This is a genomic window from Nostoc sp. C117, from assembly GCF_043099735.1.
Taxonomy (GTDB): Bacteria; Cyanobacteriota; Cyanobacteriia; order Cyanobacteriales; family Nostocaceae; genus Nostoc.
The window spans coordinates 7,800,787-7,858,457 of the sequence record NZ_CP170991.1; the positions used below are offsets into that span (position 1 = coordinate 7,800,787).

Genomic DNA, 57,671 nt, shown 5'->3' on the forward strand with positions numbered 1-57,671 from the left:
GTGGGCATATTATCAATATGTCTGCAATTGCTGGATTCACAAACGAACTAGGTTTTTCGATTTATGGTGGTGCTAAGTTCGCTTTAGAAGGGGTATCAGAAGCAGTACATGGCGAAGTTGCACCTTTGGGTATCAAAGTCACAATTGTTGAACCAGGACCTTTCCGGACTGATTTTATTGGGCGATCGCTTGACCGCGCTACAAATAGCATAGATGCCTACAAACCAACTGTGGGAAAATTCTTAGAGTTCCTCGAAAAAATTGAAGGCACTCAACCAGGCGATCCCGAAAAAGCATCCCAGGCATTAATTAAAGTTGTTGAATCAGAAAATCCACCATTACGCTTAGTGCTGGGTAAGTATGCTTACAGCAAGTTCCGCAATAAAATTACCTCCTTGACTGCTGAGTTGGATGCATGGGAAGCAGTTGCAGCAAATACCGATTTTGAAACTTAGGAATGAAAGCTTACGAAATTCAAAGCAACGCCGGCATTGATGCCCTGACATTAGTCGATCGCCCTGAACCAAAACTGACAGCCGGCCAAGTTCTGATTCAAGTCAAAGCAACATCTCTAAATTACCGTGATTTGCTTGTAATTGAAGGAACCTATGGTTCTAAAGAGAAATATCCCCTAATTCCTTTATCTGATGGTGCGGGGGAAGTCGTGGCGGTGGGGGAAGGTGTGACACGGGTGAAAATAGGCGATCGCGTCGCTGGTATTTTCTTCCAAGACTGGATTTATGGCTCTTTAACCAAAGAGAAAATGAAATCCGATCTCGGAGGGGGTATCGATGGAATGTTAGCTGAGTATGTTGTATTACACCAAGATGGTTTGGTGATTTTACCAGATCATTTATCCTACGCCGAAGGTGCGACTTTGCCCTGTGCAGCAGTCACCGCTTGGCATGGGTTGGTAACAAAAGGCAATATTAGCTCAAGTGATAGTGTTTTATTACTCGGTACTGGGGGAGTTTCAATTTTTGCTCTCCAGTTTGCCAAGATATATGGTGCTAAAGCGATCGTCACTTCCAGCAGTGATGAAAAATTGGCACGAGTTCAACAGCTTGGTGCTGACGAAACAATCAATTACAAAACAACACCAGATTGGGAAAAGCAAGTTTATCAATTGACTAATCGCACAGGTGTAGATCATGTAATTGAGGTAGGTGGTGCAGGTACTCTCCCAAAATCACTACAAGCAGTCCGTATTGGGGGACGTATTAGCTTGATTGGCGTATTATCGGGCAGAGGAAATGAAATTGACCCCATGCCAATACTTTTTAAGAGTTTAACAGTCCAGGGGATTTATGTTGGCAGTCGGGAAATGTTTGAGGTCATGAATCAGACCATACAACAGCATCAAATCAAACCGATTATCGATCGAGTTTTCCCATTCACTGAAGCACGAGAAGCTTATCGTTACCTTAAAAGTGGCGCTCACTTTGGTAAGGTGGTTATCAGCCTCTAGCAGTTTTTGTATGCCTAGAGTACAAAGTGATAAGTCAATACAGTTCAGATAAGACCAAAACACTTGTAGAGACGGCGATTTATTGCGTCTTGAAAACCCCAAATTTTTGCCAGTAGCCCTTAACCTAAGCATATTGAGTTATAAGTTTTGAGACACGACACAGAAAAAATCTGTATATCTGGCTTGGAGTTTTGGGCTTTATACCTGATTCTTGCTTGATATTCGTGAATTACGAATTATTTTAATTACGATCGCTTTGCGTTTCACTATCAGTCGATGAATCTTGCTTTTCCAATGTTGGTACTACTACACCAGAAGGATCTGACTGTTTGGATTTTGGAGGTGGTGCTGCTGGTATAACTACAGAATTGGATGGAATCGCAGGTTTAGGGAAGGCAGAATTCTCATTAGAAGATGGTAACTTATTGTCCGGTAATCCTCTGGGGGAAGCACTACGAGACGATCGGATTGCCCGTAGTTTTTCGACTAGGGAGGGTGTGGGGGAAACACTAGGCGAAGGTATGGATTTTTCCGAATCGCTGCCTTGTGATTCTTTTGTGGGGCTGCTCAAAGGTTCTTCTTGAGAAGAAGGGCGATCGCGCCGACGCCGCCTGACATTAGATGCGGGTGCAGATTCAGATGTTGCAGTACTGTTAGTTTCTTGATTCCCAGGGGAAGATCTATCATTAGAGTCAGGTCCTTTTGCGCCCGAATCTTGAGTAGGTTGTTCAAAAAGCGGCTTTGCAGTTGGCTGCGGCTGAGATTTTGGTAACATGTTAGTGATGGCGAAACCTACTGTAGCAGCAACTAAGGCTACACCAATACCAAGAAAGATTTGAGACAATCCTTGTTTTTTGGCTTGTACATTCTCCTTAGCGATCGCTTTTTGCGAAGAGCTTCCAATGAGAGTTTCTGCCTGGTAGGCTGATAAATTGACAGTTGGCACTGCATAAGTGGGTAAGGCTTGTGCTGTCACATTCACTCGATTCCCCGGTAGCAATTGTAGCCACTCAGCAACAGTTGCGGGACGAAAACGAGATTCCACCGCCATACCACGCATTACCGCTTGGTTGACAGCAGCACTCAAGTGTGGTTGTAGTTCTCGGGGCGCAGGCATTTGCTCGCGATCGCGCAATAATGCTGGCATTGGAACTTGTGCTGTTAACAGTGCATACAAGGTTGCTGCTAAACCATAAACATCAGTGGCGGGCGTGCGCTGTGCTTGGGTTAAATACTGTTCTATGGGAGAATAGCCCTCAGAAACCAAACCTGTGTGCGTCTGCCTGACACCGCCATTAAATTCCCTGGCAATGCCAAAATCAATTAGTACTACTTCTTGTGTTCCTTGGCGGAGGATAATATTATCTGGTTTGACATCTCGGTGCAGCAAACCGTTATTGTGTACGACTTGCAACGCTGCCCCAATTTGCTGGATGTAATGAATTGCTGTGGTTTCAGGTAAAGCTATTCCTGGCAATACAAATGCATCGCCTAAAGTTTGCCCAGGAATATATTCCATCACCATATAAGGCAGCCCAGCTTCCACAAAAAAGTCACTGACTCGGACTATATTTGGGTGGATACAAGTAGCTAATCGTCTGGCTTCATCTTGGAATTGGCGCTCAAACTTAGCAAAATCAGGATGTTGTCGCAGCCTTTCATTGATGGTTTTCATCACCACCTCCTGACCCAAGTAGTGATGGGTAGCTTTAAACGTAATACCAAAGCCACCCCGCCCTATTTCTTGGATTAGGGTATATTTTCCATCTTGCAAAATTGTGCCTGCTAACATAGAAAGTCCTGAGTCTTGAATGAGCAGATAACTAACGAGTCCTAAGTCTTGAGAGATTTCACCAAAATTTTCCCATATTTCAGAGAGGGCAGGCTTTTTGCCTGTCTATCCGACGAGATGATTTAGTTGTTGGAATTCCCTCAGCGGGAAAAACCTCCCTACGATCGCAATAGTTTTATCTTTTTCATAGGATAACGCGAGAGTCAATAAATTCCGAAATAGGAAAAAGATTCAAGCTGTGTTCTAAGAGGATGTTTTAAAAGTAGTTAGCTGTGATTTGAGACACTTGTTGATACCCCCTAATCCCCCTTAAAAAAGCGAGGAACCAAAATTAAAGTCCCCCTTTTGAAACGGGATTTAGGGGGATCTAGAGATTATAAATTGCACAAAATACAATTGTTTTTTCTCCGGAACTGACTGGAATGATAAGATGATGAACTTCAGTCAAAGCTCTGTCATAAATTGGGATTTATTTTTTATCATCAGATAGCATATACCAGCAGTAATCAGATTCTTTGCTGACACAGACATATTAAGGTTTGGGAATAGCTCCAAATCCTAATTTAACTTCCATATTTTTGATGAAGCTTTTTATAAATAAATTTATTTGGCAACCAGCTTTGACGATTTGTACCCTCAAGCTAGGGGTTACTTTATAAGTATAATTCCCTAACCAGCAAGCAAATTAACATCAAGGCAGCGAAAATTAAGGTTATTTCTGTGGCTTATTGATTGAATTTTCTCAACGCAGGGGTATTTAGTTTTACATTAAGTTTTTTCTGCTTGACAAAAAGCTATTTTTCTGTATTAGACACTAATAGCTTCATAGGTCGCCTATCTGAAATATTTCTTAATGCCTACCTGCTTAATTTAGCGGAGCCTAGAGATTTTAAGAATTTTAGAGAATATTTGGCAATTTAATAATATGTTACAAAATTGCACTAACTTACTCTCAAGCAGCAATTAAATGGTTTTGGCTAGCGAGTGAAACTTGGGAATTTATCTCCGATACCTTCTGTTCGAGACGCTTCACGAACGTTGAGCTACGCTAACGCAAATTCCATTAGTATTTCCAGCATCAGGCTGCATATAACTATCTTTACCCTTGAGCATACGCCCCAATACCCTGAAAACACGTTGTACTAACATCAGCTAATTCTATGAAAACCATTGAAAATAGACTCTAATTTATTTTTGTATTTTGTAACTCTTTTTATAAAAATAATTTATAAAAACTTTTTATTAAATCTTTTTAGAGCTATTAAAGTCTTTTAGAGTAATAAAATTCTAAATAGGGCTAAATTAATCTCTCATAAATCAGATAAAACCGTTTTACAAATTCATAGCCACTTTCTTTTCTAGGTAATTTGCCCAATAATGACATCAACACACCTCACGCATCGCCATCTCAGGACAGGTGAAGGCAAATGTTTGAGCCACAAGTTTGACAAGAAGCTAATAAGAGGGAAACAACAGTGAAACTAGCGGTCTATGGAAAAGGTGGTATCGGTAAATCCACAACTAGCTGTAATATATCCGTCGCCCTAGCTAAACGTGGCAAAAAAGTGCTGCAAATTGGCTGCGACCCAAAACATGACAGTACCTTCACCCTGACTGGATTTTTGATTCCGACAATTATCGACACCCTCCAAGAAAAGGACTATCACTACGAAGATGTCTGGCCAGAAGATGTGATTTACAAAGGCTACGGCGGTGTTGATTGCGTAGAAGCTGGTGGTCCACCTGCGGGTGCTGGATGTGGCGGTTATGTAGTCGGTGAAACAGTTAAATTACTTAAAGAACTCAACGCCTTTGATGAGTACGATGTAATTCTTTTTGACGTTCTCGGCGACGTAGTTTGCGGTGGATTTGCTGCACCACTCAACTATGCAGATTACTGCCTGATTGTTACAGACAATGGTTTCGATGCTTTATTCGCTGCCAACCGCATTGCTGCTTCAGTCCGCGAAAAAGCCCGAACTCACCCACTGCGTTTAGCTGGGTTAATTGGCAATCGCACCTCCAAGCGCGATTTGATTGAAAAATATATAGAAGCTGTGCCAATGCCAGTTCTGGAAGTTTTACCTTTAATTGAAGATATCCGTGTTTCCCGTGTGAAAGGCAAAACTTTGTTTGAGATGGCAGAGCAAGATCCTTCCCTAGAGTACGTTTGCGACTACTATCTCAACATCGCCGACCAAATTCTGGCGCGTCCTGAAGGTGTTGTCCCTAACGACACACCAGATCGGGAGTTGTTCTCTTTGTTGTCCGATTTTTATCTAAATCCGGGTAAACCCCAGGTTCCTAATTCACAAGAAGAACTAGACTTGATGATTGTATAAATCACCAAATTCTCAGGATGGGGGACAATAACATGGCATTCTTTCACAGCTTTACGGATTCAATAAAGCAGAAGTGGTTGCAATTTTTCCAGAGTAATCGAGACTGGATTACTCTGCACATGGAAGTGGAATCAGTGTATACCCCTGATGGCGGGAAGCGACCACCTTCTTACCTCATCCTGGGAGTTCTTAACGCCCTAGAGCCAAAGCTAGCGCAGTTAATGTTGCCCTTTGCCAAACTTAATCCTGACGCGGATACGCTGATTGAAGTGCTGGATTTGCATTTTGACCCAGATTTAGCTCTCGGTAATCGCTTCGTCGTCAACCCAGATGTAGAGAAATACGTAGAAGAAGCAGCAGCGATCGTTGACGAAAAGCCAGAAGATGAAACATTGACACATGCTCATACAAATGGCTTTGCGGTAGCGGCAGTAGTTCAAGAATTCACAATGGTGGATTCTGAAGATGAAAGCCTGGGGATCGACGAGTTGGGGGAAATCGAAAATGAATTTGGCGATATTTCCTTAACCAATGGACACGATTCAAAAGATGAGTCTCTCCAAGTCTCTAGTTTAGAAGCAGATGAGTTTGGGGACATGGGCTTCGGTACAACAGCAGCAATGGAAGTAAAGCTGGATGACGAAGCACTTGAAGAGCCATTAGATGAGAATGCCTTTAAAGACGTGTTGTCAGATGTCTGGGGTGATGAAACAGCTTTACAAAAGGCTGAAGAAAACAACGATTTTTTAGGGGAAGAACTGCCAGCAGGTGTTTTTGATGAATCAGAAATTGCCCGCCTCTTCCCCAACGCTTAATTATTGCTGTTCCTCACAATTTTAAGTTTTAGATTTGGGGTTTTGGATCAGGAATTAGGGAAATTGTCGTTAGACAGCGGATACTTTTGTTGTCCCAGCCTTCAATCCAAAATTATCAATCTAAAATCTAAAATTGGTTGAACTGCCATTAAATATCAAGGGGAGAAAAAACCAAAATGACTGTCGCTCAACAACCAGAAGCTTTAAGCTTTGAATGTGAAACTGGAAATTACCATACCTTTTGTCCAATTAGCTGCGTGGCGTGGTTATACCAAAAAATTGAAGATAGCTTCTTTTTGGTGATTGGGACAAAAACCTGTGGCTACTTCCTACAAAATGCGATGGGGGTGATGATTTTTGCTGAACCCCGCTATGCAATGGCAGAGTTGGAAGAGGGCGATATTTCAGCACAGTTGAATGATTATGAAGAGTTAAAACGGTTGTGCTTGCAAATTAAACGCGATCGCAATCCTAGTGTAATTGTCTGGATTGGCACTTGCACTACAGAAATTATCAAAACAGATTTGGAAGGTTTAGCACCGAAGCTAGAATCTGAAATCGGAATTCCCATTGTTGTAGCGCGGGCAAATGGTCTAGATTACGCCTTCACCCAAGGGGAAGACACTGTGTTAGCCGCAATGGCTAACCGTTGTCCTGATAAGTCTCCTGTGGCGGAAACAGAGAAAAGTGAACGTAATGCGATCGCTAAGTTGCTCAACTTTGGTAAAAAGAAAGAAGATGTCGCCCAAGATGAATCTGAGTACGTAGACCATCCACCACTGGTTCTCTTTGGCTCTCTTCCCGACCCCGTAGTTACTCAGTTAACCTTGGAACTGAAGAAACAAGGCATCAAAGTTTCCGGCTGGCTACCCGCGAAGCGCTTCACTGAATTGCCAGTATTGGAAGAAGGGTATTATGTCGCTGGTGTCAACCCCTTCCTCAGCCGCACAGCTACCACCTTAATGCGCCGCCGCAAATGTAAACTCATTGGCGCACCCTTCCCCATTGGTCCCGATGGCACCCGCGCTTGGATTGAGAAAATCTGCTCGGTGTTCGGTATTACTCCCAAGGGTTTGGATGAACGGGAAGCGCAAATTTGGGCAGGTTTGGAAGATTACGTGAAACTGATTCGCGGTAAATCTGTATTCTTCATGGGTGATAACTTGCTGGAAGTTTCCCAAGCAAGATTCTTAATCCGTTGCGGGATGACTGTTCACGAAATCGGCATTCCCTACATGGATAAGCGCTATCAAGCTGCTGAGTTGGCATTGCTGGAGAAAACTTGCCAGGAAATGAATTCACCCCTGCCAAGGATTGTAGAGAAACCAGATAATTACAATCAACTCCAGCGGATTTATGAGTTAAAACCAGATTTGGTAATTACTGGTATGGCTCACGCTAATCCGTTGGAAGCACGGGGTATTAATACAAAGTGGTCTGTGGAGTTCACTTTTGCTCAAATTCACGGCTTTACGAATGCGCGTGACATGTTAGAGTTGGTGACTCGTCCGCTACGTCGGAATAATAATTTGAAAGATTTGGGTTGGGATAAGTTGGTGAGAGAAGAAGCGAAGATTTAGATTTGGGTTTGGATTTAGCAACAGCATAATACTATCTTAAGGGCGAACTTTTGGGTTCGTCCTTTTTTTGACGAACTACAGAGGTGCAGAGAACACAGAGGAAGAGGATAAATTGAAATAATCAAAAATGCTAAAATTTTTATATTAGTCTGATATTTTTTACTTCTAAATATAATGGAAATTATAAAATTGTCCCCTCAAGGACAAGTAATTATTCCCCAATCTTTACGGGAAGCTAATCAATGGGAAGTAGGTCAAGAATTTATTGTTATTAATATGGGTGATGGAATTCTTTTAAAGCCTAAGAAACCTTTTCCAGAAACTAAGTTAGATGATGTAGCAGGTTGTTTAAAACATCAAGGAAAACCTAAAACTCTTGAGGATATGGATAATGCAATTCACCAAGGTATAGAGGAATCGTGATTTAAAAGTAGAAAACTGGCTCAAACCTGATTAAAAAAGCTAACAAGTTTCTATTCCCTAACTCCAGAACTCACCATGACTCAAAAAACCTATCAACTCCCCCTAACCTTCGAGCAAATTCTTAATCTTGTCTTACAACTTCCTGCACAAGAACAAGAACAACTTATTCAAGAAATAAAGAAAACCTTTTCAAATAATAAAGATGAAGATTTACTTAGTGTTTTTGACAGAATCGGCAGAAATGCTCAAGCCAAAGGATTAACCGAAGAAACTCTAGAAGAATTACTTGCCGATGAATCATAAACTAATTGTCATTGACACAAATGTTTTACTTAGTGCTGCTCTAAGTCCTAATGGAACAGCCCGTAAAGCCCTAGATAAACTCTATAAAGAATTCAAAATTGCTCAAAGCGATGAAACTTATCAAGAATTAAATACACGAATTTATAAACCTAAGTTCGATAAATATATCTCAGATGAAGACCGACAAGATTTTTTGGGCATAGTTAAAAAGTACAGTCAATTTATAGAAATAAAATCTCAAATAAACATCTGTAGAGATCCAGGTGACAACAAATTTTTAGAACTTGCTAAAGATGCCAATGCAGAATTTTTAATCACAGGAGATCAAGACCTTTTATCACTCAATATCCTAGCCGAATATCAAAACAAGATTATTACTCCTAGAGACTTTCTTGATCTTGATTAATTCATCTTTAATCCTGTATTTAGTTCATATCGAAGGCTGTAACTCTAGAGGTTTGGACGGAATGATGTACATTAATTCTGTGCCGTCCGGTTTAATCTCTGTAGACGGAGTTAATTTAAGCCAGTCATGAAAACTGATTCCTAGTTGGGATATTGCTTGTAATTCTGTTTGGTAAGATTCAAAGCGGCGATTGGTTTCAATCATAGATTCCATTACTTCAAATACTTGGGGAAGACGTTTGTAAGCTTCTTTTTCAAATCTCCCTGTGAATGGAGTAGGATTTCCTCCGAATATGCCCCATTGAATTTCGCTGCGATCTACAATTGCGGATGGAAGGGAGGATAGCCATTCATCATGACTTTGAGTCAGTTTAAATATATTCTCGCGTTGCATCTCGAAAACTGTATTTTCATCAAAATTTGGGTCAATCCATTGGTAAATTTGGGTTAGTTTATGCAAATCAATCTGACCTTTAAACTGAGGATGTAAGTATGCTGCTGGATTAGAAGTAAGCATGAGTTCAATATATTTTTTAAGCAGCAGCCTGATAAATTTTCCCCCTTCTTGGAAACGACGAAGTGCTGTTTCATGTTCTTCCAGTTCTAAATGACAACGTGCTTCTGCAATATATGCTAAAGATAATGTCAGTATATATTTGTCAATAATTGGGCTTTTATTGGAAAGTTCATTAATTGTGTAATCTTTGTAAATATGTTCTGCCTCTAAGAATCGATTGATGGCTTGTAAGGCACTGCTTCTACGGTTCTCAATTTTAGTCATTGTAAAGGCATTAACTGCTAATTCGATTCCAGCATGGAAGTTAGCATAGAAACTGAGGTCAATTTTACGATTAATTTTATTTAACAATTCTGCTGCTTGTTTTAATTGGTTTTCTATCTCATTGAGACGCTGTGATATGACAGCAAAACCCATTACAGATACCCCAAGATTAAGTACACTACCAGCACTACTTATCTGCAAAAGTTGTGGACTTATTTGTAAAGGTTTTCCAATTGCTCGAATTTGATTTTCAATATTACCTAGTTGCTGGTTAACATCACCAAATTCCTTATCTAATCGCTGGTTAATATTGCTAAATCCCTTAGCTGACACGGCTATATTTGCTCCTGAAGTTAGCAAATTTGCACCAGAAATAATCAGGTTTAGTATGTTATGAGAACTTTTAGGGGTTTGAGTTGTCCCTCTTAAAAATCCAAGGACATTATTTGTTGCAGTATCCCGGATTACACTCCCACATAGTACATATATTCCCTTAGCTAACCCATTGGCAATATGAGGCGCAAGCGCAAAGGAAGCTTTAATAAGTAAACTCACAATTATCTCCTAGTTGATAAATCTTCAGCAGCAGGCATGGCAAGAAGATACTTTGCCTCTATGCAGCCAATATACTCAGTATTCCCAATTTGAGTTGTAGTTTATGCAATAGCGATCGCTCTTTTTAACCAGAAGATGCAGAGCGATCGCAGATACAATCATAAGTAAAAGGCAAGAAGGTAGAAAATGGCTGAAATTGTCACCCTTCAACTCCCTGAAACAGTGGCACAAAAAGCAAAGGAAATCGCTGCTTTCACACATCGGCGACTTGAAGATGTATTACTAGAATGGATTGACCGCGCCATTACCGAACTACCTATGGAGTCATTACCGGATGATCAGGTTTTGGCTATGTGCGATATGCAGATGGAAACTCAGCAGCAAGAGGTTTTCAGTGACTTGCAAGCGCGTCACCGAGAGGGACAGCTTAATGATGCAGAAGTTCATCAACTTGATGAACTCATGCAAGTCTACATACGTGGTTTAGTAAGTAAAGCAAGAGCCTTAAAAGTGGCTGTTGAACGCGGCTTGAAACCAGCCCTCAATTAAAAGTTACAATAAGGTGGTAAAGATAAGAGTAAATATAAATTATGCTTAGTGGGATTAAACAAAAAGCTGTTGTTGGAAAAGATGGCAGGATTGAACTTTCAGCAACGGAACTACCAGAAGGAACAGTTGTAGAAGTTATTGTGCTAGTTGAACCATCAACTGAAGAGGATGAAACTACTTATCTTTTGAAATCAGAGACTAACAAAAAACATCTGCTCAAAGCTTTGGAAAATGTAGAAAAAGGAAATCTAATTTATGTGGATTTAGATGAATATGAAAAAAATTGCCTTTGAACCAGAAGCTTTTGAACAATTAGGTCAGTGGGCAACAGAAGACAAGAAAATTTTCAAAAAAATATTGGAACTGATTAGAGATATACAAAGAGATCCTTTTGCAGGGATAGGGAAGCCAGAACCATTAAAATATGAATTACAAGGTTACTGGTCAAGGAGGATCACAGATGAACATAGATTAGTTTACAAAGTGCAAGAAGATTTATTGATTATTTTGACTTGTAAATATCATTATCAATAATAAATATTATTGAGACTGAAATATTGTTTTATACAGGCGATCGCTATTTTTAATAAATTCAATTAACTAACAGCAAAATCTGTATATTTCCGCACAGATGGTAACTGAAAACCTAAAACAATATCTTCTTTTGGGACACCTAATTCAACCAATTCATTAGCAATACCTACCTCTGTCCCATCTTGCTGAATCCAGATTTTCTCGTCAATAATATCTAGATGGAGAACAGGCCCATATATGCGGTCTTGTTCGCGCCAACCTACATAAACTAATTGATAACGATCGTGTTCTGTATCAAAAATCGTCTCTGCTTGAATGCGATTATCCCAAACAGTACTAGCGTGTTGTTGAAGCAAATTCTTAATATATTGTCGATATTCCTCTAGCTTTGCCATTGGGCGATCGCCTCCTGTTCAATATTATAAATTAGTAAACAGAGTTGATTACTTTGAATGACAGATTGGATAAATGGAAGTATAAAAAACTCATTGTAAACAGTACTAGGAACTGCTAAATATAAAGTGCGATTGGCTTCTTGTTTTTGTAAAGCAATTCGGTAAATGATAAATTGTCCTAATGCAGCATAAAGTTCTGTGATTTTTGACGGACTCAAAAAACTTTTAATTTCAACAGCTATTTTTTGTCCTTGTTTTTCGGCTGCAATAATTTTTTCTGCTCCTAAATCAATATATAGCTCAAGGGTTCCCGCCTGGAGAGTATAAGGATAGTGAGTGATTAACCACCCTTCTTTCTCAAGTGCTGTTTTGACAACTGTATGAAAAGCATCTTTAGCAGACACAGCTTTAATTCCAACTTATGACAGGAATTGATTTAATAATTTTCACTTCAATAATACATTGACAAAGTAGCGAAACTTTCAAAAAAATAAGTAAGTTGGCAAAAATAAAGCTAACTCGTGTTCGCGTAACCTCTTTGCAAGCAGAGGGTTGTCATTTCTCAACAGATACTCCTGACAACTTGTAGAAATTTTCTTAATACAGGCGTCATATCCTCCTCCCGCCACACTACAGCCGTTTCTATTAATGGTGTTTTCTCCTCTAAAGCGCGATAAACTACACCAGTTCTCTGAAGATTTTGCAATGAAGACGGCGCGATCGCAATTCCCATTCCCGCTGACACTAATCCGATAATCGTCTGCATCTGAATCGCTTCTTGAGTCACTTTCGGGCTGAAATTTCCTTGCTGACAAAGGCTTACAATTTGGTCGTAAAGTCCGGGGCCTAAATGCCGAGGGAACATGATAAAGTTTTCGTTTACTAGCGATCGCACTGAAATCTTTTCTTGTTCCGCTAAGAGATGAGTTTCTAACATCGCCACAATTAAAGCTTCTCGCTGAATGCACTCTTGATTAAGTGTGTTGTCTTCTAACGGTGGATGGGCAAAGCCTACATGAATGCGGCTATACTGTAGGGCTTGTTCCTGCTGAGTTGTGGTTAATTCCTGCAATACCAACTCTATTTCTGGAAACTGTTCTCGAAACCGCCGCAAAATCACAGGAAGCAAATCATAAGTTACCAAACTGGTAAACCCGATTCGCAATTGTCCCTTTTCACCTTTTCCTGTTTTTTGGGTTAGCTCAATTGCTTTTTGGAGTTGAGCTAAAAGTTGATAAGCTTCTTGCAAAAAAACTTGTCCAGCTTGCGTTAGTTGTACCTGTCGCTTGGTTTTGCGGTGAAACAGTTCTACCCCCAATTGCGCCTCTAGTTGCTGAATTTGCTGGCTTAAGGGCGGTTGAGCAATATGCAGTCGCTCGGCGGCTCTACTGAAGTGCAGTTCTTCAGCGACAGCAATAAAGTAGCGCAGATGTCGCAATTCCATTTTTTTTGATACTTTATAAGTTTCAATTTTCTATAAATATATATTGGACATCTCAAAAATAGCTCCCTATGATACTCATACAGATATTTGAGGGAGTCACAACTATGCCAGAAAAGTATACTCCAGGCTATTCGATTAATGCGATGAATTTTATGGCAAAGCGCAGCTTAGATACTCATGCTGCGTTTTTCAAGCCTTATTTACGCCCAGGGATGAATTTACTAGATTGTGGTTGCGGCCCCGGTTCGATCGCTCTGGGTTTAGCAAAAGCGATCGCTCCTGGTACGCTTACTGGTATTGATCGAGAAGCTTCTCAAATCCGAATCGCTGCTGAAAGTGCTTTTACCCACGCTGTCAGCAATGCTAATTTTTTGGAGGGGAATATATATGCTCTACCCTTTGAAGATAACTCTTTTGACGCGATTTTTTCTCATGCGCTGTTTGAGCATCTTCAAAAACCTGTGGAAGCGTTAGCAGAACTTCAGCGAGTTTTGAAACCGGGGGGAATTTTAGGTCTTCGTAGTCCTGACTGGGGTGGATGTCTGATTGCACCGTTCCCGCCAGAACTGGATCGGGCGATTACTTATTACAAATGGCTCCATGAGCAGAATTCTGGTAATCCTTATGTGGGTAGAGAGTTACGCGCTTTGCTGCGGGAAACTGGGTTTACTAATATCAAAGCTTCCGCTTCTTATGAATGTTATCAGCCGCTGAGTGCGATCGCAGAATATCTGGCGGAGCGAATCCAGGCTTCTGCAAAGGAGGATCAAGCTGTAGAGAAGGGTTGGACTGATGAGCGGCTGACAGCTATGAGTAAGGGTTTAAGGGAGTGGAGTCGGCACCCAGATGGATTTTATGCTCAAGCTTGGTGTGAAGTTGTCGGATGGAAGGGTTAGGAGTAAAACGCAAAGGGACGCAAAGTGGCGCAGAGGTTTTAGAGAATTTGTGACAAAAATTTGCGTGTTCTTTCTTCTTTGGGGTTGCTGAAAAATGCGTCTGGGGTGGCTGATTCGACGAGGGAACCACTATCCATTAAAATAACTCGGTCGGCGACTTCACGAGCAAATCCAACTTCGTGGGTGACGACTACCATTGTCATCCCATCACGAGCGAGGTTTCGCATTACATCCAAAACTTCGCGTACCATTTCTGGATCTAACGCTGAGGTGGGTTCGTCAAACAACATAATTTTGGGTTGCATAGCTAAAGCACGTGCGATCGCTACCCGTTGCTGTTGTCCACCAGATAACTGTCCTGGGTATTTCTGCGCTTGTTCTAAAATTCCTACTCTTTCTAAGAGTTGCATTGCTAATTCTTCAGCTTTCACTTTTGGCGATCGACGTACCCAAATTGGTGCCAAAGTAATATTTTGCAATACTGTGAGATGAGGAAATAAATTAAATTGCTGAAATACCATTCCCACTTCTTGGCGAATTGCTTCAACATTTCGCAAGTCATGACCAAGGGTAATACCGTCAATTTCAATTCGTCCTTTTTGGTATTCTTCTAAAGCATTAAATGTGCGGATAAAGGTAGATTTACCAGAACCCGATGGTCCCATTAAAACTACAACTTCTTGGCGATTTACTGTCAAACTTACACCCTGAAGAGCGTGGAATTTACCATACCATTTGTGAACATCTTCAGCAATAATTATCGGTTTTTTTTCTGTTGTCACAGATTTACACCTCCGAATTATTTAACCGAGTAAATTAGCGATGCTTCGCGGCAAGCTGATTGATGGGATGAAAATAGCGATCGCCTACCAATAATAACCCTAATTTAGTCAGATTTTACAGCGCGATCGTCTATCTAAGATTTTGCCAGGTAATAATACCATCACATCACAAAGACCGTCAAAGTTAAAAAATTAAAATGAGTCACAATAACAGAATCATTCTAACTTCCGGCTCAAAAATCACTCTTGGGTAATTGATTTTTTAACTCTGCTAACTACTGACTTAACTGTTTTTCTAATTGCCGAGAAGCTAGGGACATTGAGTAACAAAATACCCAGTATATAAATCCAATAAATAGATAAACTTCTGCATAGCGACCAATAAATTGTGGCTGTGCCAATATCGAACGGGCAATACCTGTTAGTTCTACTAATCCGACCAAAGATAAAAGTGAAGTGTCTTTAAATAAGCTTATAAACTGACCAACTATCGCCGGGATAACAGCGCGTAAAGCTTGAGGTAAGACAATTAATAAAACAACGAAAGCTGTATTTAATCCTAGTGCTTTTGCGGCTTCAATTTGTCCACGAGGAACTGATTGTAGTCCACCACGCACGTTTTCTGCCATATAAGCAGCACTAAATAAAATCAATCCGGCAATTCCTCGCAATACTCGATCTAAACGTACATCTGCTGACAAAAATAACGGTAGCATTACCTGAGCGAGGAACAAAATCCCAATCAATGGGACTCCCCTAATAATTTCAATATATAGGATACAAAACCAACGCACTACAGGTAAATCAGTTGTGCGCCCTAAAGCAAGTAAAACCCCAATGGGAAAAGAAAGGACAATACTAACTGCTGCCATTAGTAGGGTAAGTAGCAAACCATTCCACAAATTTGTCGGTACAGGTTGCAATCCAAATCCACCACTAATTAGCCAAAAAATGACGGGAAAAGATAATAACCATAGTAGAGAAAGCCAAGGAGTTAATAGCTTAGTAAACTTCCCGCCAAACCAAAAACCTATAAATAGTAAAACTGCAATTAGTAGTAACCACATGCGTGATGTAAAATCCAGTGCGAAAACAAGCAATAAAACGCCGAATATCAAAGCAAATAAAACAATTTTATACCTTGTTATCTGTTGCTTACCAAAGAATAGACCTCCAGTTATCGCACTTAAGATTGAAGCGATCGCCAGCACAATCCAAACTCGCCAATATAGCGTTTGGGGAAACCGACCAACTAAAAATAAAGGTAAATTAACCTGAATTACTGCCCATTGTGCTTGACTAGTTGCCCAATTAAGCACTCCCCGTACTATCCAAAACAACAACACCAAACATACAACAGTTAACAAGCTGTTGTACCAAGTACTAAACAGGTTTTTACGCAGCCATAATAATTGAGGATTCGTCATTTGTCATTAAGAAACACGATACGGAAAGCAGAAGTTGTTGAATTTTTAATTTTTAATTTTTAATTTTTAATTTTTAATTAATTTTTCCTTCATCTCTCTTTAATTTGCACAGTGCGATTAAATAAATTCATAACTATAGAGATACTCAAACTCAACGTGAGATAGGTCAGTATAATTAGTAATATTACTTCTACTGCTCTCCCTGTTTGGTTAAAGGTGGTAGAGGCGACAAAATAAATATCAGGATAGCCGATCGCGATCGCTAAGCTGGAATTTTTCGTCAAATTCAGATACTGACTCGTTAACGGTGGAATAATTACCCGCAAGGCTTGGGGAAAAATCACCAGGCGCATCACTAACCCTGGTTTTAATCCTAGCGATCGCGCTGCTTCCCATTGTCCCTTAGATACTGATTGAATCCCACCTCGGACAATTTCCGCAATAAACGCACCCGTATAAAAAGTTAACCCCAACAACAAAGCTGAAAACTCTGGTGATAAGGTAAACCAAGGCAGTTCTAAACCATTTTGACTAATGCCAATAAAACCCCAAAGGGATATTTTATTTTCTGTTTTAGGAAAACTGAGAAAAATAGCAAAGTACCAGAATAGTAATTGCAGCAGTAAGGGCGTATTACGGAAAATCTCCACATAAACCATAGTGATATTTCGTACTAGCCAGTTATCAGAAAGTCTGGCTATTCCAGCACTTATCCCTACAATTGTCGTGAGAAAAATTCCTGCGATCGCTACGCGCAACGAGTTAATTAACCCCACCCATAAGGCATAACTGTATGTGTCAGTTGGTTTATAGGTAATTAACGTTTCACCAATATCAAAAGAAGCTTGTTGCTTGAGAAAATCAAAACCAAACTGAATACCTAATTGCTGTAAATTTCGGTTAAGATTACCCCACAGTATTAATACCACAAACACTGCTAAAAATACGGCAACTAATTGCAATGCAATGCGCCAAAAGCGATCGTCACGCCATATAGGCGGTTTTGAATTAGTCATTAGTTATGAGTCATTTGTGATTGGACATTGGACATTGGGCGTTAGGAGTGCTGTACATGGATAGCGGGGCTTTAGCCCATGCTGAGTTAGGAGTTTTGTTTATCTCCTTGTCCCCTTGTCCCCTTGTCTCCCCCGTCTCCCCCATCTCCCGTCCCCTCTACCGAAAGGGTGGAGAATAAAGCAATCCATTCTTGTTCCAAAGTTGATTTTTACCGCGAGCTAGATTCAGTTTTGTTTTGGGACCGAGGTTGCGGTCGTAAATTTCACCATAGTTCCCCACGTGTTTAACTACTCTTGCTGCAAAATCTTTTGTTAAGCCAAGTCCCTCACCAAGGTTGCCTTCTGTACCTAAAAAGCGTTTAATATCTGGGTCATTACTAGTGGCAAACTGCCCCAAATTTTGGGAATTAATGCCCAATTCTTCAGCTTTGATCAGAGAATAAACTACCCACTTGACAGCATCACCCAACCGAGTGTCTCCTTTAGCGACTGCTGGTGCAAGGGGTTCTGAAGAAATTACTTCCTCAAGAATCACGTTATCTTCTGGTTTGGGTAGAAGTGAACCTCGAGAAACCAATGCTGAACGGTCAGCTGTGATACCATCGCAACGTCCTTCGGCATAGGTAGCAAAGGTAACGTTAACGTCTTCAAAGACAACAGGTTTGTAAGTGATGCTTCTTTTTCGCATTTGGTCTGCTAAGTTTTGCTCAGTGGTAGTGCCAGTTTGAACGCAGATTGCTTTACCTTTGAGGTCTGCTAGGGATTTAATACCACTAGTTTTCCGAACCATAATGCCTTGTCCGTCATAAAAGACCACCGGTGCAAATTCCAGACCAACTGAGGTATCACGACTCAAAGTCCAAGTAGTGTTGCGGCTGAGAATGTCTACTTCCCCAGTTTGCAAGGCTGTAAAGCGCTCTTTGGTATTGAGATTGCGAAATTCTACTGCATCTGGGTTATCAAACAAAGCAGATGCGATCGCCCTGCAAATATCCACATCAATACCGCTGTATTTACCGTCAGGTCCCACAAAGCTAAACCCTGGGACTTCGCCACTGACACCACAAATTACTTGACCACGACTTTTAATGCTATCCCAACGATTTTGGTTTGCTGGTACTACTGGATTACTCCCTGGAGTGCTAGCTGTATTTGATGTTTGTCCCGATCCACCACCACAAGCTGTAATTGCAAAGACCAAGGGTGCGATCGCTACAATTAAACCTGATTTATTCATAAACTTCATAGTTACTAGACAAAAAATATGTATTGATCGCTACAAACATTTGGGTAAAAACAATTTGTTGCTTGTAATATAAAACTTTACCAGGCTGGTGCTATGCGAATCTTATTTTATTTATCAGAATTGAAAGTGGGAGATCGAGTTTCTCTGTAATGATTTAGGCTACTTCATATAGCAATCTATTCATTAAACTTGGAAAATAATATGAAAATTTCCGTGAGTTAATTCTATATCTTTGAATAGTTAAGATTTGGTAATAAGCAGTTATCGCTTATTTAATAATAGGCAAGACACTCTCATAAAATATCATTCATAGCCCCGGATGAAAATCTGTTTTTCCAATACCCAATGCTCAATGCCCAATGCCCCATACCTCATAACCTATTTACCATAAGTAGCCACACCAACCTAAACAACTACCACTAGCAGGTTAAACTAGGTCTGGTAACTAGCTGCTCCAGCATTCCTTATGAGGCTTTTATGGGAGCTAACCTTAAACAGATTGCCAAGTACTTAGACAACCTTGGCTGGGACTACCGTTTTGATGATGAAGAAGACCGGATTATAACAGGTGTGGAAGCTGATAACTTAGAAGATTTCCTAATAGTTGTCCAGTTGGATGAAGAAGGGAAATTTTTTCGGGTATTTGCCCCTCAAGTTCTGGCAGGAATTCAAGAGCATCCTCACAAGGCAGCTATCCTACAGACAATGCTTGCCATTTCTTGGGAAACCAAAATGTTGCAATGGGAGTACGATCCATCTGATGGCGAAATCCGTGCCATTATTGAGTTTCCTCTGGAAGACTCCATTCTCACAGAAAGGCAATTTCACCGTTGTCTGAGTGGATTAATTCAAATTGTCGATGGCATAGCGATCCCTCGCCTGAAGGAAGTAATGGCAACAGGCTTCGATCCAGGAAATATAGAACTTGGAGAAAGACTCTTACTCAGTATCCAAGAAGAAGCGCCAGGATTGCTAGATTTGCTAGAAAAAGCAATGGAAGCGCGAAAAAAACGAGGAAGTTTTCCCACTGAATGAGACGGATCATCACTGAAATAGCTATACTCCAAAGTGATACCCTCACTGTATACTGAAATTTTCTGGGGCTGGATATTATGACATCCTATGCAACCTCCTCTGCCAAAGCGGAAATGAGTGAACTTCGGCGGTTGAAAGGCTTACTACCGCCAGAATTGCAGAGCTGGGTCACGGTAGAAGGCACAACTGAGGTCAATCCACCCCTGATCCGCTGCGAAGAAATTGGTAAAGACCAAGTAGAAATTCAAATTGACTTGGTGAAATGGGACGCCCTCGCAATGGATCAGCGTAATCTGCTGTTCTGGCATGAAGTTGCTCGCGTTCAAAATGACACAATACCGAAAGATGGCTGGGAAATGGCAGCGCTAGCCATCGGTTTAGGTGGTGCTGTCGGCGAATTGTGGGTACAAGATGGATTGCTTTTGGTGTTAGCTTTGTCGCTGTGTGGCATTTCCGGCTGGCGATTGTATCAAAAAAATAACGGGGAAAAGCAAATAAAAGAACTGCTCAATGCTGATGAAAAAGCGATCGCCTTGGCAACTCGTTTTGGTTATAGCCTCCCTAATGCCTACAAGAGTCTTGGTAGCGCCTTAAAAACCCTGATTGACAACACTCCTAGTAAGCGTCAACGCTCAAAATACGAAGCAAGGCTCTCTGCCCTCAAACGCAGTGCTAATAAGGCAAAAGCTAAATCGAAAAGTACAGATGAAGGCGAGTAATCGGCGCGGCGCTCTGGGACTGGGGATTGGGTACTGGGTACTCGGAAAGATAGTTTTTCCCAATCCCCAGTCCCTAATCCCTAATCCTTAGTCCCCATTTCAAACTCCTCACTCTTCAAAGCTGATTCAGCATTTTATGGGTTTGGGGTATTACCCGCACTTGCTTGACAAATTTTTTTATTAAGGCCTGCCAAATCAAAACTTCATCGGGCGCAGGAGCAAGGGCAGGTATTGGCGAAAATTGTTCAGATGGTGCTAAAGGTGTAACCGGTTGTAAAAATACTGGGATATCTGGACTAATATCTGCCACCAGCAAAGCTGAACGTTCCAATTCCCTAGGATCTGTGTTTTGAGACACAATTATCTTGACAAAAACATTTAAATATGAATCATGACATAACTGGAGAGATTTAGCATGTTCTGGCCAATGACTTTCACCGCTGACACTAGGCAATTTGAAATCCATTCCCACAGAGTCTAAGTAGGGGAGAATCATCGCCAGTTGTTCTGGGCGGTGTCCGCCAGTCTCTAAGTATATCGGTAGACCAGTTATGGCTCGTACTTCCGGTAGAAACTGCATTAAAAATGGGGCATGAAGAAGTGGTTCGCCCCCAGTTAAGCTAATGCTATCGTGTAAAGAAGGTAGATTTTGCCTTTCCACCCATTCGATTAATATAGGTAATGGGACGGGATTAGAGTAAATTTCAAAGTCGCGCAATCCAGGCGATAGCTCTATCCGGCAATTAACAGGTGCATTCCAAGTGTGGGAACTATCACAAAAGTGACAGCGCAAATCACACAAAGCAAAACGAATAAATATCTGACGTGTCCCTACGTTCAGTCCTTCTCCTTGAATGGCAGAGAAGACTTCAATCAGGCGTGCAGTAGGTGTAACCGTATTTTTAGCAATCATTTGATTCAGAGTAACGCGATCGCGCTGCGTCAGCACAACAGCAAGGATATTTTTTGGCTTCTTGTTCTATTGTGAATCGTCGCGATCTCCAATCTCAGCCCGGTAAATAACAATTAGTCCTTATTAATACTGATTCCGATATTAGGTTAAGTAATTTTATAGGACAAACTCATGTTTGGCATATTACATTATACATGGCAACGAAAGTGCAGAGCTTCATGACTAGCGAACCGACAGAGGTCGATTTTCCAGTTAATACCCTAAACGACACGGCTATAGTGCAGGTGCCGAACCGGTTGAGTGTGCTGGAGGCTTTACGCTTTAAGCAAACCTGCCAAGGCTTACTTGAGACTAATTCACATCCCAAACAAATCATCATTGACTTTCACCAAACTATTTTTATGGATAGTAGTGGTTTAGGTGCCCTGGTGAGTAATTTTAAATCAGCTCAGGTCAAAGGCATTACATTAAAACTGCGGAATGTAACACCTCAGGTAATGGCAGTCCTAAAACTTACCGGATTGGATGAAGTTTTTCCCCTTGAGTATGTGAACGATGGATCGCTAATAGAACCAGAAGAAATAGTAGATAATCGAAAGACAATTTCCCGTAAAATAGAGCAGTTACCCACTACTCATGCTTCTGTGGCATCTTGGATGAAACGGTTATTAGATATTATAGGGTCATTAATTGGGTTATTAATTACAGGAGTATTATTTATTCCGATTGCGATCGCTATTCAAATTAACGATCCCGGTCCTATTTTCTTCATTCAAACTCGTTGTGGTTGGATGGGAAAACGCTTTAAAATTTGGAAATTCCGTTCTATGTGTGTCGATGCTGAAGCAAAGAAATCCCAAGTTAAAAACCAAGTACAAGGTGCCTTTTTCAAGAATGAGAATGACCCCAGAATTACTAAGGTAGGACGCTTTTTACGGCGAACTAGTCTTGATGAATTACCCCAATTTTGGAACGTCCTCAAAGGAGAGATGAGTTTAGTAGGCACTCGACCACCTACACCTGATGAAGTGGAACGCTATGAAGTTCCAGAGTGGCAACGTTTAGATGTTAAACCTGGTATGACTGGCGAATGGCAAGTAAATGGACGTTCTACAGTCCGTAGTTTTGAAGATGTAATTCGCTTAGATTTGCAGTATCAAAAAAATTGGAGTTTGGTCTACGATTTAAAGCTAATTTTTAAAACTATAGCCATCTTGTTTAACAGAAACAGTGGTGCTGTTTAGCTAATTACTCTTATTCACAACTCTCACGAGAATTGTTAGATATACCCAAGTTTGTTTTAAGCTGGGGTATATTTTATGATTTTTTATCACGCAGAAACGCAGAGGCGCAGACAGTAGGAGTTGAGAAGAGTTGATTTTTTAATTTCACGCAAAGGCGCTAATAAAAACTCTGTGTCTGTGCGCCTCTGCGTGAACTTAACCCACTGCGTTCTCAACACCAACAACTTCAAGCTGCTGTACATCTGGCAATAAACGCTTCACGCCTTGCTTAACAAAACCCTGTAAAAAGCCAATCTGCTGATTTTGTTGAAACACCTTTTGCAAAGTTTGCCGCAAATTCTCCAAATTTAAACCAGTCCCAGAACTGATGGCTATTTCCTGCTGTTGGAAATATTCAACTAAACTTAATCCTGCTACTCTAGTTAGATAAGCTGCACTTACTCCTTGCACTACGCCACCAGCCACAAAGGTAACGGCATTACTTTTCAGAACAGTACCAATAGCCTTGGTAGAAAGTTCAACTAAACCGAGTTTCAGCATCAAACTTCCCATTGTTACAGCTACGGTTTGCGCCTGTTCCAAGGAAAATTTTTGCTGATAGACATTACCCAAATCCATTACCATTTGAGCATTAATTGCCGCAGTCGCCAATATGTCAAGGGCTGGTACTGGGTTAGCAAAGGCAGCAGCAGCAGCTATCCATTGATATTGTTCAATAATTGGGGTAGCGCGATCGCATCTAGTTTCATTCAGCCAGTTTTTGGCCTCAGCTTTCAACAACCCGGCTTTCCTCATGGTAGTTACCCAAATCAGGCGTTGTCTCTGCTGTAGCAAAACTTCACCCAACTGCTGTGTTAATTGCTGAATATCTGGTGCTGGTTGTTCCATCCACTCTTGCACAGAACCATCAGCCTCATGCTTTCGGACTTTAATTGGGATGGGAGAGGCCGCAGTTGCAACTACATTTCCCTGCATCCGCTGTTTCAATGACAGCAAGATGCTAGCACGTTCATCGGCTAAATACTGGTCTTGTTTGTTGAAAACCAGCGTTGTGGAATGATTTGCTGCTTTTAGCTGCTGTAAGGTTTGAAATTCTGAGTCTGTCAAATCACCGTTTGTCAAGAACAGAACGAAATCAGATTTTGCTATTTCTGCGAAAACAGCCGCATCTGAATTTTTATTCCCTTCTGTAAACAAAGGCGCTGTCTCTGCTAAAGACACCCAATTTGGTGTCTCGATATTTTGCTTTAGCACTTGAATTAAAGTGCTTTTACCGACGGATTTCCCGCCAGTCACAGCTACTTTAATTTCTTGTCTGTCTAATTCCAATAACAATTGGGCAACTTTTTCTCTGAGTGTCTCTAATGCGCTATGGCTTTCTACTTCTTCTGCCAGTTGGTTAATGACGACTTCAGCTTTAGCGATCGCACTTTCCACTGTCGCCCGATTTACAAGCATACTATTTAGCTGATCTAAACTATCTTTCGGGCGATTTTTTTGGAATAACCACAAACCACCGCCTACAGCTAAAGCACTCAACAACCCAAACTCACCCACCTGCACTATAGAATCGTGCCAACTGTCCAACATCCACAGAGAAAAGGACAGTCCCAATCCTCCCACTAAAATTGGTCGCTGCAACTTCACAACCATGATTCTCCGCGCCTTTTAGATGGCTATTTATTCCAGAATAGATGAAAATTCTGCTTCTGGGAATTGAACAGGCGATCGAACACAATTTTCTTTACTTAACCGATGCTTGTGAAATTAACTCCTAAGCATTCCTATATTGTGCCGAACGGGGTTTGCGCTGTCTTTTCTCAGCCTTAACAAGGTGTATTTCGCTACTGTAGCTAATGAATATGTCTATTGGAATATAAAACAGATCGAGATTTTCTCTTTCAAAGACTTTAGTGTACGACGGAAAAAGAAAGTATCGATATTATCTGAAAAGGAATGTTATAGGGAAACTTTCTATCTATATATTTGTAAAAGTTTCCTTAAAGATGCGTTTAAATCTTCTGATAGATTATAATCTACAACTTCTACATTTTAGTTACTCCAACACTGGATAATTTCATATATGGAAATCTGTAATGGTGAAATTTTTTGAACCTTTATTGGCAAAATGAAGAACCTATTTTAATTAGGTAATAAGCACAATCTGATGCTGCGTGAGTAAATTCTAATGTATGCCGCAAAATGGATCGCGTTCTTTATCAACTTCATTAGGTTGTAATTCTAATTCAGCACGATAAACGCATCCTTCTTGTTTGAGACATTCTTCATTTGTTGATGTCCAATAAGGCACTTCACCGGCGTGCATCCGTAGAATACCTCGATCGTCGAGAGTCACATGATATTGGCAAGGGTAATCTGTTGTAATATCAGGTTTGCTGAGTGCGCCAATCCGTATCCATTTTTTAGTTTGGGTTTCGGCGTCTATTTGATAAACATAGAAGGTGTGCTGGCCAGTTTGCGGAAAGGCAGGTAAGGGATTACTAATTAATCCGGTTCCTGGTTCTGTTACCCCATCGAGCAAATAGTGAAATTGTTTCAATAATTTACTATCATCCTTGGCTACTCCAAATACTAGATGATAGGCATCTGGTTGATCCACAGTTGCGGATTCGATAACATTGACGGCAATATCACCATCATTTAAGTCTTTATTGGTGCGTTCTAAAGCGATATTCCACTTCAATTTTCCATCAGCAAATAGCGCTGAATTTTCTGAAATTACTGCACCTAAATCAATTCCGGAAATATCAATTAAATAATGAGGATTTCCTTGACAAAGTAATATACTAAATTCGAGTGTTTGGTCAATTTCAAACTGAACCTTGATTTTTTTGATAAACTCTGCTTCTTCAATTCCTAGTTTCTTCATCAGGTTTTTACCATCAAAACTACCCCAAAGTCGTAAATCCCCTTCTTCGTAATCTTGGCGGTAGATAATATTAGTTAATTGTATGCCTTGCCAAAGGGTACGAACTTTAGCGACGGTTTCCCAAGATGCTAGTTGATAAAGTTCTTGACCGGCTTTAAATATAGTCAATAAATCGTTGCTTTGGGTTTTGCGTTTGAAGTTGCAAGGCAAATAATAAAATAGGTTTTTGACATCAATTTCTAGTTGGTTAGCTCCTTTACGCAGCAAGCTTTTGGATTCTTCTGGATCGAATCTTAATCTTCGTAATTTTTCGGCATAGCAAGCACCTGCGGATGTAGCGAGTTTAGTAAATTCCAAAACAAAAGTAATGCGTTCTGGATTCCAGACGAAATACGGAGAATTACTAAATTCTTGATAAATTTGGCGCTGTACTAAGTCCAGATTACAAGTTTTTCCAGACAAAATTAACCAATCGACTTTTTGAGAATTCCAAGAATCTTTGGTGAGATCGTTGGGACGCAAACGGCTTTCCATTAATCCTTTAGCAATACCGATCGCTTCTTTAATTCCGGAAACGGCAGCTCGTTCAAATTGCTGCTTGTCTAGGGTAACGCAGATGTTATTGGGATCGTTGACTTGCAATTTAATAGTACTTTGGATCAGGAGTTCAGAAATTTCTTGTTCAGAAAGTGTGAAGGTTAATAGAGAATTATTAGACGGTGTTTTTTGCCCAAGTTTAAGTTTAGCGGTTTCTGCATAATCCCACAAAAGATAAAATGTTTGTAGGCGTTGGGGTGATTGTTGCCAACGAGTAGGTAATACTTTCTCGGCAGTATCTAGGGCATCTTTATAAGCAACATCGCCTTCTGGATTTTCCTTGTCTAGACATTTTAAAAGACTGCCATTTTTAAATTTTCCTTGTTCTAAGAAACGTTCGTTTAACTCCGAGTTAATTAAATCTTCTAACCTTTCGCTTTCAATTTCACCTATAGTTACTGCGGTTAATAAAAAATCAGCGATCGCTACTTTTAATAATCTAAAAATTCGCAGCGTAATTAATTCACCACCTAACTGTAAATGACCAGATGAGCCTAATAGTTTGGGAGTAAGTTTATAGTAACGTCCTCCTAAACCCCTGTCTTGATCGCCAGCAAAAGTTGGGGTTTTATCTTCCAAAGTCAATTCAATTAAAGCTAAGTCTGTAGTACCACCGCCGATATCTAAAACGAGAACATTTTGTGACCATTTGTTTCCTACTTGACGACAACGAGTTTTAAATGATTCGATGCCAATATTCAGATTACCGCCAAATTCTCGCCACAAAAAGAAAATTGCCACGGAAACCGCTTCATCATAAGCAGTTTGGACATCATCGATCGCCAACTGCTCAACTAATTCTCTAACTTCCTTGCGAACAAGCGGTGGGGCGACTGTTGGGTAAGTAACAACTGCTGTTAAAAAATCTCCTTCTGAAAACCTGCGTCGCGCCCGTTGGCGGTAGTCTTCAGTTAATTTAATTAAATGTGCCCAAGCAGATTGAATTAGTTCTTTGGCGGTAATTATTTCTTCTTTCCCATCTAAAATAACTGAAAACGCTCGCTCCTGACCAAAATAGCGTTTGGGTGAATGGTGAAACCTACTGATAATTTCCTTTAAAGTACCGCTTGTACCTTGGGCGATCGCTTTTTTTCTGTTATCTCTCGCTTCCCTACCCATCCGCAGTTCTAATTCAGATAAGTGGGAAATTTCCGACTCACTGGGAATTTCTGTCTCACGGCGATCGATATCCAGCACAACTGGGATGAGATTTTGCGATTCTAAAGTAGGAACCCGGAACACCTCATGATAGATTTGGTAGAGTTTTTTACTAACAGCCCGACGGAATCTTTCGCTGTTTCCTAAACAAAGTTCAATTTGGCGAATCGCTTCTAAAAATCGTTCTTTATTATCATTCTCAAAAACTTCACTTAATTTATTTGGTTCTATTTCTAGGTTTTTACTAATTTCTAGAATAAACTTTTCCCAATCATCATCGCTGACATCTGGTAAAGCCACAGAAGCAGGAGAACTTAGCCATTGAGATAAACGTTCACGTAGGCGTATTTCTTGTTCTTTGGGTAAAATTTCGGCGATGGGTACTTCAATGGGATCGAAAAGTGTAACTGTAGAATTCGAAGTACCAAAATCTAAAGCAAACCATCCGGGAAATCTCTTTTGTTGTTTCTCGTTTGGTTCTTGATCGCTATAGTTGTTCAATTTAAAAGGGTTCATTATAGTATCAAATGATTCTGTTGAGTGCTGGCTTTATCTAAGGCGATGTATAGGTTAGGCTACGCCTACGCTTTTGGATGAAAAGGCGTAGCCATCGCCTTGAAAATTCCACCAGTTACTAAGTTGATGTTCAAGATTTTTGCTCGCTTATAAGCCTTATTTGTTCAATGGTTAAATTAAGTAACTTACTAACATTTTCTATGGACATACCAGAAGCTAAGATCTGAGGTACAAGTTCAAGTTTTAGTTCTTCCCATTCCTATATCCTAGAAATCAATTTATAGAGAAGTCTAAGTTGTTTCTTTTGTTATCTCCAGTCATCTAAATAAGAAATAGCGGCAATTTCTGAAAGAATCTGCAACCAAGTCGGAATTGCTATTTCAGATGGCAACTCACCAGCTGTTAAATATCTAAGTAATACTTCTTTTTTGGAGAGATTTTGCAGATTAGGAATAATTTGATCCAAAATTCCTTCTAGTTCCGAATTAATTTGCTGATTAACTTCACTAACATACTGCACAAGATGAAGGCTAGCGCTAGCAGTCATTTCATCTCGCAGTCGCAGTACTAAAAGTTGATGGTTGCTGGATCTTGCTAAACCTTGGCTTTTTTCGGGTGCCCAGTCAAAAATTTGCCCGACGTTGTGTTTGTCGTCTTGACGCGCTAGGGGAAAAATGATTTCAGGTGCAACGGGTTTGTCTTTGCTATTAATTTCCGAAATTATTGCTTCTTTCCATTCGTTAGGGTCGCATCCTAATAATAATTTATAAAAGAGATCGGCTTCTTCAAAACCAAATTTTGATTCGATTTCTTGTTCCATTTCTGGGTTGACAATTGCTTTCAATTGCTCTCGTTCTGGGGCTACTTGATTTGACAATTGATTCAATAGATCTACCACTGCCTGACGAATGCGATCGCGGGCAAAATCTTCTACTTCTTTAACAGTTTTTTCAAATATTGGATAAAAATCATCACTCTTTGTTGGCAGAGAAATATTAACGCGATTTCCTCTATCAAATAATTTCCCCGCCGCACCTTTAGATTCCGCGAGGGCGATAGTACCATTATTGGCTTTATTGAATAGTAAAGTCCACTGATTCCAATTCAGGATTTTAAAGGTAAGTTCGTCTTTTACTACATCGCTGACGACAAGACCGCGCCGATCTTTGAGTGGTTCTTTGCCTAAGTTTTTTTGGAAATTTCTGTAGATTTTATCTAAAGTTTCCACTACAAAACGCAACTCAGTAAAAGCGGGACTGTCTCCTGTGGGTATGCCTTGTTCGTGGATTTCATCTATGATGTCTTTCAAATAATCTTGTTGCTGACTTACCACATCAGCAGATCTTCGAGTATCTTCATACAATTGCTTCAGACCGTGAGTAGCAACGTGATTTTTAATCAATTCCCGTAGTTTACCAATACCACCATCTTGAGCAAAGTAACCTAGCTGTCTGCCCAAATAGCTACGGGCGTCAGATTCTAACAGCCGTTCGCTTAAGCGTCCCCATTTATCTTGTAGCCGTTTAGATCTGTCTAAGTAATCAGGATAATCCAAGTTAGATAAGAAGTCTGGTGAACCTGCTTTGACTTTACTCGAACGTTTGGCTAATTCAGCCAGTCCCAACAGTGGCGACAGTAAAACGATGCGGTCTTTTTGGATCGTAAAGGCCTCTGCACCGTCTATAGTAGTTTGCAGAACCTTGAGTTTTTGGAAAACGCTTTCCTCATGTAAATGGCTATTGGTTGGGCTATCTTCAATTAGTTGGTCAAGTTCCCTTTCAACGCCTTCACTGTCTAGGGGTAGTTGATCGAAGCGACCGACACCGACGAGAATTAAATCTTTCAGGTCTTGTCCCGGTCGCTGCTGCTGCATCATGGTAAAGATTTTATTAGCGCGATCGCTCCCCGGCGATTTACCATTTAGCAGTACTAAAATTGTCTGTACTTCTGCCAATTCCCGCAGTGACAAAAAGGTATCCCTCGCGCCGGAATTAGCAGCCCCCAATCCGGGAAAGTCGATGAGAATAAATTTACCAGCACTCGTAAAATCCCAAATTTCCCGTGATATTTTCACATCAATATCTACACGGCGAATCAGTGGGAAGCTGTTTTGTAATAATTTCGTTGGTAGCCTCTGGGGTGGACTCGGTAATCGGATATGCGCTGGTGGTAAATCTTCAAATTTCAGAGTTTGGATTGCCATTGGCTGTTCTACTAGCTGTAACCCTTCACGAGCGGTTGTAGCATCAATCTGGTAGCGCCCAGCACACATCACTTCGCCATAGGCTTGATAAGCTCGTAAAAATAATACTAATTCTCTAAGTAAATAACGTAATTCTAAATTGTTAGAACTATTCCATGCTTCCTCACACCAGCCAACAATATCTTTCCCTGAGTTTAGCTTTGACACTGGTATGGGAGGCAGTCCTGCTGCTGTTGTCCGCCTATTAGCTTCTCCTAGCATAAAGCGCAGACACTCATGTACCCCTTCATGGGAAAGATATTCTACAGTAAAATTGCTGAGTTGAGTCGTACTAAAATCATCTTGGGGTATAATATGAATAGCAGTAACGTTACCTGTAGTCGGGTTTTCACTTACTGGCAAAGCATCTGCATATCCAATCAGACTGCCTAAAAGTAAGGTTTTTCCACTACTGAATTCTCCCATTACACCAATTTTCACAGGCGAAGTAGCAAGATCTACAGTTTTCTCGGCAGCTTCTCGCAGACGACGGAGACAATCATCAAGGCTAGCCGGAACCCAATCTTCTTGTTTAGAAGGGTACTGGGGTACAGAATCTATCTTTCGGAGGATGAATTCGCCGTACTCTTTAAAACTAGCCAGTTTGTCTGGTTCCATAGAGTAGTTTTCGCCTAACATAAATTTCTCTGAGCTTTATAACATATAAAAGGCTTAAGTGTAGCTAGTGGTAGACATCACTAGCAATTTGCACAATGTTCGAGGAACTGAATATGGGGCATTAATTATTCTCCCTCATCTTCCTCATCTCTTTAATATCCCCACTCTTCCTTCACCCACCAAGATAATTTTAAAAAATCTGGTTTTTCTAGGAAAAATAATAAATATTGATTTAGGATGAAAATCTTTAAGATTATGAATTTTCTATGAAGACATAACTGCCTGACCCCCAGCAATTCTATCTGATTTGTGAAAACTTAGAAGATCCCCGATTTTTTTAACAAGTCGGGGATCTTATTTCTCAGGAAGGATTAAATAAAAATATAGTATTAATTAGTAGGTTTTCGTTTTTTCTGGAAGTTATAAGAAATGTGAAAAACCGATTTATTACCCATAATATAGTATTGAATTCGACGCTCGATCATATTCTTCAATTGGGAATTAAAATGATGAAAAAAGTCAGGATTTTTTAGCATTTGCTTTAATGCTGTTAACAATTTTCCTTCCTTTAAAGGCTCTACTACTTGAAAGTAAGCTAGATATTTTTTATTGACTGCAAGACTATGAGATAAAGCACGCATTAAAGCTGGATTTGTCTTCACAGCGTCTTCTTCCATGAAAGAACTAGTAGCTTTACAGTTTTGAATTAAACGCGGTATTCGGCTTTGATGTACGAGAGACCCGGGACGTGAGAGGTAGAAATAATACGGTTTTGGCTCAAGAAAAAAACTAGCTCCTTTGATTAAGCATTTCATATCCAGCCAAAAATCTTGACCCATTCTGATAGCTTCATCATACTCAATGCCGTGCTTAACCATAAATTCTCGTTTGAATAGAGGCTTACTTAAGCCAAGATGCAAGCCTGGTTCTGCAAAAATATCAGATTCTACAAAATAAACAATATCAATTTGCCGAATTTTATCTATATTTTCTCCACTTTCTTGAATCAATGTACCCCAAGGAGATGTTTCACCATCGTTGATTAAATAAAGATCGTCAGCAATCATGTCTGCATTTTTTTCATTTGCTAACGACACAAGCTTTTCTAATCTTTCTGGGGCGTACCAATCATCTGAATCAAGTACAGCAATCCATTCGCCTTGAGCTGCTCTAAGGGCACGATTACGGGCGCCAGCAGCTCCGAGATTTTGTTCGTTAACTATCACTTTGAGGCGTTGGTCGCTAAAACTTTTAGCTACTTCTACGGTTTTATCAGTTGAACCATCATCGACGACGATCACTTCAATATCATTGAGGGTTTGCTCTAAGGCTGACTTAATTGCCTTCTCAATATAAGCCTCAGTATTGTAGGCAGGAATAATGACAGATACTTTGGGATTCACGAAATTGATCTCCTGACGACGCCGTTACGTAAAAATACTAAAGTCCTGACGATAACTTAACCATTTCTTTTTTACTATACAACTAAGTAGCTTAATCAAAATCAACCATGACTTATTAAGCTCAAAGGTTAAATTTTGGGTATTGATAGCTAATACACTGCCATCAGTCCATCCTTACAACCGGGTTTGACAAGCTCAAAGAATTAGTGAAGTATACCGTTTTTATTCCAAGTTTCTAGGCTATTTCCTCATCTAAATGAGAATAGCTAACCCAGAGTTAGTTTCCCTTAGTTGTGCTAGCGACAGTCCCCTTAAGAGATTTACAGTTAGCGATGTAGAAAATAAGCTGTTCACATTCTTTAATGTACTTTGTTTTTTTGTGGCTAGTTACTTACTGGCTTTAAATTGACTGACGTTCTAGACTAGCTTCCATTGTGTTAGTTAAAAAATGACCAGTTAAAATGCCACTACTGAGGTAATATGTATCATCTGAAATCCGATGTAGGGTTTCAAAGCCACTACGACGCTGACGATCGCCTAGTACCCAGTAACGCTGCACAATGGTATCTAAACCAATCCAACCTTCACCTTCAGCTTGCCCCAAAATATTATTTTGTAGTAAAAAATTATACTGACGCTCTCCATCATGCAAGCGTCCCTTGTATTGCAGGGAGATTTCGGAGCGATCGCTACCTGGGAATATCAGCTTTGTGGCCATAGTAAACCAGTTATCTCGATGCCAAGCGACTAATGTCATACCTTTGACACTGATTGGCATACCATTACGTTCCAGCCAATTTCCTTGTATTGTCCAGCGTCCTGGTTCCAATAAAAAAGTATGAGCCACCTTCTATATTTCCTGTCTCGATCGAGTGCCACCAAGACTACAGTTATAGCAGGGCTGAGTATTGAGTGCTGAGTGAGGAGTTTTTTTTATCCCCTTGTCCCCTTGTCCCCTTGTCCCGCACGCAGCATTCAGCAGTGGTGAATTTCACCTAAAAGAACTTCTTGAGATGCCCCAGTGGCAGTAGGTAGGTTGCCAGGAATACCTATATTTCGCCAGTAGGCTAAAACTGCAAAGGCGATCGCTTCTTTAAAATCTGCACTCAAACCAACTTCATCTGTAGTCAAGACTGGTATTGATGGTAATAATAACTGTAATCTTTGTTTCAAATACTGATTACGACTACCACCACCACATAATAATACTCGCTGTGGCATTTCTGGCAAAAAAGTCTGGTAACTATGAGCAATTGAAGCGGCTGTAAGTTCTGTGAGAGTTGCTAATATGTCAGCAGGATTTAGTTGGTATGCTTGTGCATCTTTTAAACACTGCTCCAGATATGTAACACCGAATAACTCTCGACCTGTGGATTTGGGGGGCGGTAGATGAAAGTAGTCTTGGCTTAGCCATTGCTCTACTAATGGATAGTAAGGAGTACCACTCGCTGCCCAATTACCATCTTCATCGTAAGTTTTAGCACCAGCGCTTAAACGCTCTACCGCCAGATCCAACAAACTATTTCCTGGACCAGTATCCCAAGCGCGAATTTTTGAGAGCCAGTCCCCATACCGAGGTGGAATATAAGCAACATTACCAATACCACCAATATTTTGAATACAGCGTCCTTCCTGGGGATGACTGAGTAAATAAGCATCCACTCTGGGCACGAGAGGCGCACCATGCCCGCCAATAGCAATATCAGCAGCCCGAAAATTACTGACAGTTGTAATGCCTGTTATATGAGCAATTAATTCACCTCGCCCTAGTTGGAGACTGTAACCCAAAGGAGTGCTGAGTGCTGTTAGCATTAGCGGGGCGTTTAGCCTGTGTTGAGTGCTGAGTGAGGAGTCAGGAGTTAGAATTGTCCCCTTGTACCCTTGTCCCCCAGGTGGTCGATGATAAACAGTCTGACCGTGGGAGCCAATTAAATCCGCTGACTGGTGACCAATTTGAATATTTTGGGCAGCTTGGGCAAAGACAAAGGCGATCGCATCATCTATTTCTGCCAATTCTGCCATTGATATGGCAACACCTGCACAAAGTCCCAATATTCTTTCTCTGAGTTCGGCTGGATAAGGGTATGTTACTCCGGCTACCAACTCAATTTGGAGATCCAATTCTTTACCGGAAATCTCTACCAATACAGCGTCTATGCCATCTACAGATGTGCCACTAATTAAACCAACAACACGAGTAGGGACAGCAGTTTTTTTAGTCGAATGCATTGACAAATATTGTATTTTAGATTACGAACGGTAGTCTAACAGTTAACAGTCAACAGTTACCAGTGTTCACTGGATAATTGTTGACGGTTGACGGTTGACCGTTATCAGTCATCAGTCATCAGGTAAATGTACAAGTTGAATGCCTAACAGATTAAAACCGTCTGCTCCCTCCTGAGAAATCGGTATCATAGAAAAGTAGATAAAACTTAAAAAATATTTATCGAATGCTGATTCAATCATCTGGGTTGTCCAAGGTAAAAGATTCAGTAAGAGAAAAAATCTTTTTGGGCAATGAACCAAATGCCGAGTTAATTGCAATTCTTGCAGTTTACTTTGTCCAAGGAATTTTAGGGCTATCGCGTTTAGCGATCAGCTTTTTCCTCAAAGATGAACTGCTATTAAGTCCAGTCCAAGTGTCGGCGCTATTGGGAATTGCCTTTCTACCTTGGATGATTAAGCCAGCATTTGGTTTTATCTCTGATGGCTTGCCTATATTTGGCTATCGTAGGCGTCCTTATTTAATTTTGTCAGGGATACTCGGAACTGTTTCCTGGGTCAGTCTGGCAACAATAGTTCATACTACCTGGGCAGCTACAATAGCCATCACCCTTAGTTCTCTTTCAGTCGCCCTCAGTGATGTAATAGTTGACTCACTGGTTATCGAACGAGCTAGAAACGAATCCCAAGCTAAAGCAGGTTCTCTACAATCTTTGTGTTGGGGTATTTCTGCGATCGGAGGTTTGATAACAGCATACTTCAGCGGTCTGCTTCTCCAACACTTTACTACCCGCACTGTTTTTTGGATTACCGCTTTATTTCCTCTCATCGTTTCAGGGGTAGCTTGGTTAATTGCTGAGTCCCCCATTAGCAAAAATGCTAAAGACAGTAATGACACTAACTCTTTAACCATCAAACATCAACTGGGGCAGCTGCGCCAAGCCCTGAGCCAAAAAACAATTTGGTTACCAACACTGTTTATCTTCATTTGGCAAGCTACCCCAAATGCTGACTCAGCCTTTTTCTATTTTTCTACCAACGAACTACACTTTGAACCAGAATTCTTGGGTCGGGTGCATTTGGTGACAAGTTTCGCTTCTTTAGCAGGTGTTTGGATTTTTCAACGTTTCCTCAAAGGCATTCCTTTTCGGGTAATTTTTGCTTGGAGTACCGTCATTTCCTCAATGTTAGGAATGACTATGCTTTTGTTAGTAACTCACACTAATCGACTGTTGGGTATTGATGACCACTGGTTTAGTTTGGGTGATAGTCTGGTTCTCTCTGTGATGGGGAAAATCGCCTTTATGCAAGTGATGGTGCTAGCTGCAAGGCTTTGTCCCTCTGGAGTGGAAGCGACATTATTTGCTTTGTTAATGTCGGTGTTCAATTTAGCAGGAACGTTTTCCCATGCATTAGGGGCATTAATCACCTATTGGTTGGGAATCACAGCAACAAACTTTGATTTGCTTTGGCTATTGGTGCTGATTACTAACCTCAGTACACTGCTACCCCTACCTTTTGTTAACTGGCTACCTGCTGCTGAAGAGAAAAACCAGACAGCAAAGGATGAAAAGCAAGGGTTTTTGCCTGATTTGATGTCTGAGTTAATAATCAGTACACCAGAGTCGGAAGTAGTTGACTAACCAGGCATAGGCAATGGATTTTTTCCACAAGTGGGGGACAAGGATGGAATTTCCATTTACCATTTAATTTTTTCCCGACTTCTTATGATGAAAGCAAGCCTGTAGATTAATCGAATCGATGCTTACCTGTATTAAAGATTTAGCTGCAAAACTAGCGCCTCGCTTAATTGAAATTCGCCGTCATATCCACTCTCACCCAGAACTGAGTGGTCATGAGTACCAAACAGCTGCCTTCGTCGCTGGTGTTTTGTCTTCCAGTGGTCTGCATGTACAAGAAGGTGTTGGCAAAACAGGCGTCATTGGAGAATTGCAAAATAGTAGTCAAAATGGCCGTTTATTAGCAATTCGTACCGATATGGATGCCTTACCAATTCAAGAATGTACTGATTTGGAATACGCCTCTCGTGCAGACGGTGTGATGCACGCTTGCGGTCATGATGTCCATACCACAGTGGGATTAGGAACAGCCATGATACTGTCCCAACTGGCAGAAGACTTGGGTGGTAAAGTGCGGTTTTTATTTCAGCCAGCCGAGGAAATTGCCCAAGGGGCAAGCTGGATGGTGAAAGATGGGGCAATGGAAAACGTCTCAGCTATATTTGGGGTTCATGTTTTCCCTTCTATACCCGCAGGTTCTATTGGGGTGCGTTACGGAGCATTGACTGCTGCTGCTGATGATTTAGAGATTTTGATTATTGGTGAATCTGGGCATGGCGCGCGTCCTCATGAAGCGATTGATGCCATTTGGATTGCGGCTCAAGTTATTACTGGATTGCAACAAGCCATCAGTCGGACGCAGAATCCCTTGCGTCCTGTAGTTTTGAGCATAGGGAAGATTAATGGTGGTAGAGCGCCAAATGTAATTGCTGATAAAGTGCAGTTATTGGGAACAGTGCGATCGCTTCATCCGGAAACCCGTGCCCATCTCCCGAACTGGATCGAAAATATTGTTGCTAATCTCTGCCGTGGTTATGGGGCAAGTTATCAAGTAAATTATCGTCAGGGGGTATCAAGCGTCCAAAATGATTATACTCTGACGCAATTGTTGCAATCAGCCGCAGAAGAAGCTTGGAGTAGCGATCGCGTTCAAGTCTTACCCGAACCCTCTCTTGGCGCTGAAGATTTTTCTATGTATTTAGAACGTGTCCCCGGTTCAATGTTTCGCTTGGGTGTAGGCTATAAAGAAAGAATCATTAACCATCCATTACACCATCCCCAATTTGAAGTCGATGAATCTGCCATTATCACTGGGGTTGTGACTATGGCATATGCCGCTTACAAATATTGCCAGCAGAATTCTGCTTAGAAGAACTTTTTTTAAGATTTATCCAACCCCTTCAGAACTAATGAGACAGAATACTACTGGACTATTTCATCAGTTATGAAGGGTTATAAAAGTTTGTAGTAAGCACTTCAGTGCTTAAAATTGAACGATAAATCGCTCACTACAAACCCCAGTTTCTTGAATAATTCGCAGACCCACGGAGCAACTTTTGCTTAAGTCAGTACTATTCTAATATGGTTCGGTTAGGGCTTTTTGATGAAAATTCTAAATCACAAAGACGCGATAAATCGCCGTCTCTACAATAATCAATCCTTCGTCTTGAGGGCGATTTATCGCGTCTCTTGGCTTAACCGAACCTATTCAGTACATTTGACCCTACAGGTGGATATTTTTTAATTGTCAGTCCCTTACCAGGGAATTTGCGATCGCTCTTGTACAACTCGTTGATAAACTTCTTCGGTTCGCTTAGCTAATTTCGGCCAGCTAAAGCGTCGTTCTAAATCTTCATAAGCATTATCTACCAGCCATTGACGATATCCTGGATTTTTTAACACCTCCAAAATTCCCCAGGCTAGAGAATCGGCGTTATTTACCCAAGTCACAATGCCAGTTTTGGTATGCTGCACTACCTCGGGAAATCCTCCTGTATCAGAAACCACTACAGGCACACGAGAAGCAAAGCTTTCTAAAGCCACAATTCCAAAGGGTTCATAAAGACTCGGAAACACTGCACAGTCAGCAATAGTTTGAAATTTATCTAAGTAATCATCGGTCAGAAACCCAGTAAAATAGCAATGCTGCCAAATTCCCAAATCCCAGGCTTGGCGCTTGAGATGGTCAGTATTACCGCCACCAACGATGACAAATTTAACGTTGCCTCCCATTTCTGAGAGTATTTTGGGTGCAGCATTGAGCAATATAGGTATACCCTTTTCGTAGGTCATACGACCGAGGTAGTAAACAATTTTCTCATTGTCTGTGGCAAATTGGCGACGAAAATCCAGAGCATGAAAATCTACGTGGTGTTTTTTCTTTTCGGCTCGAATACCGTTATAAATGACATCAATTTTGTCCCAAGGACTGTGTAGCGCTCGTTCTACTTCTCGCCGCATATAGTCGCTACAAACAATAATCCGCCAAGCGTTATAAGCTAGCAAGGTTTCTTTACCATTAATATACCTTTGGGTATCTGTATGAATACCGTTATAGCGTCCGTATTCCGTAGCATGAATTGTAGCAATTAGTGGTATTTTAAAATTATGCTTGAGAGCGATCGCAGCGTCTCCTACTAACCAATCATGGGCATGAATTAAATCAAAGGGTCCTTCCTCCAAAATCAACTTACCACCGTGATCTCCCATACTCTGGTTGAGATTGACTACCCAGTGAAAAAAGTCGTTACTATGCCCCACTGGTACTCGATGTATGTTGACTCCCTCCACCACCTCATACATTGATGCTTGACCAAACTCCACTGTAATCAGGTGGACTTGATGCCCTAGCTTGACCAATTCTGGGTACAACTCAGCGACATGACGTGCAATTCCCCCAACTATTCTGGGTGGAAACTCCCAACTCAGTACCAGTATCTTCATCTGCTAGATTCCCCGACACTTTACAAATATCTAAAAAACTAGATTTATCTAAAAATACAAGTCTGACAATTTTAGTGAGTGCATTTCCTCAAATTTTTAGATTTTTTAACAGTTATTTTTTTAAAGCTTATCAAAGGTTATGAACTGTGGGCTAGGAATCAAAAGCCCTAAGGAGGCGAAAAGTAAACAGCACGAACTCGATCGCGTCCGTGTTGTTTGGCTGTATAAAGTGCTTTGTCTGCTGCATTAATCAAGTCTTGCGGCAAGATTTCGGAATTTGGCACAATACTGACAACACCTAGACTCACAGTTACACAGTCAGACACGCTAGACCGAGCATGAGGAATCCCCAAGTCGCGTACTGCTTGCCGAATTGAGTCAGCTAGATAAATTGCGCCTTCAATCTCTGTATTCGGGAGAACTACCGCAAATTCTTCTCCGCCATAACGCGCGACTAAATCTCCGGGACGCTTAACAATACTTAATGAGGCACTTGCCACTTTCCGCAAACAATCATCTCCTGCTAAATGACCATAGGTATCGTTGTAGCGTTTAAAAAAATCGACATCGAACAAAATTAACGATAGTGAGACTTGCTCCCGTTTTAGTCTGTGCCACTCAGTTTTGAGATACTCATCAAAGCGGCGGCGATTAGCTATTTGAGTCAAGCCATCTAAGGTAGCCAATCTTTGCAGTTCTTCATTGGCAGCTTGTAGCTGCTGGTAGAGTAGTGATTGATGAATGGCGATCGCTACTTGACTGGCCAGTTGCTGCAACAAATTAACTTCAAATGCTTGCCAGTAACGAGATTTGGCACACTGATAAGTAATAAGTAAACCCCACAGATCCTCACCATTGACGATCGGCACTACCATCGCGGCTTTCACCTGATAAAGTTGTAATAACTCAAAAATATCAGGGGAAAAATCAGACTGCTGAATATCATGCAAAACCGTAGGTAATCCCTGATAATAGTGACTGAAATCTCCATTAATCCAAAATGGGTACGTTGTCTGTTCTAATCTCTGGGGATAGCCATCACCCACTGATTCGGCTGCAAAGTAACCACTTCCGTCAGCTTGTAACTGGTAAATAGCTACGCAATCTGAACGCAAACACTCCCGAATACTGTTAACTGTTGTATTCAGAACCTCTTCCAAATTCAGCGATCGCCGAATCTGTTGAGTTACTTCAGTAATTAGCCTCTCTCCCTCTGACTGTTGTCGCAGCATCGCTTCAACTTCTTTGCGACTATTAATATCCTCTACCGAGCCAAGAATCTGCGTTGGAATACCATTAGCATCTCTGGCAAATACGACTTCTCGTGTATTCAACCAACGCCATTCACCGTTTTTATGTCGGAATCGGTATTCGGTGGAAAGAACTTCATTGTCTTTCAAATTAACAAAGCGACTCGGTATATCATAGCAAAGATATTGGTCGTCTGGATGAAAGCAATTCATTAACCATTGAGGATCTGCTTGACAAAATTCTTCTGGAGAATAACCTAAAACTGTAAAACTTTGCTGGTTGAGATAAATACTTGTTCCTTGTAATAAGTCAAACAGATACAAAATATGCGGTATTGTATTAGCAACCTTTTGCAGAAAGTCTTGACTTGAGCGCAATGCAGCTTCAGCTTTCTCGCGTTCGTGCAGAGCAGCTTGATGTTCACTAATATCTCGTCCTTCGGAAATTATGACTGTTACACGCCCTGTTTCGTCGAATATGGGACGGAGTGAAAAATCAATAGTGATAACTCGATTATCACGACCCAAAATATCAACTTCATAGCGAATAAATTCACCATTAGCAGCAATGGCGATGGCAGCTTTTAATTGTGTTTGTATTTCTGGAGAAATTGTCCACCATTTTGCTTCCCAAAATAACTGACCAACCACCTCTTCTCGCGTAAGTCCAGCAAAATCTAGGGCTGTTTGGTTGGCTTCTAAGACGATTCCATTCGCCTGAAGCAATCCCATAAACTGAATAGTTTGATTGAAGATGACACGAAATTTTTTCTCACTGTCACTGAGAGCTTGTTCTACGCGTTTGCGCTCAGTAATATCTCGACCCACTGATTGAAATTCCAGCAAAGTGCCTTGGTCATTAAATATCCCTCGAATAATCCACTGCGTCCATCGCAGAGATTGGCAAGCGATAACCCGATTTTCAACGGTGACAACAGGATTTTCTAAACTGATGGAATTTACTACACAATACACACGTTCTCGGTCTTCTTCAAAGACAATCGGTTCATAGTGCTGGCCGATAATCTCTTCCCGCTTCAGTCCAAAAAATCGACAAAAAGCTTGATTTATGAAGGTAATAGTTCCATCTGGTAAGCCTCTAGCAATCAGTTCGTTTTGGTCTTCGAGGATGGCACGATAACGCCCTTCGCTTTCTTGCAGTGCTGCTTCTACCTCTTTGCGTTCACTGATATCAAACACTAAACCCTGAAGTACCTGAGTTTGTCCATCCAGATAGACTATAAGATTAGCTTGATTTCGTACCCAAATTGTTCTCCCATCATACCTAATCATTCGATACTCAATGCTCAAAGGCTCTCCGTTAGAGATTGTAGTGTTGACCGCTTGCCAAAGGCGATCGCGATCGTCTGGATGAGTGTAATCTAACCAACTATTGAATAAATTATGATTCCAATCTTCTGGAGCAATGCCTAATAATTGTTGCAGTTGCGGACTAATATAAGCAACTTTCGCAGTAGTATTAATCGGTGATATATAAAAAACACCTGGAATTTGTTCGACTAGAGTGCGATACTTTTGTTCTGCCTCGAAGAATTTTTCTTCCGCCTGCTTGCGGCTCATAATGTTTTGAATTTCAACAATAAAGTATAATTTTTGATGTTAGAAATCCCGCATTAGAGGCACACTCAAGAAGTATTGAGCCAATAATAAGCCAGTTTCAATTTAAGCAGCTTTATTTTTTCAGAACTTAAAGTTCTAATGGCTAAAACCCCTACACCAAAGGCTGCTGTTGGCAGCCTTTGTAATTAAAATTGACAGATGTTAACCCACCTTGATTCCTGATAACTAGTAAGACGGGCAACTTTTCTCAAGTTTCCAACTGCCTTGGAAGGCGGCTGAATATTTGTAAAGTTACCAGAGTTTGAGATATTGTTGCTTGCAGCTAATCCTCTTTGAGGACTAAGTACAATCAAATTAGCTTTGATCTAAACGCAGCACTGCCATAAAGGCTTCCTGAGGTACATCGACGGTACCCACGGATTTCATCCGTTTTTTACCTTTTGCTTGCTTCTGTAAAAGTTTCTTCTTTCGACTGATGTCACCACCATAGCACTTAGCTAGCACATCTTTTCTTAAAGCAGGAATATGTTCGCTGGCGATCACTTTACTGCCAATTGATGCTTGAATTGGTACTTTAAATTGATGGCGGGGAATAAGTTCTTTGAGTTTTTCTGCCATCGATCGCCCGACGTTGTAAGCTTTATCGCGATGGACAATCATCGCCAAGGAATCCACCGGATCGCCGTTGATCATAATATCCAGCTTCACAAGGGGATTTTCACGGTAGCCAATCAGATGATATTCCATACTGGCATAACCGCGCGATCGCGATTTCATTTGGTCAAAAAAGTCGGTGACAACCTCCGCCAATGGTAGTTCGTAAGTGAGTGTGGTTCGCCCTTGGGTAAGATATTTCATATCTTTAAAAATGCCACGGCGATTTTGTGACAACTCCATCAAGCTGCCGACATAGGTTTCCGGCGTAATCATTTCTACTTGAACATAGGGTTCTTCAATTCTTTCGCGATCGTTGGGAGAAGGTAAACGACTAGGGTTATCGATGTACAGTTCCTCACCTTTCAGAGTGATCACCTTATAAACCACTGAAGGGGCTGTAATGATTAAATCTAGGTTATATTCTCGCTCTAGGCGTTCTTGGACAATTTCCATATGCAGCAAACCCAAGAACCCGCAACGGAAGCCAAACCCCATTGCACTAGAAGTTTCTGGTTCGTAATGTAGTGCTGCATCGTTGAGTTCTAGTTTTTCTAAGGCTTCCCGCAAATCTTCAAATTGATCGGCGTCAATGGGGAACATACCGCAAAAAACCATCGGGTTTGCTTCTGCGTAACCTGGTAAAGGTGCCTCTGCTTTGGCTTTACTGAGGGTAATTGTGTCTCCTACCCGTGCATCAGCGACAGCTTTAATTGCCGCTCCCAAATAGCCTACTTCGCCAGCGTGCAGTTCGTCGACTTGCTTTTGAGTCGGAGAAAGTACACCTAATTCATCAATTTCAAATTCTTTCCCGGATGCCATTAAATGGATGCGATCGCCTTTTTTCAAAGTGCCATCCATCACTCGGAAATAGACGATCACTCCTCGATAGCTGTCGTAATAACTATCAAAAATTAACGCTCGTAAGCGTTCATTGATGGTGTTCGGCGGTGGCGGTACCCGCTCAACTACAGCTTCTAAAATCTCATCAATACCAATTCCTTCTTTCGCAGAAGCCAGAATCGCACCACTGCAATCTAGACCGATAATTTCTTCTATTTCGCCAATTACCCGTTCTGGTTCAGCTCCTGGCAAATCGATTTTATTCAAAACCGGGATAATTTCCAGATTACTCTCTAACGCTAAATATACATTCGCCAAAGTTTGCGCTTCTACACCTTGGGACGCATCTACTACCAATAGCGCTCCTTCACAAGCAACAAGAGAACGCGACACTTCATAAGAGAAATCCACATGCCCTGGAGTATCAATTAAATTCAGCACATATTGCTGACCATCTTTGGCTGTGTAATTCATGCGGGCAGCTTGCAGCTTAATCGTAATGCCGCGCTCCCGTTCTAGATCCATATTGTCAAGAAACTGTTCCTTCATCTGTCGGTCTTCAACAGTGCCAGTAGCTTGTAGCAAGCGATCGGCGAGAGTTGATTTCCCGTGGTCGATGTGAGCAATAATACAAAAATTGCGAATGCGAACTGCGGGAACGTCAGTCATATACTATCTTTGCCTTAGCAGCAACCAAAGTTAAAAGAGCAATTTACTTAATGTATTTTAATGCTTTATTCGCCAAGACGCTCCGGTTTTAGTGAGGACTGGGGATTGGGGATTAGGGACTGGGGATTAGGGACTAGTCCCACACGGCGGAAATAAACCACCCATTTTAAATCTGTAGAACCTTTACGTAATCATAATTACGAATTACGAATTACGAATTACGCGTTGCGGTACTAGGGACTAGAGACTAAGGAACAGTTTTCCTAATCCTAATCCTAATACCCAGTACCCAGTCCCCAGTCCCCAGTCCCCTCTTCACCCCATCTTTAACTTTGCATATAAATAGGTGGACTTTTAAGAATATTATGAAAGTCTATTTGTCGCTGTTAGTATTCATCAGCTTGGAGCTTACAATGAATGTAAATAAGTACATGTAGGGATCGTGGGCAATTGCCACCCGTAATTGTCCGGAATCACTGATTTGCCGACAACACTTCTAGAGAAGCTCTTGTCTAGTCAGTTATATGAAAAATGCGAGTTAAAACTTAAAGCTGTTACTTTGGTGCTATTTCAGGGAACTATGTAACTATACCTTTGAAGATTTTCAGTGAATTAGCCCAAATTATGAATATAACTACTTTACAAAGCTTTAAACAAAACCAATTCAGAGTATATAAACCTATGAATATCCAACATAAAGCTACCGAAGCGGAAAACACACCAGCCGATAAGGTAGAAATTGCTGTCCGCCTAGATTCGGAATTACTAGAGCAAATTCAGCATCTCACTAACGATCCCAGTAAAGTGATTGAAGTAGCAATTCGCCAGTGGTTGCGGGGTGAAATACTAAGAGATGATGAACTGACACGCACGCCTGTGCGTACTCCCGTTCCTCCTCGCGGTGAATGGAACGATTGACATTATTAACCAGCTGTCAATTCTACTTAACAAAAGTAAAGTTTGCGAATCTGAATTTCGGAATACTAAAAAATACCCAATTAAAAATGTAAAAGCTGTAAAAATTTATGCCAAGATTTGAGCAGCTTTGGTAAAATCCTGGTCGGATACCGTTTGTTTATCCAACTCAATTAATGATTATCACTGCCAATTCCCAATTGCCGAATATATTTTCCCAAAATCAGGAATCTATTATCAGTAAGACTGATGACTCATTACCAACTCTAGGAGCCGAGTTGGTGTATACGCAAGATGGGGCAGGGCGCTATCTGACCTTTTGTTGGCAGCACAGCGAACTCCTGGGGTTAAAGAGCGAAAAAATAGTTGATGAACTGAACCACACCCAAACCTTTGCTCCGGTGGATAAAGTTGCCTATTTGGAACGATTGCACCGAATTTTGACAAGTTTAGTCCCAGAAAGGTTTCAGTGCTGGTTTAGCTATCGGCAGGAATTATTTGAGTTGGACTTAGTGATTAGTCCGATTATGCCAAGTTTGGGAACAGCTGCCACTACAGCTTTAGTGATGGGACGCTTATTACAAGCAACACTCAGTAAAAAACAAGTTGGTGTACGATCAAAAGCCCCCACACAAATAGAGTTGGCTTTACGTTCGCAACAACATCAAAAACTCGTAAATCGGATTACCCGGAATATTCGGCGGACATTGGATTTACATCTTATTTGGCAGCAAACAGTTGACAGTTTGGGAAAAGTATTGCGGTTGGAACGATGCATTATTTGTCCTTATCAGCCTTGTAGTTCAAAAGTAGAGGTGAAGGCTGAATATCACCAACCAGAACTCAAGGCAATGCTTGGGTCAGAAATAGATATAGCTTCTGAACCAGCCTTTGCTCAGGCTTTAGCAACCCTAGAACCAGTTGTGGTGGAAATGCCTGGATATATGGGGTTTGGGCAGCAGAAAACTTTAGTTGTTGCGACTTGCTATCAAGACAAAGCCAATGGGTTGATTGCCTTGAGTTGGCAGGATGAATGTTACACATTAACAGAATCGGAATTAGAACTGGCAAAAGAAGCAGCCGATCAATTGGGAACTGCGATCGCTCATGCTACTTTATATGAAGAATTAGAGACAGCTCGTAAAAAAGCCGAAGAAGCTTCCCGCCTCAAAAGTGAGTTTCTGGCCAACGTATCCCATGAAATCCGTACCCCCCTTAACGGGATGATTGGCTTTTTGAAGTTGATTTTGGAAGGGATGGCAGATGACCCAGAAGAACAAAACCAGTTTTTACAAGAAGCTCATCAGTTATCAATACACCTGCTGAATATCATCAACGATATTTTAGACATTGCTAAAATCGAAGCTGGGAAAATGGAGTTAGCTTACGCTCCAGTCAAACTAGATGAGCTATTTAGTGATGTAGAAAATTTCATGCGTCCCCAAGCAGAAATGAGAAACCTCAGCTTTCGGATGCAAATGCCTGCTACCTCCGATGAAATTATTGTCCAAAGCAATTACCAAAGGCTACTACAAGTTATGTTGAACTTGGTAGGTAATGCGATTAAATTTACTCATGAAGGCGGCGTCACCGTCAGCGCCGATTTAGTACTCAACAAGACAAAGGCGCAATTTCAAGAGCAGCAATTTCCAGGTATGGTAAAAGTCCGTGTGGCAGACACAGGCATCGGTGTTTCCTTAGACAAACAAGATAAACTGTTTCAATTATTTTCTCAGGTGGATGGCTCCCGAACTCGCCAGTATGGTGGTACAGGTTTGGGACTAGCAATTTCCCAGAAGCTCGTGGAAGCGATGGGCGGCGAGGTACATTTCTACAGTCTGGGCGAAGGACTTGGCTCAACAGTCACATTCACAGTGCCACTATATCAAAAACCGGTGATAGTTTCATCTAATGATAGTGACTCAACAAACAGTGTTGAGTATTGAGTTGGGCATTGGGCATTGGCAGTACCCTACGGAAAGCTCAAGCTACATCTCACCCAGTCTTTTTGTTTTTTAGAAGATGTTGCGCGAACAATTTTGAATTTTGAATTGATTTCTCACCACTCTCCGCCTTCTGTTCGCAACTTTAAACGCTAAAGTAGGAAAGGAGGGAAAAAGGCTTACATAACAAATTTGTTCAGCTAATCACAAAATATAAGTTCCTAAAATCAGCAGTTGTTTAGTAAAAAGTCATTAAAAACTGACGCCTAACAATATAGCGGCAATTAGATCTAGGATCAATTTAACAAAGCTGAAAAAGAAAATTTTGGATAATGGGCAATGGGTGACGGTGCATAGGAATCTCAAGAGGCAGAGGAGCCGAGGGAGACAAGAGAAGTTGTAGTAAGTATTTTCCCAATGCCCAATACCAAATGCCCAATACCCAATACCCAATACCCAATACCCAATACAATTCCCATCCCTAACTAAACAGGTCTAAACTATGGAACTCACAATTGACAACGTTGAAACAGTTTTAGATGAAATGCGCCCTTATCTTATGTCTGATGGCGGCAACGTGGAACTCGTCGAACTCGATGGGCCTATTGTCAAACTGCGGTTACAGGGTGCCTGTGGTTCTTGTCCCAGTTCTGCAATGACCCTGAGAATGGGTATTGAGCGCCGCCTAAAGGAAATGATTCCCGAAATTGCAGAAATTGAGCAAGTAGTCTAGAACTGTGCATTGGGGACACTTCTCTGTGAGAGGCTGAGCCAACGACAAGCTCAGTACATCGTTGGGGACTGGGGATAAGAGGTAATGGGGACTGGGGAAGAATGGATTTTTTCATTCATAATTTATCATTAATACCTAACCCCTAATTTGTAACTCCCAATCCCTAATCCCTAATCACTCGCTATGTCCCATCCTCTCTACATCGCTTTTATCTGGCATCAACATCAGCCGCTGTACAAGTCCCCTGGCAGCGGCATTTCGCTATCTCCTAGTCAGCAGTACCGCTTACCTTGGGTACGCTTGCATGGGACTAAAGATTATTTGGATTTGGTATTACTTCTAGAGCAGTATCCTAAGTTACACCAAACGGTTAATTTAGTACCATCGTTGATATTGCAACTGGAAGATTATATTGCTGGCACTGCTTTTGACCCTTACCTTACAGCCAGCTTGACACCGGATGAACAAATCACCCAGCAACAGCGGGAATTTATTATCCAACACTTTTTCGATGCCAATCACCACACTCTGATTGACCCTCATCCCCGCTATGCCGAGTTGTACCAGCAAAGACAGGAAAAAGGGCAAGCTTGGTGTTTAGCAAATTGGGAATTGCCAGATTATGGTGATTTGCTAGCTTGGCACAATTTGGCTTGGATCGATCCGCTGTTTTGGGATGATCCAGCAATTGCTACTTGGTTAAAACAGGGTCGGAATTTTACTTTAAGCGATCGCCAGCGCATTTATTCCAAACAGCGAGAAATTCTCAGCCGCATTATCCCCCAACACCGGAAAATGCAGGAATCAGGACAGCTAGAAGTTACCACCACGCCCTACACTCACCCAATTTTACCATTGTTAGCTGATACTAATTCCGGTCGAGTAGCTGTGCCAAATATGACACTGCCGAAGCAGCGCTTTCAGTGGGCAGAAGATATTCCCCGCCACTTACAGAAAGCTTGGAAGTTTTATCAAGACCGCTTTGGACAGATACCTCGCGGTTTGTGGCCTTCGGAACAGTCAGTAAGTCCGGCAGTACTTCCACACATTATTAACCAAGGATTTAAGTGGATATGCTCAGATGAAGCCGTCTTAGGGTGGACGCTGAGACACTTTTTTCATCGGGATGGGGCGGGGAATGTGCAGCAACCAGAACTATTGTACCGACCCTATCGCCTCCAAACCGCAGAGGGTGATTTGTCCATTGTGTTTCGTGACCACAGATTATCAGATTTGATTGGCTTTACCTACAGCGCCATGCCAGCAAAAAAGGCAGCTGCGGATTTAGTGGGACATTTACAAGCGATCGCTAAAATGCAAAGAGATAGCCAAAGTGACCAACCTTGGCTAGTTACCATCGCTTTAGATGGCGAGAATTGCTGGGAATTTTATCCCCAAGACGGCAAACCTTTCTTAGAAGCTTTATATCAAAGCTTAAGCGATGAACCTCATCTCAAACTCGTCACTGTCTCCGAATTTCTCGAAGAATTTCCAGCCACAGCCACCATCCCTGGAGGACAACTACATAGCGGTTCTTGGGTAGATGGCAGCTTCACCACTTGGATCGGCGATCCTGCCAAAAATCGGGCTTGGGATTACTTGACACAAGCCAGGGAAATGCTCGCAAGTCATCCCGAAGCTACGGAAGAAAACAATCCAGAAGCCTGGGAAGCATTGTATGCTGCAGAGGGTTCTGACTGGTTCTGGTGGTTTGGTGCAGGACACTCCTCAAATCAAGATGCCATCTTCGATCAGCTGTTTCGAGAACATTTATTTGGCATTTACAAGGCATTAAATGAACCCGTTCCGCCGTATCTCAAGCAACCAGTCGAAGTCCACGAAGCACAGGCAAACCACACTCCACAAGGATTTATTCATCCTGTCATTGATGGTAAAGGTGATGAACAAGATTGGGATAAAGCGGGACGCATAGAAATAGGCGGGGCGCGGGGGACAATGCACAATAGCAGCGTCATCCAGCGACTTTGGTATGGAGTCGATCACCTAAATTTCTACGTGCGGTTGGACTTTAAAACTGGTGCTACACCAGGGCACGATTTGCCGACAGAGTTAAATTTGCTGTGGTTCTATCCAGAAAAAACAATGGTCAACAGCCCAGTTCCTTTAGCAGATTTACCAGATGCAGCCCCACTTAATTACCTTTTCCACCATCTTCTAGAAGTTAACTTGCTAACGCAATCGATTCAATTTCGGGAAGCTGGAGACAATTATCAATGGCAACCTCGTTTCAGTCGCGCTCAAGTAGCAATAAATAGTTGTTTAGAGTTGGCAGTACCTTGGGCAGATTTGCAAGTTCCCCCAGATTATACCCTGCGCCTGATTTTGGTGCTTGCAGATGAAGGACGTTTTTGCAACTATTTGCCAGAAAATGTTTTGATTCCCATTGAAGTGCCTTAGAAATCAATGATAATTACTAATTCGTAATTTGTAATTAAACTGATACCTAGCTAAGAGACTTCCAAGTAAAAAAATATCCAATTCTTTCTTGTGGGGTCGGCGTCTCGCCATTGGTGTCAAGTTAAGCTCAAACTTACTATGTCAATAAGCATTTAGGCTGAAAAATTCGGTTTGAAAGGGACAAAAAACGAACTTTTTCAGGGACTATTAATGCTTTGTTTATTAGCATCACTCCCAACTTGCGTATAAAAGTCAGAAAAAAGTTCACCTTTATACTTCGTTCCTCACAAAACCTATCGTTGACAAATGGGTTTTAACCTTAAGTTGACATCAATGGCGTCTCGCCCGCCTTCGGCTATAGGCGGGTAAGATACCCACCCCACAAGAATAGATAATTTATTTCTTGGTAATTCCTAAGCTGAGTATTCGCACCCCTATGGAAAAGCAAGCTACACACAGTATCAGACTACAGCTCGTCCCTCTATGGATTATTACAGTTCAGAATAAGCAACAAAACTCCCATGTTGTATGCGATTTATCGCGTCTTCTGTAGACCAATTATCTATACTAATAACCCTTAAGCCAAGCGTGTTGTGTTATGGGTAGGATTTAGACCCCGCCCATAACGTAGTTACAAATTATTATGAATTGTTAATACAGTTTTACTCTTTCTTGTCAATCCGTAATGTTTACATAAATTTATTTTTGTTTTTTGAATTTTTCATTAGGAGAGTAATGATGATTTAGCAAAGATCTAGTAATGTTACTGATGCCAAAGAATATTTGTCGTAGAATTAAAAACACTTCAGAGCAGATATTCTCTACTAATGGATCGCTTTTCTCACAAAATTACGGATTCTGACGATCGCCTTTCCCAACAGATTCAGCTTGGTCAAATGTCTAATTTCAAGCGGTTAATTGGCGATCGCTATAAAATACTCCAAGTTTTGGGTAGAGGTGGTTTTGGCATCACATTTTTAGCCAAAAATATCTTATTGCCAGGGAATTCCTTGTGTGTAATTAAACAGCTTTGTCCAAAAGTGACTAGTCCCCAAAGTTGGCAAAGGGCATGTATGCACTTTGAAAAAGAAGCAAAAACCTTGGCTAAACTTGGTAGTCATTCTCAAATTCCTATGTTGTTAGACTACTTTCAGGTAAATCAGGAGTTTTATTTAGTTCAAGAATACGTAAAGAGTTCGACTTTAGCGCGAGAAGTTCGGCAAACTGGAACTAAAAGTGAAGCCTCAGTGAAACAGTTTTTACAAGAATTCTTACCAGTATTACAGTATCTTCATCAACATCGGGTGATTCATCGGGATATTAAACCCCAAAATTTATTACGGCGTGAGGATGATGGGCGAATAGTGCTAATAGATTTCGGTGCAGTCAAAGAACAATTAATTGATGCTTGTGAAAACTCAATTAATTTATCTGCAAACACCAATTTTATCGGGACTCTAGGATTTGCGCCACCAGAACAGTTTTCTCTACGTCCAGTTTATGCCAGTGATATTTATGCATTGGGTGTAACTTGTATTTATATGTTGACCGCTAAAAGTCCTTTAGAATTTGACCAAGACCCAAATACTGGTGAAATCGCTTGGCAAAAAGAGGTAAATATTAGCGATAGTTTTGCCAAAATTTTAGGAAAAATGGTGAAATTTTCTTTACAAGATCGCTTTAAAACTGCGGACGAAGTCATAAAAGCTTTAAATGAGGTAAATTATTTGTCTAATTTAGCTAACTGTCTAACTATCCAAAAATTGAAAAATAAAAGTATTAAACAACACGAAATTGAACATCAGGAAATTACACATAACAAAATTAGACAACCTGAAATTACACAACAGGAAAATTCTGATGTATACCTGCCACCTTTAGTCAGAACTGCTACTGCCATTCGGAAATGGAGAGGAAGAATAAAATAAACAAGGTCGCATAGTTAAGTCGATCGAGTATCAAATAAATATTAATCATGAAATATTGAAAATACAAAAAACTAAATTAGTAAGTATTGTGACTAAGTTTTCTAGTCCGTAATGGTTAATTAATCGGGGTTAATCTTTAATACTTAGTCACTTGTTGATTGCTAATATACAAGAAAAATTACTAAGGCTAACACTTATGAAAAAAATTCTATTCAGATTATTATATAATCGAAAGAATAATTAATCCTATGGCTCTCGTAGTTTTCCTCATCTGTGGAAAACTAACTAAGCTAATGCGCTAAACAGCACATTTTTTCGTGTTACCGCAACGTTTTCCACAGGAGAAGACTGTTATTAGGTATTGGCATGGGGCATAGGGCATTGGCATTGGTTATTCACAAATGACAAATGACCAATGACCAATGACAAATGACAAGTTCACGACTAAACATGCTATTTAAATGCGTCAAAGCTTACTATTTACAAACGCTAACCGATACAAGTAATTCCCCTAATCCCCAGAACAGGGTTTTTCTACCACAAGTAAGCGAGAGCTAATTTTTTCAGGGAAAATACGGGGCAAACTTAGCCTAAGTTGTCATGCAGTCGCGCCTGTCAGATCATGATCTGCTGCTTAAATCCCGATTGCCCAAATCCCCTGAATCCCAATGGAAAGAAGTTTTGCCAAAGTTGTAGCACTCCACTGGTGTCACTTTTAAGAAATCGCTTCCGTGTCATCCGAGTCCTTTCAGATGAAGGGGGATTTGGGAGAACCTATCTATCAGAAGATGTAGATAAACTCAATGAACGCTGTGTAATTAAGCAATTAGCTCCAAAATTCCAAGGAACTTGGTCGCAAAAAAAGGCGATGGAGTTGTTTGCTGAAGAAGCGCAGCGATTACAAGACCTTGGAGAACATCCCCAAATTCCGACTCTCCTAGCTTACTTTGAGCAGGACGGCTGTCTATATTTGGTGCAGCAGTATATCAATGGGGAAAATTTATTAAAGGAGTTACAACAGCGCAAAACATATAATCCTAGGGAAATTCAAGCTATTTTGCTAGATTTACTGCCCATCCTGAAATTTATCCACGATCGCCAAATTATTCATCGAGATATCAAGCCAGAAAATATTATCCGGCATAAAAGTGATGGGCGATTAAGTCTGATTGATTTTGGTTCCTCAAAGCAATTTACAGCCAGAGTTCAAAATAAATCTGGCACATCTATTGGTTCACATGGTTATTCGCCTCTAGAACAAATTAGAGATGGTAAAGCTTTCCCCGCCAGCGATCTGTTCGGTTTAGGGGCTACCTGCTTTCATTTGCTAACGGGAAATTCCCCGTTTCAGTTGTGGATGGAATCTGGGTATGCTTGGGTGAGTAATTGGCGGCAATATTTACGGAGTCCATTAAATCCTGAATTGGATTTTGTCATGGACAAGCTTTTGAAAAAAGACATTCAAGAACGTTACCAATCAGCCGATGAAGTTCTTAGAGACTTGACTCCAAAACAACTACTTGCATTACCACCAGCAGGTAAGTCATCTGGAAAAATACCACCAACTAAAGCATCATATTTACCAAAAAGTTATCCTCTACTAAGAATTTTAATCTTGGTAAGTGCTTTGATTCTGTTGTTTGGATTCAGCGAATCTTGGTATAAATATTTTCGCCGGATTCAAACCAGTTTGTCTTCTAGGTTAATTCAGCACCATAGTCCTGGTCAAAATGATGCAGTTTTGAGTCAGTCGCTAAAGATTTCCTTCGACAAAGTTTCATTGGCTAATACCCTTCAAGGACACGAAAACTCGGTTTTATCTGTCGCCATCAGCCCTGATGGCAAAACCATTGCCAGTAGTGGCGACGATCGCAAAATTAAACTTTGGAATTTAGCAACAGGAAAACTAATCTCTTCACTCAATACTTATGCTCAGCAGGTGAATACCGTGGTGATTAGCCCAGATGGCAAAATTCTGGTGAGTGGTGGTGATGACAACAACATCAAAATCTGGAATTTGGCAACAGGAAAACAAATTCGGACACTAGTAGGGCATTCTGACTCAATTCATGCCCTAGCCATCAGCCTTGATAGCCAAACCTTAGTTAGTGGTAGTGATGATAACACCATCAAAATCTGGGATTTAGCAACAGGAGAGCAAATTCGTACTCTTACAGGGCATACATTCTGGGTGCGATCGGTAGCCATGAACGAAGATGGTGCGATCCTTGCCAGTGGCAGTTTTGACAAGACCATCAAAATCTGGAATCTGGTAAAAGGATACTCAATCCGCACACTCGAAGGAAATTCTCAAACAGTAACAACCGTGGCTATTAGTCCAGATGGTAAAACTTTAGCTAGTGGTAGCCGCGATCGCACTATCAAACTCTGGAATTTAGCTACCGGAAGAGAAATTCGTACTCTTACAGGGCATAGCAACACTGTCACAACCGTAGCTTTCAGTGCTGATGGTAAAATTTTAGCTAGTGGTAGCCGCGATCGCACCATCAAACTTTGGAATCCAGCCACAGGAGAGGAAATTGTCACATTGGCGGGGCACACTAACACCGTGACATCCGTTACCTTCAGCCCTGATAACAAAACCCTTGTCAGCGCTAGCGAGGACAATACTATTAAAATTTGGCGGTTGTCTGAGTAAGTGAGAACTGGAGCAATCAATAAGTAGAACGACGTAAATAAAGCGAAATCGTGGCGATCGTCATTTATAAGAGTTTAAGTGTATTTACGTTTCGTAATCTAGTTTGGTTTATTCTTGCCGACTTACTTCCGGTTCACATAAGCCTAAAATCCTGGTGTAAAGACGGGATTTATCGCATCTTTAAATATTGATATTCCAGCGATCCTATCTGTGGTGTGGTTCGTACAAAATAAAAAATCATGAATAAATATAGGATTTTAAAACCCGATCAAAGTTACACTTTTAGTCAATACTTTTTGTTGCCTAATCCAACAATAGACGTACTAGCTGAGTTTGATTACAGCTACGATCGCACAGAATTAGAATTACCAAAATACTTTGGTGAACTGAGCTATTTAGAATTTTTACAAAATTATTTGCGGCGCAATATAAAGCTTTTTAATCCCAGCGCTGAGATATCAATAAGGGAATTTTTAATTGCACCGATATTTGCTGAAATATGCGCTCAAACGAAGGCTAAACTATATAGTGAGTATCCAATTCATGTTAATGAAAAACTCAAAGGTACTTTTGATTATTACTTACATCAATCTAACTCTCTATTAGTGATTGAAGCCAAACAATCAGATATTAGAAGAGGATTTACACAGCTAGCAGTAGAATTAATAGCTCTAGATCAATCCCTAGATAATCAATCAGGTATTTTATATGGAGCAGTTACCAACGGAGATGATTGGAAATTTGGTATACTTCATAGAGAAAATAAGCAGGTTACAGAAGATATTAAACTTTATCGAGTTCCTGAAGGTTTAGAAGATTTAGTACGAGTACTAGTAGGCATCCTTTCATCTGAGGATTTAGAGGCGATGCCTACAACGTTAAACTAAGTATTGCTCTCAGTTGTGTCAGGAAATAATATCAGCAATTTCCGAAATTTTTGCTACAAATATTTTGATAGCCGAAGTTTCGTGGAATCGTCTTGAGTAAATTAAATTTCCTTAGAAGATAGTCAATCTATATTTACCATTTTCCTGTGGATTCTTGGAAGTAACAACTATATAGTAAGTGTCATCTTCAGGTAACCTAGCTCGGTCAATTAAAGCAGTATAGAGACCATTTTTGTCTTTGTCTTTATCTATAGCGATCGTCTGTCCATGCGAATTTAGCAAAGCTATGTAAGGAGAAAACTCTTCATCAACACTATCTACACGAATACTTACAAGCTGATTTTTTTTACCTTGAAAATTAGAAACATTGTAAGCACCTCCATTTTGTTTTAAGGTTGAACTTTTAGCACTGAGTTGACCTGATTCATCTAAGGTATAGCTAGCTCTATCATTTCTAAGAGCTAAACTATAGCGACCTACCTCACCAGGATCTTGGCTAGTAACTGCAATCTTGTAAGTACCGTTCACAGGCAATCGTGCAAAAATGAATGCATCATCGCCATCACTGCTTTTATCCAAAGTACCTTTTTTGACAATGATATTATTATCAGGATCGTGCAGAAACAACAAGGGTTTTAAACTCAAGTTATTTGTTCTGCGTGTATCATTGCTGCCAACAAGCCTAATTTGTACTAATTGATTTTCTCTACCTTGAAACTGGTAGAAATGAAAATATCTACCTTGAGATTGAAAGTCATTTTTACTCAGAATACCCAATGCAACATCGACAAAGTTAATTTCTTTATAAGTAGGTGTTTGTGAATTTTCGGTATTTTGGTTGTTAACTGTAGCTACGTTAGAACTTGGCTTACGAATTCTCCCTGAGCCAACATTAGAACGATTAGTGTTTGAGTTAGAAGCTCTACGTCTAGACGATCTAGAACTAGAGGTATTATTGGAAACATTAGAGGATCGCTCGGAATTGTCTGAGTTCGCTAATGTCCGACGAGTCTGTATTGGTGACTCAATAGATGGCTTCCGTCTTGGAGATACTGAAACTTGAGGAGCAGGAATTTGCTCAATTCCTTTCTCTACTGCTTCTGGTTGTCTCTCATCTGGTGATTTGGCAATCAAAAAGTCTTGATAATTTTGAGGTTTTCCTAAAGCATCGATAGGCAGTACATTAACCCCGATCGCCAAACTACTACTCAAGCAGTAAATTAAAATCTGATTGAATTTGCGACGATAGTTATTGTTTTCTACTAGCATAATTATGCTCCTAATTTTGCCGACATTTTTGTATTAAGATGATGGATTAATTTAACTTACTGTTTTTCACTCAGGAAATAAATTTAAATTATTTGGAATAGTAAATTGAAATTTAGTATCTTGATTCTTTAACTATTCTGAATCGTGAGGTTTTACTATGTTTTCACGTAGAGCTACAAACTGTAATTCCTGCTTTTCGGATTTTTACCGATATATTTTGCCACAGTTAGCCAAATGCTGTTGGACTAATAAATAGAGAATGGATACATAATATACATATCGAAATCACGCCAGTCAATTAATCAAAAGGCATAACTAAACAGTACAACTTTTTCTTAAGTTATTTAAATTGTTCAATACCTGATGAGGTAAGTAAATTGGCGATTTGTATCGTATCTCAGTGAGATTGACTAACAAGAGAGATTATACTGCATGACTTAAGATGAATATATACCCCCAATGAAATGGATTCCCAGTATGCTCTGTTGCGTGAATCCCGATTGCCAAAAACCTCTAAATTCTGATAAAAACAACTATTGTCACAGTTGTGAAGCGGAATTGATACCCCTAGTGGGAGGTCGCTATCGTCCCACTCGGGTGTTGTCAGATGAGGGCGGATTTGGCAGAACCTATCTGGCAGAAGATGTACATAAACTAAATGAATGCTGCGTTGTCAAGCAATTTGCACCAAAAGTTCAAGGAACTGGCCCGCTCACAAAGGCCGTTGAACTATTTAAACAAGAAGCGAGCCGACTTCAACAACTAGCCGAACATCCCCAAATTCCCACTTTATTGGCTTATTTTGAGCAAAATAACTATTTATTTTTGGTACAGGAGTTTATTGATGGGCAAAACTTGCTGAAAGAATGGGAGATGCGGGGAAGCTATAACGAAAGAGAGATTCGGGAACTTTTACTAGATTTACTCCCCGTGCTGAAGTTTATCCATGTACGCGGAGTAATTCACCGAGATATCAAACCACAAAATATTATTCGCCGTCAAAGCGATCGGCGATTAGTGTTAATCGATTTTGGAGCCTCCAAGCAGCTAACAGTAACAGTGCAAACTAAAATTGGCACTGTCAT

At 40.8% G+C, this 57,671-nt stretch carries 46 protein-coding genes (2 of these 46 only partly in view); 25 read left to right on the forward strand and 21 right to left on the reverse strand.

The window, feature by feature from the left end:
* Both ACFG4S_RS33390 and ACFG4S_RS33395 read left to right on the forward strand, forming a co-directional pair.
* On the forward strand, positions 1 to 455 hold the 3' portion of the coding sequence (locus ACFG4S_RS33390) for an oxidoreductase (protein ID WP_392533122.1). 391 nt of this gene lie to the left of the window's left edge; the window shows 455 of its 846 coding nt (coding positions 392-846); its start codon lies off the left edge, out of view; its stop codon occupies positions 453 to 455.
* Between the two features lie 2 nt (positions 456 to 457).
* The gene (locus ACFG4S_RS33395) at positions 458 to 1,468 is read left to right on the forward strand and encodes an NAD(P)-dependent alcohol dehydrogenase (protein WP_392533123.1); all 1,011 of its coding nucleotides are present in this window, start codon (positions 458 to 460) and stop codon (positions 1,466 to 1,468) included.
* Between the two features lie 241 nt (positions 1,469 to 1,709).
* Here the strand turns inward: ACFG4S_RS33395 and ACFG4S_RS33400 are convergent, their stop codons facing one another.
* Entirely contained in the window at positions 1,710 to 3,260 is a 1,551-nt protein-coding gene (locus ACFG4S_RS33400) for a serine/threonine-protein kinase (protein WP_392533124.1), read from the reverse strand.
* A gap of 1,475 nt (positions 3,261 to 4,735) precedes the next feature.
* Between ACFG4S_RS33400 and bchL the strand changes: the two genes are divergently transcribed.
* The 6 genes from bchL (at position 4,736) to ACFG4S_RS33430 (ending at position 9,129) form a co-directional block, all read left to right on the forward strand.
* On the forward strand, positions 4,736 to 5,602 hold the full coding sequence (bchL, locus tag ACFG4S_RS33405; protein WP_392533125.1) for a ferredoxin:protochlorophyllide reductase (ATP-dependent) iron-sulfur ATP-binding protein: 867 nt from the start codon (positions 4,736 to 4,738) through the stop codon (positions 5,600 to 5,602).
* Between the two features lie 32 nt (positions 5,603 to 5,634).
* Positions 5,635 to 6,417, forward strand: a complete 783-nt coding sequence (locus tag ACFG4S_RS33410; RefSeq protein WP_392533126.1) for a DUF5331 domain-containing protein — start codon at positions 5,635 to 5,637, stop codon at positions 6,415 to 6,417.
* Positions 6,418 to 6,593: 176 nt separating this feature from the next.
* Positions 6,594 to 7,997, forward strand: a complete 1,404-nt coding sequence (locus ACFG4S_RS33415; RefSeq protein ID WP_190891342.1) for a ferredoxin:protochlorophyllide reductase (ATP-dependent) subunit N — start codon at positions 6,594 to 6,596, stop codon at positions 7,995 to 7,997.
* Between the two features lie 174 nt (positions 7,998 to 8,171).
* Positions 8,172 to 8,420 (forward strand): AbrB/MazE/SpoVT family DNA-binding domain-containing protein, encoded by a 249-nt coding sequence (locus tag ACFG4S_RS33420; protein WP_392533127.1) that lies wholly within the window; start codon positions 8,172 to 8,174, stop codon positions 8,418 to 8,420.
* Positions 8,421 to 8,495: 75 nt separating this feature from the next.
* On the forward strand, positions 8,496 to 8,723 hold the full coding sequence (locus ACFG4S_RS33425) for a hypothetical protein (RefSeq protein ID WP_392533128.1): 228 nt from the start codon (positions 8,496 to 8,498) through the stop codon (positions 8,721 to 8,723).
* On the forward strand, positions 8,713 to 9,129 hold the full coding sequence (locus tag ACFG4S_RS33430) for a putative toxin-antitoxin system toxin component, PIN family (RefSeq protein ID WP_392533129.1): 417 nt from the start codon (positions 8,713 to 8,715) through the stop codon (positions 9,127 to 9,129). Before ACFG4S_RS33425 ends, ACFG4S_RS33430 begins: the two co-directional genes overlap by 11 nt.
* Positions 9,130 to 9,153: 24 nt before the next feature.
* On the opposite strand, the gene ACFG4S_RS33435 is transcribed toward ACFG4S_RS33430, so the two are convergent.
* Entirely contained in the window at positions 9,154 to 10,464 is a 1,311-nt protein-coding gene (locus ACFG4S_RS33435; RefSeq protein WP_392533130.1) for a hypothetical protein, read from the reverse strand.
* A 186-nt stretch (positions 10,465 to 10,650) separates the two neighbouring features.
* Here ACFG4S_RS33435 and ACFG4S_RS33440 point away from each other — a divergent pair, with 186 nt between their 5' ends.
* The 3 genes from ACFG4S_RS33440 to ACFG4S_RS33450 are packed head-to-tail and all read left to right on the forward strand — an operon-like array spanning position 10,651 to position 11,547.
* Complete coding sequence (locus ACFG4S_RS33440; RefSeq protein ID WP_392533131.1) at positions 10,651 to 11,013, forward strand: hypothetical protein; 363 nt, start codon at positions 10,651 to 10,653, stop codon at positions 11,011 to 11,013.
* A gap of 41 nt (positions 11,014 to 11,054) precedes the next feature.
* Positions 11,055 to 11,306 carry a hypothetical protein gene (locus ACFG4S_RS33445; RefSeq protein ID WP_392533132.1) on the forward strand — a complete coding sequence of 84 codons (252 nt, stop codon included), beginning with the start codon at positions 11,055 to 11,057 and terminating at the stop codon, positions 11,304 to 11,306.
* Positions 11,287 to 11,547 (forward strand): Txe/YoeB family addiction module toxin, encoded by a 261-nt coding sequence (locus ACFG4S_RS33450; protein ID WP_392533133.1) that lies wholly within the window; start codon positions 11,287 to 11,289, stop codon positions 11,545 to 11,547. Before ACFG4S_RS33445 ends, ACFG4S_RS33450 begins: the two co-directional genes overlap by 20 nt.
* A 62-nt stretch (positions 11,548 to 11,609) precedes the next feature.
* Here the strand turns inward: ACFG4S_RS33450 and ACFG4S_RS33455 are convergent, their stop codons facing one another.
* The 3 genes from ACFG4S_RS33455 to ACFG4S_RS33465 all read right to left on the reverse strand — a co-directional run bounded on the left by ACFG4S_RS33455 (position 11,610) and on the right by ACFG4S_RS33465 (position 13,386).
* Complete coding sequence (locus tag ACFG4S_RS33455) at positions 11,610 to 11,942, reverse strand: XisI protein (RefSeq protein ID WP_392533134.1); 333 nt, start codon at positions 11,940 to 11,942, stop codon at positions 11,610 to 11,612.
* On the reverse strand, positions 11,930 to 12,346 hold the full coding sequence (locus tag ACFG4S_RS33460; RefSeq protein ID WP_392533135.1) for an element excision factor XisH family protein: 417 nt from the start codon (positions 12,344 to 12,346) through the stop codon (positions 11,930 to 11,932). The genes ACFG4S_RS33455 and ACFG4S_RS33460 overlap by 13 nt, the downstream gene beginning before the upstream one ends.
* A 158-nt stretch (positions 12,347 to 12,504) precedes the next feature.
* Positions 12,505 to 13,386, reverse strand: a complete 882-nt coding sequence (locus tag ACFG4S_RS33465) for a LysR family transcriptional regulator (RefSeq protein ID WP_392533136.1) — start codon at positions 13,384 to 13,386, stop codon at positions 12,505 to 12,507.
* A gap of 104 nt (positions 13,387 to 13,490) precedes the next feature.
* Here ACFG4S_RS33465 and ACFG4S_RS33470 point away from each other — a divergent pair, with 104 nt between their 5' ends.
* Complete coding sequence (locus ACFG4S_RS33470) at positions 13,491 to 14,282, forward strand: methyltransferase domain-containing protein (RefSeq protein WP_392533137.1); 792 nt, start codon at positions 13,491 to 13,493, stop codon at positions 14,280 to 14,282.
* Between the two features lie 38 nt (positions 14,283 to 14,320).
* On the opposite strand, the gene ACFG4S_RS33475 is transcribed toward ACFG4S_RS33470, so the two are convergent.
* From ACFG4S_RS33475 to ACFG4S_RS33490, 4 genes are all read right to left on the reverse strand, one after another.
* Entirely contained in the window at positions 14,321 to 15,064 is a 744-nt protein-coding gene (locus tag ACFG4S_RS33475) for an amino acid ABC transporter ATP-binding protein (RefSeq protein WP_392533138.1), read from the reverse strand.
* 275 nt (positions 15,065 to 15,339) lie between these two features.
* Positions 15,340 to 16,491, reverse strand: a complete 1,152-nt coding sequence (locus tag ACFG4S_RS33480) for an amino acid ABC transporter permease (RefSeq protein ID WP_392533139.1) — start codon at positions 16,489 to 16,491, stop codon at positions 15,340 to 15,342.
* Between the two features lie 89 nt (positions 16,492 to 16,580).
* Positions 16,581 to 17,507 carry an amino acid ABC transporter permease gene (locus ACFG4S_RS33485; RefSeq protein ID WP_392533140.1) on the reverse strand — a complete coding sequence of 309 codons (927 nt, stop codon included), beginning with the start codon at positions 17,505 to 17,507 and terminating at the stop codon, positions 16,581 to 16,583.
* Between the two features lie 157 nt (positions 17,508 to 17,664).
* Positions 17,665 to 18,744: an amino acid ABC transporter substrate-binding protein gene (locus tag ACFG4S_RS33490; protein WP_392533141.1), complete on the reverse strand. Its 1,080-nt coding sequence runs from the start codon at positions 18,742 to 18,744 to the stop codon at positions 17,665 to 17,667.
* A 486-nt stretch (positions 18,745 to 19,230) separates the two neighbouring features.
* Here ACFG4S_RS33490 and ACFG4S_RS33495 point away from each other — a divergent pair, with 486 nt between their 5' ends.
* Both ACFG4S_RS33495 and ACFG4S_RS33500 read left to right on the forward strand, forming a co-directional pair.
* Positions 19,231 to 19,788, forward strand: a complete 558-nt coding sequence (locus ACFG4S_RS33495) for a hypothetical protein (protein WP_392533142.1) — start codon at positions 19,231 to 19,233, stop codon at positions 19,786 to 19,788.
* A gap of 77 nt (positions 19,789 to 19,865) precedes the next feature.
* Positions 19,866 to 20,507 (forward strand): DUF3318 domain-containing protein, encoded by a 642-nt coding sequence (locus tag ACFG4S_RS33500; protein ID WP_392533143.1) that lies wholly within the window; start codon positions 19,866 to 19,868, stop codon positions 20,505 to 20,507.
* 115 nt (positions 20,508 to 20,622) lie between these two features.
* Here the strand turns inward: ACFG4S_RS33500 and ACFG4S_RS33505 are convergent, their stop codons facing one another.
* Entirely contained in the window at positions 20,623 to 21,420 is a 798-nt protein-coding gene (locus ACFG4S_RS33505) for a 7-carboxy-7-deazaguanine synthase QueE (RefSeq protein ID WP_392536143.1), read from the reverse strand.
* 194 nt (positions 21,421 to 21,614) lie between these two features.
* Here ACFG4S_RS33505 and ACFG4S_RS33510 point away from each other — a divergent pair, with 194 nt between their 5' ends.
* Positions 21,615 to 22,664 (forward strand): sugar transferase, encoded by a 1,050-nt coding sequence (locus tag ACFG4S_RS33510; protein ID WP_392533144.1) that lies wholly within the window; start codon positions 21,615 to 21,617, stop codon positions 22,662 to 22,664.
* Between the two features lie 195 nt (positions 22,665 to 22,859).
* On the opposite strand, the gene ACFG4S_RS33515 is transcribed toward ACFG4S_RS33510, so the two are convergent.
* The 7 genes from ACFG4S_RS33515 to ACFG4S_RS33545 all read right to left on the reverse strand — a co-directional run bounded on the left by ACFG4S_RS33515 (position 22,860) and on the right by ACFG4S_RS33545 (position 34,317).
* On the reverse strand, positions 22,860 to 24,317 hold the full coding sequence (locus tag ACFG4S_RS33515) for a YcjF family protein (RefSeq protein ID WP_392533145.1): 1,458 nt from the start codon (positions 24,315 to 24,317) through the stop codon (positions 22,860 to 22,862).
* Positions 24,318 to 24,438: 121 nt separating this feature from the next.
* On the reverse strand, positions 24,439 to 24,549 hold the full coding sequence (locus ACFG4S_RS33520) for a group I intron-associated PD-(D/E)XK endonuclease (RefSeq protein WP_392536144.1): 111 nt from the start codon (positions 24,547 to 24,549) through the stop codon (positions 24,439 to 24,441).
* A gap of 300 nt (positions 24,550 to 24,849) precedes the next feature.
* On the reverse strand, positions 24,850 to 27,825 hold the full coding sequence (locus ACFG4S_RS33525; protein ID WP_392533146.1) for a molecular chaperone: 2,976 nt from the start codon (positions 27,823 to 27,825) through the stop codon (positions 24,850 to 24,852).
* Between the two features lie 307 nt (positions 27,826 to 28,132).
* Positions 28,133 to 30,685, reverse strand: coding sequence for a proteasome protein (locus ACFG4S_RS33530; RefSeq protein WP_392533147.1), 2,553 nt, complete (start codon positions 30,683 to 30,685; stop codon positions 28,133 to 28,135).
* A 389-nt stretch (positions 30,686 to 31,074) separates the two neighbouring features.
* The gene (locus tag ACFG4S_RS33535; RefSeq protein ID WP_392533148.1) at positions 31,075 to 32,088 is read right to left on the reverse strand and encodes a glycosyltransferase family 2 protein; all 1,014 of its coding nucleotides are present in this window, start codon (positions 32,086 to 32,088) and stop codon (positions 31,075 to 31,077) included.
* 400 nt (positions 32,089 to 32,488) lie between these two features.
* A complete protein-coding gene (locus tag ACFG4S_RS33540; RefSeq protein ID WP_392533149.1) occupies positions 32,489 to 32,935 on the reverse strand; it encodes a hypothetical protein in 447 nt (148 codons plus the stop codon).
* A gap of 128 nt (positions 32,936 to 33,063) precedes the next feature.
* On the reverse strand, positions 33,064 to 34,317 hold the full coding sequence (locus tag ACFG4S_RS33545) for an anhydro-N-acetylmuramic acid kinase (RefSeq protein WP_392533150.1): 1,254 nt from the start codon (positions 34,315 to 34,317) through the stop codon (positions 33,064 to 33,066).
* 224 nt (positions 34,318 to 34,541) lie between these two features.
* On the opposite strand from ACFG4S_RS33545, the gene ACFG4S_RS33550 reads away from it, so the two are divergent.
* Positions 34,542 to 35,957, forward strand: a complete 1,416-nt coding sequence (locus ACFG4S_RS33550; RefSeq protein ID WP_392533151.1) for a folate/biopterin family MFS transporter — start codon at positions 34,542 to 34,544, stop codon at positions 35,955 to 35,957.
* A 118-nt stretch (positions 35,958 to 36,075) separates the two neighbouring features.
* Positions 36,076 to 37,263 carry a M20 family metallopeptidase gene (locus ACFG4S_RS33555; RefSeq protein ID WP_392533152.1) on the forward strand — a complete coding sequence of 396 codons (1,188 nt, stop codon included), beginning with the start codon at positions 36,076 to 36,078 and terminating at the stop codon, positions 37,261 to 37,263.
* A gap of 386 nt (positions 37,264 to 37,649) precedes the next feature.
* Here ACFG4S_RS33555 and ACFG4S_RS33560 read toward each other — a convergent pair whose 3' ends face one another.
* The 3 genes from ACFG4S_RS33560 to lepA all read right to left on the reverse strand — a co-directional run bounded on the left by ACFG4S_RS33560 (position 37,650) and on the right by lepA (position 43,834).
* Positions 37,650 to 38,837, reverse strand: coding sequence for a glycosyltransferase family 4 protein (locus ACFG4S_RS33560; protein WP_392533153.1), 1,188 nt, complete (start codon positions 38,835 to 38,837; stop codon positions 37,650 to 37,652).
* A 167-nt stretch (positions 38,838 to 39,004) separates the two neighbouring features.
* Positions 39,005 to 41,668 (reverse strand): PAS domain S-box protein, encoded by a 2,664-nt coding sequence (locus tag ACFG4S_RS33565; RefSeq protein WP_392533154.1) that lies wholly within the window; start codon positions 41,666 to 41,668, stop codon positions 39,005 to 39,007.
* Positions 41,669 to 42,022: 354 nt separating this feature from the next.
* Positions 42,023 to 43,834 (reverse strand): translation elongation factor 4, encoded by a 1,812-nt coding sequence (gene lepA / locus ACFG4S_RS33570; protein ID WP_392533155.1) that lies wholly within the window; start codon positions 43,832 to 43,834, stop codon positions 42,023 to 42,025.
* Between the two features lie 681 nt (positions 43,835 to 44,515).
* Here lepA and ACFG4S_RS33575 point away from each other — a divergent pair.
* The 7 genes from ACFG4S_RS33575 to ACFG4S_RS33605 all read left to right on the forward strand — a co-directional run bounded on the left by ACFG4S_RS33575 (position 44,516) and on the right by ACFG4S_RS33605 (position 55,317).
* Positions 44,516 to 44,752: a hypothetical protein gene (locus tag ACFG4S_RS33575; RefSeq protein WP_392533156.1), complete on the forward strand. Its 237-nt coding sequence runs from the start codon at positions 44,516 to 44,518 to the stop codon at positions 44,750 to 44,752.
* A 173-nt stretch (positions 44,753 to 44,925) separates the two neighbouring features.
* Positions 44,926 to 46,695 (forward strand): ATP-binding protein, encoded by a 1,770-nt coding sequence (locus ACFG4S_RS33580; protein ID WP_392533157.1) that lies wholly within the window; start codon positions 44,926 to 44,928, stop codon positions 46,693 to 46,695.
* A 499-nt stretch (positions 46,696 to 47,194) separates the two neighbouring features.
* On the forward strand, positions 47,195 to 47,425 hold the full coding sequence (locus ACFG4S_RS33585; protein ID WP_069069965.1) for a NifU family protein: 231 nt from the start codon (positions 47,195 to 47,197) through the stop codon (positions 47,423 to 47,425).
* A gap of 183 nt (positions 47,426 to 47,608) precedes the next feature.
* Positions 47,609 to 49,843, forward strand: a complete 2,235-nt coding sequence (locus tag ACFG4S_RS33590; RefSeq protein WP_392533158.1) for a glycoside hydrolase — start codon at positions 47,609 to 47,611, stop codon at positions 49,841 to 49,843.
* 827 nt (positions 49,844 to 50,670) lie between these two features.
* The gene (locus ACFG4S_RS33595; RefSeq protein WP_392533159.1) at positions 50,671 to 51,771 is read left to right on the forward strand and encodes a protein kinase; all 1,101 of its coding nucleotides are present in this window, start codon (positions 50,671 to 50,673) and stop codon (positions 51,769 to 51,771) included.
* Between the two features lie 622 nt (positions 51,772 to 52,393).
* A complete protein-coding gene (locus ACFG4S_RS33600; RefSeq protein ID WP_392533160.1) occupies positions 52,394 to 54,430 on the forward strand; it encodes a protein kinase in 2,037 nt (678 codons plus the stop codon).
* 239 nt (positions 54,431 to 54,669) lie between these two features.
* Positions 54,670 to 55,317, forward strand: a complete 648-nt coding sequence (locus tag ACFG4S_RS33605; RefSeq protein ID WP_392533161.1) for a hypothetical protein — start codon at positions 54,670 to 54,672, stop codon at positions 55,315 to 55,317.
* Positions 55,318 to 55,428: 111 nt separating this feature from the next.
* Here the strand turns inward: ACFG4S_RS33605 and ACFG4S_RS33610 are convergent, their stop codons facing one another.
* Complete coding sequence (locus tag ACFG4S_RS33610) at positions 55,429 to 56,586, reverse strand: peptidase (RefSeq protein ID WP_392533162.1); 1,158 nt, start codon at positions 56,584 to 56,586, stop codon at positions 55,429 to 55,431.
* Between the two features lie 477 nt (positions 56,587 to 57,063).
* On the opposite strand from ACFG4S_RS33610, the gene ACFG4S_RS33615 reads away from it, so the two are divergent.
* On the forward strand, positions 57,064 to 57,671 hold the beginning of the coding sequence (locus ACFG4S_RS33615) for a protein kinase (RefSeq protein WP_392533163.1). It continues 1,456 nt past the right edge of the window; the window shows 608 of its 2,064 coding nt (coding positions 1-608); it begins with the start codon at positions 57,064 to 57,066; the stop codon falls past the right edge of the window.

Bases quoted from the DNA above. Each gene is read 5' to 3' on its own strand.
- ACFG4S_RS33395 (WP_392533123.1), top strand. From the start codon at position 458: ATGAAAGCTTACGAAATTCAAAGCAACGCCGGCATTGATGCCCTGACA.
- ACFG4S_RS33400 (WP_392533124.1), bottom strand. From the start codon at position 3,260: ATGTTAGCAGGCACAATTTTGCAAGATGGAAAATATACCCTAATCCAA.
- ACFG4S_RS33410 (WP_392533126.1), top strand. From the start codon at position 5,635: ATGGCATTCTTTCACAGCTTTACGGATTCAATAAAGCAGAAGTGGTTG.
- ACFG4S_RS33415 (WP_190891342.1), top strand. From the start codon at position 6,594: ATGACTGTCGCTCAACAACCAGAAGCTTTAAGCTTTGAATGTGAAACT.
- ACFG4S_RS33420 (WP_392533127.1), top strand. From the start codon at position 8,172: ATGGAAATTATAAAATTGTCCCCTCAAGGACAAGTAATTATTCCCCAA.
- ACFG4S_RS33425 (WP_392533128.1), top strand. From the start codon at position 8,496: ATGACTCAAAAAACCTATCAACTCCCCCTAACCTTCGAGCAAATTCTT.
- ACFG4S_RS33430 (WP_392533129.1), top strand. From the start codon at position 8,713: ATGAATCATAAACTAATTGTCATTGACACAAATGTTTTACTTAGTGCT.
- ACFG4S_RS33440 (WP_392533131.1), top strand. From the start codon at position 10,651: ATGGCTGAAATTGTCACCCTTCAACTCCCTGAAACAGTGGCACAAAAA.
- ACFG4S_RS33445 (WP_392533132.1), top strand. From the start codon at position 11,055: ATGCTTAGTGGGATTAAACAAAAAGCTGTTGTTGGAAAAGATGGCAGG.
- ACFG4S_RS33450 (WP_392533133.1), top strand. From the start codon at position 11,287: ATGAAAAAAATTGCCTTTGAACCAGAAGCTTTTGAACAATTAGGTCAG.
- ACFG4S_RS33455 (WP_392533134.1), bottom strand. From the start codon at position 11,942: ATGGCAAAGCTAGAGGAATATCGACAATATATTAAGAATTTGCTTCAA.
- ACFG4S_RS33465 (WP_392533136.1), bottom strand. From the start codon at position 13,386: ATGGAATTGCGACATCTGCGCTACTTTATTGCTGTCGCTGAAGAACTG.
- ACFG4S_RS33470 (WP_392533137.1), top strand. From the start codon at position 13,491: ATGCCAGAAAAGTATACTCCAGGCTATTCGATTAATGCGATGAATTTT.
- ACFG4S_RS33480 (WP_392533139.1), bottom strand. From the start codon at position 16,491: ATGACGAATCCTCAATTATTATGGCTGCGTAAAAACCTGTTTAGTACT.
- ACFG4S_RS33485 (WP_392533140.1), bottom strand. From the start codon at position 17,507: ATGACTAATTCAAAACCGCCTATATGGCGTGACGATCGCTTTTGGCGC.
- ACFG4S_RS33490 (WP_392533141.1), bottom strand. From the start codon at position 18,744: ATGAATAAATCAGGTTTAATTGTAGCGATCGCACCCTTGGTCTTTGCA.
- ACFG4S_RS33495 (WP_392533142.1), top strand. From the start codon at position 19,231: ATGGGAGCTAACCTTAAACAGATTGCCAAGTACTTAGACAACCTTGGC.
- ACFG4S_RS33500 (WP_392533143.1), top strand. From the start codon at position 19,866: ATGACATCCTATGCAACCTCCTCTGCCAAAGCGGAAATGAGTGAACTT.
- ACFG4S_RS33505 (WP_392536143.1), bottom strand. From the start codon at position 21,420: ATGATTGCTAAAAATACGGTTACACCTACTGCACGCCTGATTGAAGTC.
- ACFG4S_RS33510 (WP_392533144.1), top strand. From the start codon at position 21,615: ATGGCAACGAAAGTGCAGAGCTTCATGACTAGCGAACCGACAGAGGTC.
- ACFG4S_RS33515 (WP_392533145.1), bottom strand. From the start codon at position 24,317: ATGGTTGTGAAGTTGCAGCGACCAATTTTAGTGGGAGGATTGGGACTG.
- ACFG4S_RS33525 (WP_392533146.1), bottom strand. From the start codon at position 27,825: ATGAACCCTTTTAAATTGAACAACTATAGCGATCAAGAACCAAACGAG.
- ACFG4S_RS33530 (WP_392533147.1), bottom strand. From the start codon at position 30,685: ATGGAACCAGACAAACTGGCTAGTTTTAAAGAGTACGGCGAATTCATC.
- ACFG4S_RS33545 (WP_392533150.1), bottom strand. From the start codon at position 34,317: ATGCATTCGACTAAAAAAACTGCTGTCCCTACTCGTGTTGTTGGTTTA.
- ACFG4S_RS33550 (WP_392533151.1), top strand. From the start codon at position 34,542: ATGCTGATTCAATCATCTGGGTTGTCCAAGGTAAAAGATTCAGTAAGA.
- ACFG4S_RS33555 (WP_392533152.1), top strand. From the start codon at position 36,076: ATGCTTACCTGTATTAAAGATTTAGCTGCAAAACTAGCGCCTCGCTTA.
- ACFG4S_RS33560 (WP_392533153.1), bottom strand. From the start codon at position 38,837: ATGAAGATACTGGTACTGAGTTGGGAGTTTCCACCCAGAATAGTTGGG.
- ACFG4S_RS33565 (WP_392533154.1), bottom strand. From the start codon at position 41,668: ATGAGCCGCAAGCAGGCGGAAGAAAAATTCTTCGAGGCAGAACAAAAG.
- lepA (WP_392533155.1), bottom strand. From the start codon at position 43,834: ATGACTGACGTTCCCGCAGTTCGCATTCGCAATTTTTGTATTATTGCT.
- ACFG4S_RS33575 (WP_392533156.1), top strand. From the start codon at position 44,516: ATGAATATCCAACATAAAGCTACCGAAGCGGAAAACACACCAGCCGAT.
- ACFG4S_RS33580 (WP_392533157.1), top strand. From the start codon at position 44,926: ATGATTATCACTGCCAATTCCCAATTGCCGAATATATTTTCCCAAAAT.
- ACFG4S_RS33585 (WP_069069965.1), top strand. From the start codon at position 47,195: ATGGAACTCACAATTGACAACGTTGAAACAGTTTTAGATGAAATGCGC.
- ACFG4S_RS33590 (WP_392533158.1), top strand. From the start codon at position 47,609: ATGTCCCATCCTCTCTACATCGCTTTTATCTGGCATCAACATCAGCCG.
- ACFG4S_RS33595 (WP_392533159.1), top strand. From the start codon at position 50,671: ATGGATCGCTTTTCTCACAAAATTACGGATTCTGACGATCGCCTTTCC.
- ACFG4S_RS33600 (WP_392533160.1), top strand. From the start codon at position 52,394: ATGATCTGCTGCTTAAATCCCGATTGCCCAAATCCCCTGAATCCCAAT.
- ACFG4S_RS33605 (WP_392533161.1), top strand. From the start codon at position 54,670: ATGAATAAATATAGGATTTTAAAACCCGATCAAAGTTACACTTTTAGT.
- ACFG4S_RS33610 (WP_392533162.1), bottom strand. From the start codon at position 56,586: ATGCTAGTAGAAAACAATAACTATCGTCGCAAATTCAATCAGATTTTA.